Source organism: Streptomyces sp. NPDC043878, from assembly GCF_056435735.1.
The window spans coordinates 1-57,671 of the sequence record NZ_JBWKDW010000012.1; the positions used below are offsets into that span (position 1 = coordinate 1).

Annotated in this window: 49 protein-coding genes and 1 pseudogene (1 of these 50 running past the window's edge); 31 read left to right on the plus strand and 19 right to left on the minus strand. The window is 71.2% G+C overall.

Features of this window, described 5'->3' with window-relative positions; translation table 11 throughout:
* Window positions 1-3,252, minus strand: a 3,252-nt coding sequence (locus AC07AZ_RS17910; RefSeq protein ID WP_478848713.1) for a tetratricopeptide repeat protein, incomplete at its 3' end; no start/stop codon positions are given.
* Window positions 3,253-3,420: 168 nt separating this feature from the next.
* Between AC07AZ_RS17910 and AC07AZ_RS17915 the strand changes: the two genes are divergently transcribed.
* The 5 genes from AC07AZ_RS17915 (at window position 3,421) to AC07AZ_RS17935 (ending at window position 12,222) form a co-directional block, all read left to right on the plus strand.
* Entirely contained in the window at window positions 3,421-5,454 is a 2,034-nt protein-coding gene (locus tag AC07AZ_RS17915; RefSeq protein ID WP_478848715.1) for a thioredoxin domain-containing protein, read from the plus strand.
* A 213-nt stretch (window positions 5,455-5,667) separates the two neighbouring features.
* Window positions 5,668-6,945 (plus strand): glycosyltransferase, encoded by a 1,278-nt coding sequence (locus tag AC07AZ_RS17920; protein WP_478848717.1) that lies wholly within the window; start codon window positions 5,668-5,670, stop codon window positions 6,943-6,945.
* Window positions 6,942-8,597 carry an ArnT family glycosyltransferase gene (locus tag AC07AZ_RS17925; protein ID WP_478848719.1) on the plus strand — a complete coding sequence of 552 codons (1,656 nt, stop codon included), beginning with the start codon at window positions 6,942-6,944 and terminating at the stop codon, window positions 8,595-8,597. Before AC07AZ_RS17920 ends, AC07AZ_RS17925 begins: the two co-directional genes overlap by 4 nt.
* A complete protein-coding gene (locus tag AC07AZ_RS17930) occupies window positions 8,594-9,796 on the plus strand; it encodes a glycosyltransferase (RefSeq protein ID WP_478848721.1) in 1,203 nt (400 codons plus the stop codon). Before AC07AZ_RS17925 ends, AC07AZ_RS17930 begins: the two co-directional genes overlap by 4 nt.
* 23 nt (window positions 9,797-9,819) lie before the next feature.
* On the plus strand, window positions 9,820-12,222 hold the full coding sequence (locus AC07AZ_RS17935) for a galactose oxidase-like domain-containing protein (RefSeq protein WP_478849112.1): 2,403 nt from the start codon (window positions 9,820-9,822) through the stop codon (window positions 12,220-12,222).
* On the opposite strand, the gene AC07AZ_RS17940 is transcribed toward AC07AZ_RS17935, so the two are convergent.
* From AC07AZ_RS17940 to trhA, 4 genes are all read right to left on the minus strand, one after another.
* A complete protein-coding gene (locus tag AC07AZ_RS17940; RefSeq protein WP_478848723.1) occupies window positions 12,198-12,929 on the minus strand; it encodes a Mut7-C RNAse domain-containing protein in 732 nt (243 codons plus the stop codon). The two genes, AC07AZ_RS17935 and AC07AZ_RS17940, sit on opposite strands and share 25 nt — an antisense overlap.
* 33 nt (window positions 12,930-12,962) lie before the next feature.
* Window positions 12,963-13,592, minus strand: coding sequence for a TetR/AcrR family transcriptional regulator (locus tag AC07AZ_RS17945; RefSeq protein WP_478848725.1), 630 nt, complete (start codon window positions 13,590-13,592; stop codon window positions 12,963-12,965).
* 4 nt (window positions 13,593-13,596) lie between these two features.
* Window positions 13,597-15,165, minus strand: a complete 1,569-nt coding sequence (locus AC07AZ_RS17950) for a DHA2 family efflux MFS transporter permease subunit (RefSeq protein WP_478848727.1) — start codon at window positions 15,163-15,165, stop codon at window positions 13,597-13,599.
* Between the two features lie 112 nt (window positions 15,166-15,277).
* Entirely contained in the window at window positions 15,278-15,991 is a 714-nt protein-coding gene (gene trhA / locus AC07AZ_RS17955; protein ID WP_478848729.1) for a PAQR family membrane homeostasis protein TrhA, read from the minus strand.
* A 338-nt stretch (window positions 15,992-16,329) separates the two neighbouring features.
* Between trhA and AC07AZ_RS17960 the strand changes: the two genes are divergently transcribed.
* Window positions 16,330-18,153 (plus strand): phosphoenolpyruvate carboxykinase (GTP), encoded by a 1,824-nt coding sequence (locus AC07AZ_RS17960; protein ID WP_478848731.1) that lies wholly within the window; start codon window positions 16,330-16,332, stop codon window positions 18,151-18,153.
* A gap of 258 nt (window positions 18,154-18,411) precedes the next feature.
* On the opposite strand, the gene AC07AZ_RS17965 is transcribed toward AC07AZ_RS17960, so the two are convergent.
* From AC07AZ_RS17965 to AC07AZ_RS17990, 6 genes are all read right to left on the minus strand, one after another.
* Window positions 18,412-19,014: a hypothetical protein gene (locus tag AC07AZ_RS17965; RefSeq protein ID WP_478848733.1), complete on the minus strand. Its 603-nt coding sequence runs from the start codon at window positions 19,012-19,014 to the stop codon at window positions 18,412-18,414.
* Window positions 19,001-20,545, minus strand: a complete 1,545-nt coding sequence (locus AC07AZ_RS17970) for a vWA domain-containing protein (protein WP_478848735.1) — start codon at window positions 20,543-20,545, stop codon at window positions 19,001-19,003. The genes AC07AZ_RS17965 and AC07AZ_RS17970 overlap by 14 nt, the downstream gene beginning before the upstream one ends.
* The gene (locus AC07AZ_RS17975; protein ID WP_478848737.1) at window positions 20,542-21,720 is read right to left on the minus strand and encodes a toxic anion resistance protein; all 1,179 of its coding nucleotides are present in this window, start codon (window positions 21,718-21,720) and stop codon (window positions 20,542-20,544) included. Before AC07AZ_RS17975 ends, AC07AZ_RS17970 begins: the two co-directional genes overlap by 4 nt.
* A 15-nt stretch (window positions 21,721-21,735) precedes the next feature.
* A complete protein-coding gene (locus AC07AZ_RS17980) occupies window positions 21,736-22,812 on the minus strand; it encodes a hypothetical protein (RefSeq protein ID WP_478848739.1) in 1,077 nt (358 codons plus the stop codon).
* Window positions 22,813-23,062: 250 nt separating this feature from the next.
* A complete protein-coding gene (locus tag AC07AZ_RS17985; RefSeq protein WP_478848741.1) occupies window positions 23,063-23,485 on the minus strand; it encodes an SCO4983 family protein in 423 nt (140 codons plus the stop codon).
* A gap of 74 nt (window positions 23,486-23,559) precedes the next feature.
* Window positions 23,560-24,771, minus strand: a complete 1,212-nt coding sequence (locus AC07AZ_RS17990; RefSeq protein WP_478848743.1) for a pyridoxal phosphate-dependent aminotransferase — start codon at window positions 24,769-24,771, stop codon at window positions 23,560-23,562.
* Window positions 24,772-25,011: 240 nt separating this feature from the next.
* On the opposite strand from AC07AZ_RS17990, the gene AC07AZ_RS17995 reads away from it, so the two are divergent.
* Window positions 25,012-25,917: a trypsin-like serine peptidase gene (locus AC07AZ_RS17995; protein WP_478848745.1), complete on the plus strand. Its 906-nt coding sequence runs from the start codon at window positions 25,012-25,014 to the stop codon at window positions 25,915-25,917.
* A gap of 36 nt (window positions 25,918-25,953) precedes the next feature.
* Here AC07AZ_RS17995 and AC07AZ_RS18000 read toward each other — a convergent pair whose 3' ends face one another.
* A complete protein-coding gene (locus AC07AZ_RS18000; protein ID WP_478848747.1) occupies window positions 25,954-27,579 on the minus strand; it encodes an N-acyl-D-amino-acid deacylase family protein in 1,626 nt (541 codons plus the stop codon).
* 10 nt (window positions 27,580-27,589) lie between these two features.
* Entirely contained in the window at window positions 27,590-28,930 is a 1,341-nt protein-coding gene (locus AC07AZ_RS18005) for an amino acid deaminase (RefSeq protein WP_478848749.1), read from the minus strand.
* Between the two features lie 142 nt (window positions 28,931-29,072).
* On the opposite strand from AC07AZ_RS18005, the gene AC07AZ_RS18010 reads away from it, so the two are divergent.
* From AC07AZ_RS18010 to AC07AZ_RS18030, 5 genes are all read left to right on the plus strand, one after another.
* Window positions 29,073-30,197: a sugar kinase gene (locus AC07AZ_RS18010; RefSeq protein WP_478848751.1), complete on the plus strand. Its 1,125-nt coding sequence runs from the start codon at window positions 29,073-29,075 to the stop codon at window positions 30,195-30,197.
* Complete coding sequence (locus AC07AZ_RS18015) at window positions 30,194-30,997, plus strand: IclR family transcriptional regulator (RefSeq protein WP_478848753.1); 804 nt, start codon at window positions 30,194-30,196, stop codon at window positions 30,995-30,997. Before AC07AZ_RS18010 ends, AC07AZ_RS18015 begins: the two co-directional genes overlap by 4 nt.
* A complete protein-coding gene (locus tag AC07AZ_RS18020; RefSeq protein WP_478848754.1) occupies window positions 30,994-31,404 on the plus strand; it encodes a RidA family protein in 411 nt (136 codons plus the stop codon). Before AC07AZ_RS18015 ends, AC07AZ_RS18020 begins: the two co-directional genes overlap by 4 nt.
* Window positions 31,405-31,538: 134 nt before the next feature.
* A complete protein-coding gene (locus tag AC07AZ_RS18025; RefSeq protein ID WP_478848756.1) occupies window positions 31,539-33,017 on the plus strand; it encodes a GntP family permease in 1,479 nt (492 codons plus the stop codon).
* 65 nt (window positions 33,018-33,082) lie between these two features.
* Entirely contained in the window at window positions 33,083-33,619 is a 537-nt protein-coding gene (locus tag AC07AZ_RS18030; protein ID WP_478848758.1) for a hypothetical protein, read from the plus strand.
* Window positions 33,620-33,751: 132 nt separating this feature from the next.
* Here the strand turns inward: AC07AZ_RS18030 and AC07AZ_RS18035 are convergent, their stop codons facing one another.
* A complete protein-coding gene (locus AC07AZ_RS18035; RefSeq protein WP_478848760.1) occupies window positions 33,752-35,110 on the minus strand; it encodes a M14 family metallopeptidase in 1,359 nt (452 codons plus the stop codon).
* A gap of 181 nt (window positions 35,111-35,291) precedes the next feature.
* Here AC07AZ_RS18035 and AC07AZ_RS18040 point away from each other — a divergent pair.
* Window positions 35,292-35,509: pseudogene (locus AC07AZ_RS18040) on the plus strand (Nramp family divalent metal transporter); the annotation flags it as partial.
* 78 nt (window positions 35,510-35,587) lie between these two features.
* Here the strand turns inward: AC07AZ_RS18040 and AC07AZ_RS18045 are convergent.
* The 4 genes from AC07AZ_RS18045 to AC07AZ_RS18060 form a co-directional block, all read right to left on the minus strand.
* A complete protein-coding gene (locus AC07AZ_RS18045) occupies window positions 35,588-36,832 on the minus strand; it encodes a hypothetical protein (protein ID WP_478848762.1) in 1,245 nt (414 codons plus the stop codon).
* A gap of 76 nt (window positions 36,833-36,908) precedes the next feature.
* Window positions 36,909-37,418 (minus strand): SigE family RNA polymerase sigma factor, encoded by a 510-nt coding sequence (locus AC07AZ_RS18050; RefSeq protein WP_478848764.1) that lies wholly within the window; start codon window positions 37,416-37,418, stop codon window positions 36,909-36,911.
* Window positions 37,419-37,483: 65 nt separating this feature from the next.
* Complete coding sequence (locus tag AC07AZ_RS18055) at window positions 37,484-37,675, minus strand: hypothetical protein (protein WP_478848766.1); 192 nt, start codon at window positions 37,673-37,675, stop codon at window positions 37,484-37,486.
* 10 nt (window positions 37,676-37,685) lie between these two features.
* On the minus strand, window positions 37,686-38,537 hold the full coding sequence (locus AC07AZ_RS18060; protein ID WP_478848768.1) for a helix-turn-helix domain-containing protein: 852 nt from the start codon (window positions 38,535-38,537) through the stop codon (window positions 37,686-37,688).
* A gap of 271 nt (window positions 38,538-38,808) precedes the next feature.
* Here AC07AZ_RS18060 and AC07AZ_RS18065 point away from each other — a divergent pair, with 271 nt between their 5' ends.
* The 9 genes from AC07AZ_RS18065 to AC07AZ_RS18105 all read left to right on the plus strand — a co-directional run bounded on the left by AC07AZ_RS18065 (window position 38,809) and on the right by AC07AZ_RS18105 (window position 47,099).
* The gene (locus AC07AZ_RS18065) at window positions 38,809-39,321 is read left to right on the plus strand and encodes an ATP-binding protein (protein WP_478848770.1); all 513 of its coding nucleotides are present in this window, start codon (window positions 38,809-38,811) and stop codon (window positions 39,319-39,321) included.
* Window positions 39,322-39,423: 102 nt separating this feature from the next.
* Window positions 39,424-39,738 (plus strand): hypothetical protein, encoded by a 315-nt coding sequence (locus tag AC07AZ_RS18070; RefSeq protein ID WP_478848773.1) that lies wholly within the window; start codon window positions 39,424-39,426, stop codon window positions 39,736-39,738.
* A 7-nt stretch (window positions 39,739-39,745) separates the two neighbouring features.
* On the plus strand, window positions 39,746-44,167 hold the full coding sequence (locus tag AC07AZ_RS18075) for a DUF6531 domain-containing protein (protein ID WP_478848775.1): 4,422 nt from the start codon (window positions 39,746-39,748) through the stop codon (window positions 44,165-44,167).
* Window positions 44,168-44,181: 14 nt separating this feature from the next.
* Window positions 44,182-44,736: a hypothetical protein gene (locus AC07AZ_RS18080; RefSeq protein ID WP_478848777.1), complete on the plus strand. Its 555-nt coding sequence runs from the start codon at window positions 44,182-44,184 to the stop codon at window positions 44,734-44,736.
* A gap of 40 nt (window positions 44,737-44,776) precedes the next feature.
* Window positions 44,777-45,274 (plus strand): Imm50 family immunity protein, encoded by a 498-nt coding sequence (locus tag AC07AZ_RS18085; RefSeq protein WP_478848779.1) that lies wholly within the window; start codon window positions 44,777-44,779, stop codon window positions 45,272-45,274.
* Window positions 45,264-45,671: an Imm50 family immunity protein gene (locus AC07AZ_RS18090; RefSeq protein ID WP_478848781.1), complete on the plus strand. Its 408-nt coding sequence runs from the start codon at window positions 45,264-45,266 to the stop codon at window positions 45,669-45,671. Before AC07AZ_RS18085 ends, AC07AZ_RS18090 begins: the two co-directional genes overlap by 11 nt.
* Window positions 45,672-45,715: 44 nt before the next feature.
* Entirely contained in the window at window positions 45,716-46,195 is a 480-nt protein-coding gene (locus tag AC07AZ_RS18095; RefSeq protein ID WP_478848783.1) for a hypothetical protein, read from the plus strand.
* Window positions 46,192-46,725: a hypothetical protein gene (locus AC07AZ_RS18100; protein ID WP_478848785.1), complete on the plus strand. Its 534-nt coding sequence runs from the start codon at window positions 46,192-46,194 to the stop codon at window positions 46,723-46,725. The genes AC07AZ_RS18095 and AC07AZ_RS18100 overlap by 4 nt, the downstream gene beginning before the upstream one ends.
* The gene (locus AC07AZ_RS18105) at window positions 46,719-47,099 is read left to right on the plus strand and encodes a hypothetical protein (RefSeq protein ID WP_478848787.1); all 381 of its coding nucleotides are present in this window, start codon (window positions 46,719-46,721) and stop codon (window positions 47,097-47,099) included. The genes AC07AZ_RS18100 and AC07AZ_RS18105 overlap by 7 nt, the downstream gene beginning before the upstream one ends.
* Before the next feature lie 126 nt (window positions 47,100-47,225).
* On the opposite strand, the gene AC07AZ_RS18110 is transcribed toward AC07AZ_RS18105, so the two are convergent.
* Window positions 47,226-48,890 carry a chitinase gene (locus tag AC07AZ_RS18110; RefSeq protein ID WP_478849114.1) on the minus strand — a complete coding sequence of 555 codons (1,665 nt, stop codon included), beginning with the start codon at window positions 48,888-48,890 and terminating at the stop codon, window positions 47,226-47,228.
* A 367-nt stretch (window positions 48,891-49,257) separates the two neighbouring features.
* Between AC07AZ_RS18110 and AC07AZ_RS18115 the strand changes: the two genes are divergently transcribed.
* From AC07AZ_RS18115 to AC07AZ_RS18155, 9 genes are all read left to right on the plus strand, one after another.
* Window positions 49,258-50,181 (plus strand): hypothetical protein, encoded by a 924-nt coding sequence (locus AC07AZ_RS18115; RefSeq protein ID WP_478849116.1) that lies wholly within the window; start codon window positions 49,258-49,260, stop codon window positions 50,179-50,181.
* Window positions 50,182-50,251: 70 nt separating this feature from the next.
* Window positions 50,252-50,959, plus strand: a complete 708-nt coding sequence (cpaB, locus tag AC07AZ_RS18120) for a Flp pilus assembly protein CpaB (RefSeq protein WP_478848789.1) — start codon at window positions 50,252-50,254, stop codon at window positions 50,957-50,959.
* A 9-nt stretch (window positions 50,960-50,968) separates the two neighbouring features.
* Window positions 50,969-52,222 carry a CpaE/TadZ family protein gene (locus tag AC07AZ_RS18125; protein ID WP_478848791.1) on the plus strand — a complete coding sequence of 418 codons (1,254 nt, stop codon included), beginning with the start codon at window positions 50,969-50,971 and terminating at the stop codon, window positions 52,220-52,222.
* 2 nt (window positions 52,223-52,224) lie between these two features.
* Window positions 52,225-52,614 (plus strand): TadE family protein, encoded by a 390-nt coding sequence (locus tag AC07AZ_RS18130; protein WP_478848793.1) that lies wholly within the window; start codon window positions 52,225-52,227, stop codon window positions 52,612-52,614.
* A 169-nt stretch (window positions 52,615-52,783) separates the two neighbouring features.
* The gene (locus tag AC07AZ_RS18135; protein ID WP_478848795.1) at window positions 52,784-53,128 is read left to right on the plus strand and encodes a TadE/TadG family type IV pilus assembly protein; all 345 of its coding nucleotides are present in this window, start codon (window positions 52,784-52,786) and stop codon (window positions 53,126-53,128) included.
* Window positions 53,129-53,138: 10 nt separating this feature from the next.
* Window positions 53,139-54,476 carry a CpaF family protein gene (locus AC07AZ_RS18140; protein WP_478848797.1) on the plus strand — a complete coding sequence of 446 codons (1,338 nt, stop codon included), beginning with the start codon at window positions 53,139-53,141 and terminating at the stop codon, window positions 54,474-54,476.
* Between the two features lie 9 nt (window positions 54,477-54,485).
* Entirely contained in the window at window positions 54,486-55,433 is a 948-nt protein-coding gene (locus AC07AZ_RS18145) for a type II secretion system F family protein (protein WP_478848799.1), read from the plus strand.
* Between the two features lie 21 nt (window positions 55,434-55,454).
* The gene (locus tag AC07AZ_RS18150; protein ID WP_478848801.1) at window positions 55,455-56,342 is read left to right on the plus strand and encodes a DUF5936 domain-containing protein; all 888 of its coding nucleotides are present in this window, start codon (window positions 55,455-55,457) and stop codon (window positions 56,340-56,342) included.
* Window positions 56,343-56,359: 17 nt separating this feature from the next.
* Window positions 56,360-57,671, plus strand: partial view of a sensor histidine kinase gene (locus tag AC07AZ_RS18155; protein ID WP_478848803.1) — the 5' portion only. It continues 14 nt past the right edge of the window; 1,312 of the gene's 1,326 nt are visible here — the first part of the coding sequence; the start codon lies at window positions 56,360-56,362; its stop codon lies beyond the right edge, outside the window.

Here is a 57,671-nt window from a genome sequence, read left to right on the forward strand (position 1 = left end):
CGCCTTCCCCCCCCGCCCCCCCCCCCCGCCCTCCCCCCCCCCCCCCCCCCCCCACCCCCCCCCCCCCCCCCCCCCCCCCCCCCCCCCCCCCCCCCCCCCCCCCCCCCCCCCCCCCCCCCACGCCTGCCATCCCGCCGCCGGGTCGACCCCGCGCTCCAGCAGCAGCTGGTAGGCGTCGAGGCAGTCGTCCAGCTTCGCGTCCCGTGCGGGGTGGCCCGCGCGGGACAGCGCGGCCAGTTCCTCCAGGGCGGCCGCGGTGCCGGCCTCCACCCCGCCGGGAGCCGCGTACGGCAGCAGGGTGCAGCGCAGGAAGCGGGCCCAGTCCTCGCCCCGGTGGTCGCCGTACGACGCGAACAGGGCCGCCGCCTCCTCGCACAGCGCCAGCGCCTGCTGGGTACGGGCGTTTCCCGCGTCGACGACGACCAGCTCCAGGCACGTCCACGCCTCGCCGTGGGCGACCCCGATGCGCTGGAAGTCGGAGCGGGCGTCGACCAGGAGCTGCCGGGCGAACCCGGAGTTGCGCAGCGAGCCCGTCTGCGCGGCCCGCTGGTCGCGGGTGACCCGGGCCGAGTGGTGCCGGGCGCAGGCCAGGCCGTACACGTCCCGCATCCGCGAGAACATCGCGCGGGAACGTTCCAGCTCGCGGACCGCCTGCTCCAGGTCGCCCGTCTCCTCCAGCGCCTGCCCGAGGTAGTACACCGTCCAGCCCTCCCCGCGGGCGTCCTCGTTGTCGCGGTGGCGGGCGGCGGCCTGCCGCAGGCCCTCCACCGCCGCGACGGGATCGCCGTCCACCAGCCGGGCCCGGGCCAGCTGGGTCAGCGCCCACGCCTCACCGCGGGCGTCGCGGGTACGGCCGTACAGCTCCAGGGCCGTCCGCAGCTCCGACTCGGCGCGCGGCACGTCACCCATGCGCAGGCCCAGCTGACCGAGCTGGAAGTGGGCCCAGGCCTCGCCGTGCACCGACTCGCCCGCCCGGTGCAGGACCAGCGAGCGGGTCAGCAGGTCCAGCGCCTCCGCGAGGTGCGCGCGGTCGCGTTCCACGGCCGCCAGCGCGTGCATCGTCCAGGCGCGGTCCGCGGCCAGCTCGGGGGCCGCCTGAAGCTCCAGCGCCTCCCTGAGCTTCGCCGCCGCCTCGGTGAGGTTGCCCTGGTGGTGCAGGGTGATGCCCAGCGAACACAGCGCGCGGGCGGCGCCCGCGTCGTGGTGCGCCTCCATGTACAGGTCGACCACGGAGGTCAGGGTCGTGCGTGCCTTGTCCAGCTCGCCCAGCTGCCGGGCCGCGATGCCGGTGCGCCACTGCACCGAGCGGATCAGCAGCCCCTGGTCGATGGCCTGCGCCAGCTCGCTGATCTCCCCCAGGCGGTACAGGTCGCCCCGCAGCAGGCAGTAGTCGCACAGCGCGCCGAGCAGGTTCAGCACCGCGCCCTGGTCGACGCCCTCCGCCTGCCGCAGCGTCGCCGTGATGAAGCTCGACTCGTCGTCCAGCCAGCGCAGCGCATCGTCGAGGGAGGTGAAGCCGTGCGGGCCGAACCGGTCCGAGCGGGTGGACACGTTGCCGTCGACCAGTCGCAGCACCGAGTCGGCCAGTTCGGCGTAGTTCACGATCAGCCGTTCCTGCGCCGCCGTGCGCTCGGCCGGCTCCTCCTCGTCGGCCAGCCGCGCCCGGGCGAAGGCGCGCACCAGGTCGTGCAGCCGGTAGCGGTCCCCGCGCACCTGTTCGATCAGGCCCGCCCGTGCCAGGTCGGCCAGCCGGCGTCTCGCGTCGGTCTCGTCCGTGGCCAGCAGCGCGGCGGCGGCGGCAGCGCCCAGCGAGGCCCGGCCGGCGAGCGCCAGCCGGCGCAGCAGCCGGCGCGCCGGGTCCGCCTGGTCGGTGTAGCGCAGCCACAGCACCCGCTCGACGGGCTCCACCGGCCCGTACGCGTCAAGATCGGTGGCCAGTCGGCGGGGGGAGCGCGGGCCCAGGGAAGAGCCCGCGATCCGCAGGGCCAGCGGCAGCCCGCCGCACAGCCGCCCGATCCGGTCGGCGGACTCGGCGTCGTAGGGACCGGCGGTGTCCTGCGTCGCCGCGCCCAGCAGCTCCTCCGCTCCCGCCGCGTCCAGCGGCTCGACCGGCAGCTGGTGCACCCAGGCGGACAGCTCGGCCGGCAGTTCCAGCGGCTTGCGGGCGGTCACCAGGACCAGGCTGTCGGAGCGCTCGGGGACGAGGGCGCGGACCTGCCCCGGGTCCAGGGCGTCGTCCAGGACGATCGTCACCGGCAGCCCCGTCAGATGCTGCTGGTAGAGCTCCCCGAGGCGCTTGACCTGCTGGTCGGGGGAGGAACGTTCACGGAACAGCAGTTGTTCGCGCGGTGCGCCGAGCCGGTTGAGCAGGTGCAGCAGGGCGTCCCGGGTCGGCAGCGGCGGCTCCTGCGGGCTGTCGCCGCGCAGATCGACGACGCACGCCCCGCGGAACTGGTCCTTCAGCGCGTGGGCGGCCCGGACCGCGAGCGCGGTACGGCCGCTGCCGGGCGCTCCGTGCAGCACCACGACCGTGGGCCGGGTCTCGGTGCTCGCGCGCGCCGCCTGCACCCACTGCCTGATCCGCCCCAGCTCCGCCCGGCGCCCCGCGAACGGCTCCGCCGGCTCCGGCAGCTGGCCGAACGACTGCCGCAGCACACTGCGCCCACGGGCCGCCGCGCTCTTGTCGGTTCCGCGCAGCTGCGGTCCCGCCCCCTTCTTCGGCCCGGTGGAGGCGCTCAGCACCCGCTGCTGGTCCAGGAACGGCCGGATACCGCGTACCTCCAGCGCGGTCAGCCACTGCAGCCGCAGCTGTTCGGGGCCGCCGGGCTGGCCGAGGGCACCCGCCCGGTGGTGCGCGGCCGGCACGTGCGAGCCCGCCACCTTCACCACGGTCGCCGCCGCGCCCACCACGCCGACGGCCGCTCCCGCGCCCAGCGCCGTGCCCGCGCCGGTACCGAACGCCAGGTCGGCGACCGCGGCGGCGACCGCCGCGACGCCGGCCACCAGCAGGGGGGTGCCGGCCCCCTCCCGCGCGTACCGCTGCCCGAACGTGAGCTGCCCGGCCTGCGCCGCGTCCTGCGCGCTGGTGTACGCCGCGTACTCCTCGGCGGCCGTCTGCGCCATGGCGTCCAGCGAGCCGCGCGCCCGCGCCAGCAGCACACTCCCGTCGCTGCGCCCGCCCGACCGCCGCACCTCCTCCTCGACGGCCCGCGCCAACAACCGCTCGGCGTCCGCCCGATGACCGTCCCGCATGTCATTCCCCCTCCGGCAGCAACGGGTTGCTCGTCAAGTGTGCTGCCGATGCTGGTCGGAGGGGAGAGGGCCGCTTCGGCGGGGGCGCCCGGAGGCGGCTCCGCGCACCTGCCGCGCCGTACCCCGTGCTGTCCGGGGTTTTCCGGGTACTGCGGCAGGATGGACCGTATGCCGAACCGACTGGCCCACGAGACGTCCCCCTATCTGCTGCAGCACGCCGACAACCCCGTCGACTGGTGGCCCTGGTCGGCCGAGGCGTTCGAGGAGGCGCGGCGGCGGGGGGTGCCGGTGCTGCTGAGCGTCGGGTACAGCAGTTGCCACTGGTGTCATGTCATGGCCCGGGAGTCCTTCGAGGACCCGGAGACCGCCGACCGGATCAACGAGCGGTTCGTCGCGGTCAAGGTCGACCGCGAGGAGCGCCCCGACGTCGACGCCGTGTACATGGAGGCCGTCCAGGCGGCGACCGGCCAGGGCGGGTGGCCGATGACGGTGTTCCTGACGCCGGAGGCCGAGCCGTTCTACTTCGGGACGTACTTCCCGCCGGAGCCCCGGCACGGCATGCCGTCGTTCCGGCAGGTGCTCGAAGGGGTCGGACAGGCGTGGTCCGAGCGGCGCGAGGAGGTCGCCGAGGTCGCCGGGAAGATCGTGCGGGATCTGGCCGGGCGGGAGATCTCCTACGGGGACAGCAGCGCCCCCGGTGAGGAGGAGCTCGCGCAGGCGCTGCTCGGGCTGACCCGGGAGTACGACCCGCAGCGCGGCGGATTCGGCGGGGCGCCGAAGTTCCCGCCGTCCATGGTGATCGAGTTCCTGCTGCGCCACCACGCGCGCACGGGGTCCGAGGGCGCGCTCCAGATGGCCCGGGACACCGCTGAGCGGATGGCCCGCGGCGGGATCCACGACCAGCTCGGTGGCGGCTTCGCGCGCTACTCCGTGGACCGGGAGTGGGTCGTGCCGCACTTCGAGAAGATGCTCTATGACAACGCCCTGCTGTGCCGGGTGTACGCCCACCTCTGGCGGGCCACCGGGTCCGGGCTCGCCCGGCGGGTCGCTCTGGAGACCGCCGACTTCATGGTGCGGGAACTGCGCACGGCCGAGGGCGGGTTCGCCTCCGCGCTGGACGCCGACAGCGACGACGGGACGGGCCGGCACGTCGAGGGCGTGTACTACGTGTGGACGCCCGGAGAGCTCGCCGAGGTGCTCGGCGAACAGGACGCGCGTCTCGCCGCCCGGTACTTCGGGGTGACCGAGGAGGGCACGTTCGAGCACGGCTCCTCCGTCCTGCAACTCCCCGAGGGAGAGGAGGAGTTCGACGCGAAGCGGATCGCGTCGATCCGGGAGCGGCTGCTGCGGAGGCGGGCGGAGCGGCCCGCCCCCGGCCGGGACGACAAGGTCGTCGCCGCCTGGAACGGGCTCGCGATCGCCGCGCTGGCCGAGACCGGCGCCTACTTCGACCGCCCCGACCTGGTCGAGGCGGCGGTCGGGGCCGCGGATCTCCTCGTACGGCTGCATCTCGACGACCACGCGCGGCTGGCCCGCACCAGCAAGGACGGCCGGACCGGGGCCAACGCCGGCGTGCTGGAGGACTACGCAGATGTGGCGGAGGGCTTCCTGGCGCTGGCCTCCGTCACCGGGGAGGGGGTGTGGCTGGAGTTCGCCGGGTTCCTGCTCGACCATGTCCTCGCCCGGTTCGCCGATCCGGAGTCGGGCGCGCTGTACGACACCGCCGCCGACGCCGAGCGGCTGATCCGCCGGCCGCAGGACCCGACCGACAACGCGACGCCGTCCGGCTGGAGCGCCGCGGCGGGCGCGCTGCTGAGTTACGCGGCGCACACCGGGTCGGAGCCTCATCGGACCGCGGCCGAGCGGGCGCTCGGCGTGGTGAAGGCGCTCGGGCCGCGGGTGCCGCGGTTCGTCGGCTGGGGACTGGCCGTCGCCGAGGCGCTGCTCGACGGGCCGCGCGAGGTCGCGGTGGTCGGCCCCGCGGTGGACGACGCGGCCACACGCGCCCTGCACCGTACGGCACTTCTAGGTGCCGCCCCGGGGGCGGTGGTGGCGGTGGGCACTGCGGAGAGTGACGAGTTCCCGCTGCTGGCCGAGCGGCCTCTGGTCGGCGGTGAACCGACGGCGTACGTCTGCCGTAACTTCACCTGTGACGCCCCGACGACCGACCCGGAGCGGCTGCGCGCGGCGCTGAGCGGCTGAGACGCGGGACATACCGGGGCGGTGCGGTGTATTCCGTCAGCCCGCACAGGGCACGTGTTCGGACGGATCCCACTTAGTCCACCACCGTTCCGAAACAGGCTATTTATCGGAGCAGTGTCGGCAATTCACAGTTCTTCCCTATTCTCTGCCGCAGTGCCGCGACGGGTGCAACGCACCGTCGCGACAGGGGGCTTGGGGATCTGGGGGGATCTTTTGCTGACGTCCGTCTTTCTCGCTGTCGTTTCGCTGTCCCTGTTCTGGATGGCGGCCTTCACCCTGTGGTGGCAGATGCACGCGTGGCGCACGCCCGAAGTGCTCGCCTCCACCCGGTTCAGCAGTCCGGACGGGGACGAACACGTCTCCTTCTCGCTGCTCCTTCCGGCACGCCACGAACAGGCCGTGCTGGACCACACCATCCAGCGGTTGCTGGAGTCCACGCACACCGACTTCGAGATCATCGTCATCGTGGGGCACGACGACCCGCAGACGGCGGCGGTGGCCGAGCGGGCCGCCGGCCGCGACCCGAGGGTCCGGGTGGTCGTCGACACCCACGAGAAGAAGAACAAGCCGAAGGCCATGAACACGGCGCTGCCGCACTGCCGGGGTGACGTGGTGGGGGTCTTCGACGCCGAGGACCAGGTCCATCCGGAGCTGCTGGCCCACGTCGACCACGCGTTCCGCACCACGGGCGCCGACGTCGTCCAGGGCGGGGTCCAGCTGATCAACTTCCACTCCAGCTGGTACAGCCTGCGCAACTGCCTGGAGTACTTCTTCTGGTTCCGCTCCCGGCTGCACCTGCACGCGCAGAAAGGTTTCATCCCGCTCGGTGGCAACACCGTCTTCGTGCGCACCGGGGTGCTGCGGGAGGCCGACGGCTGGGACCCCGACTGCCTGGCCGAGGACTGCGACCTGGGCGTTCGGCTGTCCAGCGCCGGCAAGAAGGTCGTCGTCGCCTACGACTGCGACATGGTGACCCGCGAGGAGACCCCGGGCTCACTGATGGCGCTGCTCAAGCAGCGCACCCGCTGGAACCAGGGTTTCCTCCAGGTCTACCGCAAGAAGGACTGGAAACAACTGCCGGGCTTCGGGCAGCGGTTGCTCGCCCGGTACACGCTGATGACACCCTTCCTGCAGGCCTTCTCCGGCGTCGTCATCCCGCTCAACCTCGCGGTGGCGCTCTTCCTGGACGTGCCCGTCGGGATCGCGTTCCTCACCTTCCTGCCGACTGTCACCGCGGCCGTGACCTTCGTCTTCGAGCTGGTCGGGCTGCACGACTTCGGCAGGCAGTACGGGCTGCGCGTGAGCTTCGTGCACTACCTCAAGCTCGTCGTGGGCGGCCCCTTCTACCAGGTGCTCCTCGCCGGGGCCGCCCTCCGTGCCGTCTGGCGCGAGCAGCGCGGCCGCAACGACTGGGAGTTGACCACGCATGTCGGCGCCCACCTCACCGGCGCCGACGTGATCCGCGAGTCCCGAGAGGACGTCCCCGCGTGACCTCCACCCTTCCCGCGGTGACCACAGCCAAGGTCCCCGCGCGGCGCCGGCCTGCGCCTGACGTCCTTTCGACAGGTCGAACCGGGCCGCCGAAGCGCCTGCGCACCTCCCGGCCCGACCTCCTGCTGTGCGGGGCGCTCCTCGTGGCGGTCCTCGTCGTGCAGGGCTGGAACATCGCCGACTACCCGACCCTCAGCGACGACGAGGGCACCTACCTCGCCCAGGCCTGGGCCGTCCAGCAGGGCAAGGGCCTGGCCCACTACACGTACTGGTACGACCACCCGCCCCTCGGCTGGATCCAGATCGCCGCGCTGACCTGGATACCCTCGCTGTTCAGCCCGGACTCGATGACCGTCGGCTCGATGCGCGTCATGATGCTGGTGGTCGGCGCGGTCAGCGCGGTCCTCGTCTACGTGCTCGGGCGCCGGCTGTCCCTGCCGCGCTGGGCCGCCGGGCTCGGCATGGTGCTCTTCGGCCTGTCGCCGCTGTCGGTGGTCCTCCAGCGGGAGATCTTCCTCGACAACCTCGCGGTGATGTGGACACTCCTCTCGTTCGCCCTCGCCGCCTCCCCGAACCGGCACCTGTGGCACCACTTCGGTGCGGGCGTCGCGGCCGCCACGGCCGTGCTCACCAAGGAGACGATGCTCGTCATCCTGCCCGCGCTGCTGCTGACGATGTGGCGGCACGGCCACCGCGACACCCGGAAGTTCGCGCTCACCGGCGCCGTCACGGCCTGCGCGATGATCGGCCTCTCGTATCCCCTGTTCGCCCTCCTCAAGGGCGAGTTGCTGCCCGGCGGCGGCCATGTGTCCCTGTGGGACGGGCTCCGGTACCAGATGACCAGACCCGGCTCGGGCTTCGTCCTCGACCGCGGCTCCGGCTCGTACGGCGTCCTCCGGTCGTGGCTCTACTACGACCGGGTCCTCATCGTCGGCGGTCTCGCGGGCGCCCTGCTGCTCCTGGCGACCTGGCGCTGGTCGGTCACCGCCCGCGCCCTCGCCGGACCGTCCCTGGCGGTGGCGATCCTCGCGGTGGTCGCGCTGCGGCCCAACGGCTACCTGCCCGCGATGTACGTCATCCAGGCCCTGCCCTTCCTCGCCCTGGTGCTGGCCGGCGGCACCGCCTCCGTCGCCCACGGTGTGCTGCGCAGACGGCGCGCGGAGAGCGAGCACCGGTACGTCACGGGCGGCCGGTACGCACTCGCCGGCATCCTCGCCCTCGCCGCCGGCGCCTACGTCGTACCGCACTGGTACGACGGTGACCGCACCGCGCTCACCACCGACGCCAACGCCCCCTACCGGGCGGCCTCGAAGTGGCTCTCCACCGAGGTGGACGACCCCGGCGACACCCGGGTCCTCGTCGACGACGCGCTCTGGCTGGACCTGGTGCACGCCGGGTACCGGCCCGGGCTCGGCGTCATCTGGTTCTACAAGGCCGACCTCGACCCCGCGGTCACGAGGACGATGCCGCGCGGCTGGAAGGACATCGACTACGTGGTGGCCTCCCCGACGGTGCGGCGCGACGCGGTCGACCTGCCCAACGTCAGGGCGGCCATCAGGCACTCGACGCCCGTCGCCGTCTTCGGCACCGGCGCGGACCGGATCGAGATCCGGCGGATCCAGACCACCGGCGCCGCGGGAGGCGAGCGATGAACCAGGACCACACCGCCCCGGGACAACTGAACGATCCGGCGGTCCGGGCGGCGGAGGTGCCCGAACCAGGTGCCGTGACCATCGTCGTACCGACGTTCAACGAGTCCGCGAACGTACGGCGGTTGCTCCGGCAGATCACCGAGTCGGTGCCCGCCAGGCTGCCCTGCGAGGTGGTCTTCGTGGACGACTCCACCGACGACACCCCCGACGTCATCCGTGAGGCGGCGAAGGACTGCCCCTTCCCGGTGACGGTGCTGCACCGCGAGGAGCCGGTGGGCGGACTCGGCGGTGCGGTCGTCGAGGGCATGAGGGCGGCCGGGTCCGACTGGATCGTCGTCATGGACGGCGACTGCCAGCATCCGCCCTCGCTGGTGCCGGAGCTGGTGGCCACCGGCGAGCGGGCCAACGCCGGACTCGTGGTCGCCTCCCGCTACCTCACAGGCGGCAGCCGCGCCGGGCTCGCCGGCAGCTACCGGGTCGCCGTCTCCCGCGGGGCGACCTGGCTGACGAAGTCCCTGTTCCCGCGCAGGCTGCACGGCATCAGCGACCCGATGAGCGGGTTCTTCGCGATCCGCCGCAGCCACGTCACCGCCGACGCGCTCAAGCCCCTCGGCTACAAGATCCTCCTCGAACTCGCGGTGCGCAGCCGCCCCCGCCAGGTCACCGAGGTGCCGTTCGTCTTCCAGGACCGGTTCGCGGGGGAGTCCAAGTCGAGCGCGCGGGAGGGTTTCCGCTTCCTGCGTCACCTGGTCGGCCTGCGTACGGCCTCGCCCGTCGCACGGATGGTGGGCTTCGGCGTGATCGGCGCGTCCGGGTTCGTGCCCAACCTGCTGGGCCTGTGGGCCCTCACCCTCGCCGGACTGCACTACGTGCCCGCCGAGATCCTCGCCAACCAGCTCGGCGTCGCCTGGAACCTCGTGCTCGTCGAGCACCTCCTGTTCCGGGACCGCCGCGCGCACCGGCGCTGGTGGGACCGGATGGGCCGGTTCGCGCTGCTCGCCAACGCCGACCTGGTCCTGCGCATTCCGCTGATCACCCTGTTCGTGCACCGGTGGGGGATGGGCGCGCTGTCCGCGACCGCGCTCGCGCTGGTGACGACGTTCGTCCTGCGTTTCGCCGGGACCGAGGCGCTGGTCTATCTCCCGCGCCGGGGCCGTGACGCCTGCGACGAGGGCCGCACAGCGAGGAGAGCCGTGTGAACAGACACCGAAGAAGAACCGCGATGGTGGGGGTGGGCGTGCTGACCGCCGGCCTGCTGCTCACCTCGCCCCAGCCCGCCTCGGCCGCCAACCTCGTCAGGAACCCCGGGTTCGAGACCGTCGGCTCCGACTCGATGCCGTACTGCTGGGAGAAGTCCGGCTGGGGCGACAACGACTTCACCTTCACCACCACCTCCGACGCCCACTCCGGTACCAGGGCGATGAAGGTCGCGCTGACCCGCCGGGTCGACGGTGACCGCAAGGCGCTGATCACCGAGTCGACGGAGTGCGCGCCGGTGGTCACCGCGGGCACCCAGTACGACCTGGGGCTCTGGTACAGGACGACCACGCCCGACGCGGCCGTCACCCTGTTCCGGCACGACACCACGGCGGGCTGGCAGTACTGGACCGACCTCAAGACCCTGGACATGCAGGGCGGCTGGACCCGGGCGACGGTCCGCACCCCTCCGGTCCCGGCGGGCACCGACCGCATCACCTGGGGCGCGTCGGTGTACGGCACGGGCTCGGTGACGACCGACGACTACACGATGGACCAGGTCCCCGAGGTCGTCCCGCCCGCGGCCTGCGCCGGCACGGCCGACGAGTGCGCGAACGGCAGGTGGGACGTGCTGCCCACGCGGAACCCGGTCCGCTCCATGCACTCCGTCGTCCTCGACAACGGCAAGGTGCTGCTGATCGCGGGCTCCGGCAACAGCGAGGAGCAGTTCGACGCGGGCACCTTCACCTCGGCGGTCTACGACCCGGTCAAGGGCACCTACAAGGTCATCCCCACCCCGAAGGACATGTTCTGCTCCGGCCACGTCCAGCTCCAGGACGGGCGGGTGCTGGTGATGAGCGGCAACAAGGCGTACCCGGTGGCGGGCGGACACGGTTACGAGGGCTTCAAGGACTCCTACGTCTTCGACCCGGTCACCGAGACGTACAGCAGGACCAACGACCTGAACGACGGGCACTGGTACCCGTCGGCGACCGAACTCGGCAACGGTGACGTCGTCTCCTTCGGCGGGCTGAAGGAGGACTCGACCGGCTCGGTGACCGCCGAGTACTGGTCGGACGCCGAGCAGCGGTGGCAGCCGCTGTGGAAGGTCAACCAGACCTGGTCGTACTGGGGTCTGTACCCGTCGATGATCCTCATGCAGGACGGCCGCCTCTTCTACTCGGGCAGCCATGTCTTCGGCGACAACCTCCCCGGCACGGGGTCGGCGATCTACGACTACGGCGCCAACACGGTCACGTCGGTGCCCGGACTGCGGAACAAGGACCAGCGCGACCAGTCGGCGAGCGTGCTGCTGCCCCCGGCGCAGGACCAGAAGGTGCTGACCCTCGGCGGCGGCAACATCGACTCCAACCCGGACGGCAACCGGCTGACCGACGTCATCGACCTGAAGGCCGCGAACCCCGCCTACGTGGCCGGGCCACCGCTGCCGCAGGGCACGGTCGACCTCGGCGCCGGCCAGGTCGCCGAGACCGGCGCCCAGGGCAAGATGTACGTCTCCGCCGTACTGCTGCCGGACGGCAAGGTGCTGGAGACCGGCGGCGCGCTGCACAACCGGGCCGACCCGGTCTTCGAGTCCTCCCTCTACGACCCGGCGGCCAACACCTTCGACCCGGTGAACGCCGACCCGCAGGCACGCGGCTACCACTCGTCCTCGTTCCTGCTGCCCGACGGCCGGGTGATGTCGACCGGCGACAACCCGGGCAACGGCACCTGGAACCACAACGTGTCGGTCTACACCCCGCCCTACCTGCTCAAGGGCACACGTCCGACGATCACCTCGGTGATCGACACCGAGTGGAACTACGGCGACACCCAGCGCATCACGGTCGACCGCCCCGTCGCCAGGGCCGAGTTGATCCGCCCGGCGGCCGTCACGCACTCCTCGGACCCCAACCAGCGGTTTGTGGACCTGCCCCTGTCGGTGACCGGCGACAACGTCGACCTGAACGTGACGAGCAACCCCGACATGGCACCGCCCGGCTGGTACATGCTCTTCGCGGTCGACGCCGGCGGGGTGCCGTCGGTGGCGAAGTGGGTGCACCTCCAGGGCCCGGCGGCGCTGAGCGCCACCGACGCCTCCGCGCACGTCCACTCCTTCGCGGACTCCCTCACCGGGACCGTGCGGCAGCAGGGCAGGAAGCGCGCCTCGCAGAACGTCAGCACGACGATCTCCGGCTGCGACCGGCACTACGGCTCGACCAACGTCTGCGTACCGACCGCCTTCCCGGCCACGGTCAAGAAGACGACGGCCGCACGGTGCGCCTGGCTGAGGACGAACCACTACGGCCGTCTGGAGATCAACGGCGGGGACGACCCGCTGGGCCTGGACCGCGACAAGGACGGCGTCGCCTGCGGAAAGGGTGACGTCAGGAAGGCGAAAGGTCAGCGGTCGCCCGCGAACTCCTGAAGGGCGCGCTCCACGATGGCCACCAGCTGCTCGTGGTGCGCGCCCTTCCAGTACGCCCGCCCGCACTGCCGGCACTGCGCGAAGACGTCGTAGGACCGCTGCGTCCCGCCGTGCAGCTGGTCGGCGACCTCCTCCTTGGTGGCCTCCTTCAGCAGGCCGTTGCAGGCGGTGCACCTGGTCCAGGGCCGCAGCTCCGGCCGGAACCGCTCCAGGACGTCCCGGAGTTGCTCCTCGGGGCTGGTGCTGTAGACGAACGCGCCCGCCCACAGCTCGCGGCGGCGCAGCAGGCCCCGGTCGCGGCTGAGCATGACCCGCTTCTCGGCGGCGGAGAGCGCGGCGAGGGCGGGGTCGCCGATGTCGGTGGACTCGTAGGCGGTGTCCACGCCGAGCAGGCGCAGCCGCCGGGCGAGGGTGCCGAGGTGGACGTCGAGCAGGAAGCGGAGCGGGGCGCCCGGCACCCGCTGGGGCCGGCGGACCGCCCCCACCTCCACCGACTCGCCGGTCACCGGGACGTGCGAGGCGGGCACCTCGCGGCCGTCCACGAGGAGGGCGCCGACCTCGGTCAGGGGCACGCCGGTCGACTCCACGACGTGACCGAGGGACGAGACGCCGTCGGTGGTGAGCGCGCTGGTGCCCGTGCGCCGTTCGTGCGGGAGGAACACGCCCAGCTCGGGGGCGTACGCGACGTGGATCTCCGGTGCGGTCACCGGGTCAGGATGCCACGGCAGCAAGGTGGCGGCTCAGCCGTTTTCCCTGAGCAGGCCGTGTTGCAGGACCTCCAGCGTGCGGTCGACGAGGGTGGTGAAGTCGTCCCGGTGGCCGTTGGCGGCCCAGTACAGGGAGGTCTCCATCAGGCCGCCGATCAGGGACATGGCGTAGACGCGAACCTCCAGGCTGTCCGGGTCGCGGCCGGTGCGCTCGCCGATGGCGGTGCAGAGCATGTGGCCGGTGACCGACATGCTCTCCATCATCCGCGAGCGCACCGCGGGGACCTCGACCATGAGCCGGGTGCGCAGCCGCGCCACCGCCGCGTCCTCCTCGACGCCCGTGCGGACGGCCTCCCGCATCACGTGGCGGATGGAGTCCGGCCACGGTTCGTCCGCGGGCCGGGCCCGCAGTTCCTCCATCAGGACCGGGTCGTACTCGTCGGTGAGGACGATGTCCTCCTTGGTGGGGAAGTAGCGGAAGACGGTCGACGGCGACACCTCGGCGCGGTCGGCGATCTGCTCGATCGTCGTGGCGTCGTACCCCTGCTCCCCGACCAGTTCGTACGTCGCGGTACGGATCGCCTCGCGGGTCCTGATCTTCTTCCGCTCGCGCAGGCCCAGCTGGGGGCGGTCGGCGGGGGCGGGAGTCCGTGCAGCCGTCATGCAGTCATTGTCGGGCATCGGCGTCGGGGGCCGCCATGACCGGGGGTTCGGCCGGGTCGCCGGGCCGGGGTGCCGGGGCCCCCGGCAGGAAGGCGGCGGCCAGCAGCGCGGCGACGACCGCGGCGATCCCGCACACCAGCATGGCCAGCGTCATGCCGTGGACGTACGCGCTGTTCGCGGCGCTCACCAGCCGGGCGGAACCGGCCTGTTCGGCGACGAGGTGGGCGGCGACCACGGACTCCCCGGCGGTGTGGGCCGCCTCGGCGGGCAGCCCGGTGACGTCGAGCCGGTCGCGGTAGGCGCTCGCGAGCAGGCTGCCCAGCAGCGCGATGCCGATCGCCCCGCCGACCTGGCGCAGCGTCATCAGCAGCCCGGAGCCGCTGCCGGCGCGGTCGGCGGGCAGGGTGCCGAGGGCGCCGGCCATGGCGGGGACCACCGCGAAGCCGAAGCCGACCCCGGCGACCGACAGCCACAGCGCGGTGAAGCCGTACCCGGAGCCGGCCGTGGTACGGCTGCCGAGCAGCGCGGCGAACGCGAGGACCACCAGTCCGGCGCTGACCACCGCCCGGGCCCCGAACCGGTTGACGACCGGCTGCGCGGCCCTCGCCGCGACGATCAGGCCGCCCATCATGGGCAGCAGTCGCACACCGGTGCCGAGGGCGTCGTTGCCGAGGACGGCCTGGAGGTACGGCGGCAGGACGAACATCAGGCCGGACAGGACGAACATCACCAGGGTCGCCGCGAGGGTGTTGAACAGGAAGCCGCGGCGGGCGAGCAGGGTCATGTCGAGCATGGGGCGGACGGCCCGGCGCTCCCTCAGCACCAGCGCGCCGATCAGCGCCACGGCCGCGCCGGACATGCCGAGGACCAGGGGGTCGGTCCAGCCCCGGCCGGGGGCCTCGATGATCGCGTAGACGAGGGCGCCGAGCCCGGTCGCGGTGAGCGCGGTGGAGACGGCGTCGACCCGGGGGGAGGCCGGGTCCCGGGTCTCGGGCAGCAGGAACACGCAGGCGGCGACGCCGAGCGCGGCCATCGGGATGTTGATCAGAAAGACCGAGCCCCACCAGAAGTGGTTGAGCAGCCAGCCTCCGAGGATCGGCCCGAGCGGCAGTCCGAGGGTGGAGCCGGCGGACACGATGCCGACGGCCTTGGTGCGCTCCTCGGGTGCGAAGAGCGAGGGCAGGACGGAGAGCGCGAGCGGGGTGACGAGGGCCGCGCCGACGCCCATCACCGCGCGGGCCGCGACGACCCAGTTCACGTCGTCGGCGAGGGCGCCCAGCACCGAGCCCGCGAGGAAGACGCCGAGCCCGGTGATCAGCATGGCGCGCCGCCCGAACCGGTCGCCGAGCAGTCCGGCCGGGAGCATCAGGGCCGCGAAGACGACGACGTACGCGTCCGCCATCCACTGCTGCTCGCCGGTGCTCGCGCCGAGCTGCTCCGCCATCGTGGGCAGCGCGACGCTGAGGATCGTCGTGTCGAAGCCGATCACCAGCATGCTCGCGACCAGGGCCCCGAGGGCCCACCAGCGGCGTGGTTCGGGGCGCACGCCGACGCCTTGAGTGACAGTAGCCATGAAATGAGAGTAGCTATCAAAACATAGTCGCTGTCAATAGTGCGTCCTCCGGGCATGACGAAAACGGCCACGGCTCCCGAGCCGTGGCCGTTTTCGGAGGAGCTCCGTGGAGCTACGTGTTCTGGTACGCCACCAGGGAGATCCCGACGTAGTGCGCGACGAACGCGGCGACCGTGAGGGAGTGGAACACCTCGTGGAAACCGAACCACCGCGGGGACGGGTTGGGCCGCTTGAGCGCGTAGATGACACCGCCGGCGCTGTAGAGGAGCCCGCCGACGACCACCAGGACGAGCACGGCGACGCCGCCGGCGCGCATGAAGTCCGGCAGGAAGAAGACGGCCGCCCAGCCCATCGCGATGTAGCAGGGGGTGTAGAGCCAGCGCGGGGCGCCGACCCAGAGGACACGGAAGGCGATGCCCGCGAGGGCGGCGGCCCACACGCTCCACAGCAGCCACTGTCCCTTGCTGCCCGGCAGCAGGAGCATCGTGAGCGGGGTGTAGGTGCCGGCGATGATCAGGAAGATGTTGGCGTGGTCGAGCCGGCGCAGGACGCCGTCCATGCGCGGGTTCCAGTCGCCCCGGTGGTACAGGGCGCTGACGCCGAACAGCAGGCAGGCGGTCAGGGCGTAGATCCCGCAGGCGACCCGGGCGCGGGGTGAGCCGGCCAGGGCGGTCAGCGCCAGGCCCGCGACGAGGGCGGCCGGGAACATGCCGAGGTGCAGCCAGCCGCGGAGCTTGGGCTTGACCGGGTGTGGCAGGGAGAGCGCGACGGGGCCGCGGCCGGTGACCGGCGGGTCCAGGGGCGCGTCGGGGACGGGCGCAGTCATGCGGCTCATCGTACCTACGCAACCGTAGGTTACGGGGGTGTGGGTCCTGAGAACGGCCGGGAGTGGCGATCGTCTCACGGGGTTCGGTGTCCGGCATCTTGCGTAAAAGAACCTTCAGGCGAACTCAACGTGCACGCAAAGACACGGTCGGAAACACCATCGGGCGTGGCGATCCTCACGTCGCTCACCTGTGAGGCCCCCTGGACATATGGGCACTCGCGTCGCATGATCATATGAGTGCGGTCGGCACCGGATGAGCGCCAAGGTCTCCTCGAGAAGCATCCGGGCCGCAGCCCCCACGGGGCCTCCAACACAAAATCCCTCATTTAGGAGCAATCGTGGCGCGCGACATCGCGGCTCCCTCCACCGTTCCCACCCAGCACAAGGACCTGATCTCGTGGGTGAACGAGATCGCCGAACTGACGCAGCCGGACAGCGTGGTCTGGTGTGACGGATCCGAGGCGGAACACGAGCGACTGAGTGAGGAGCTCGTCCGCAAGGGCACCTTCAGGAAGCTCGACCCGATCAAGCGCCCCAACTCGTACTACGCCGCCTCCGACCCGACCGATGTCGCGCGGGTCGAGGACCGGACGTTCATCTGCTCCGAGAAGGAGCAGGACGCCGGCCCCACCAACCACTGGAAGGACCCCGCCGAGATGCGGGAGATCTTCACCGGTGAACAGGGCGTCTTCCGCGGCTCGATGCGCGGCCGGACGATGTACGTCGTCCCGTTCTGCATGGGCCCGCTCGGCTCGGACCTCTCGGCGATCGGCGTCGAGATCACCGACTCCGCCTACGTCGCCGTCTCCATGCGCACCATGACCCGCATGGGACAGCCCGTCCTGGACGAACTCGGCGACGACGGCTTCTTCGTGCGTGCCGTGCACACGCTCGGAGCGCCGCTGGCCGAGGGCGAGCAGGACGTGCCGTGGCCGTGCAACTCCACGAAGTACATCTCCCACTTCCCCGAGACCCGCGAGATCTGGTCCTACGGCTCCGGCTACGGCGGCAACGCCCTGCTCGGCAAGAAGTGCTACGCCCTGCGCATCGCGTCCGTCATGGCGCGCGACGAGGGCTGGCTCGCCGAGCACATGCTGATCCTGAAACTCACCCCGCCGCACGGCGAGTCGAAGTACGTCGCCGCCGCCTTCCCGAGCGCCTGCGGCAAGACGAACCTCGCGATGCTGGAGCCCACCGTCTCGGGCTGGACGGTCGAGACGATCGGCGACGACATCGCCTGGATGCGGTTCGGCGAGGACGGCCAGCTGTACGCGATCAACCCCGAGGCCGGTTTCTTCGGCGTCGCGCCCGGCACCGGTGAGCACACCAACGCCAACGCGATGAAGACGCTGTGGGGCAACTCCGTCTTCACCAACGTCGCCCTCACCGACGACAACGACGTCTGGTGGGAGGGCATGACGGAGGAGATCCCGGCCCACCTCACCGACTGGAAGGGCAACGACTGGACGCCGGAGTCCGGCACCCCGGCCGCCCACCCCAACGCCCGCTTCACCACTCCCGCCGCGCAGTGCCCGATCATCGCGCCCGAGTGGGAGGACCCGAAGGGCGTGCCGATCTCGGCGATCCTCTTCGGCGGCCGCCGCGCCAGCGCCGTCCCCCTGGTGACGGAGTCCTTCGACTGGAACCACGGCGTCTTCCTCGGCGCCAACGTGGCCTCGGAGAAGACCGCCGCCGCCGAGGGCAAGGTCGGCGAGCTGCGCCGCGACCCCTTCGCGATGCTGCCGTTCTGCGGCTACAACATGGGCGACTACATGGGTCACTGGGTCGACGTCGCCAAGGGCAAGGACCAGTCGAAGCTCCCGAAGATCTACTACGTCAACTGGTTCCGCAAGAACGACGAGGGCAAGTTCGTCTGGCCCGGCTTCGGCGAGAACAGCCGCGTCCTGAAGTGGATCGTCGAGCGCCTCGACGGGAAGGCCGAGGGCGTCGAGACCCCCATCGGCATCCTGCCGGCCAAGGAGGCCCTGGACACCAAGGGCCTGGATCTGGCCGACTCGGACCTGGAGTTCCTGCTCACCGTGGACAAGGAGGTCTGGCGCGAGGAGGCCGCCCTGATCCCCGAGCACCTCAACACCTTCGGCGACCACACCCCCAAGGAGCTGTGGGACGAGTACCGCGCGCTCGTGGAGCGCCTGGGCTGAGCCCACCGCCCCGAAGACTCCGCGGCCGGTCACCGAGTGCGCCCTGACCAGCACGTCGTCCCGGCCGGCCGCGGCGCAGCACCCCCGTACCGGAGTACGCCGAGCCCGCTCGGCCCCCGTACCGGCGAGGCCCCGCACAACGGCGTGCGGGGTCACGGGCCCGCCGTCACCTCGCGTCCCCGCCCCGGGACCCGGGACGACGGCGGGCCCTCGCCCGTGTCCAGCAGCCCGCCCGCCCCGGCGTCTCCCGGTGGACGCTCACTTCGAGCGGTCCTCCAGATACCGCGTGTGCGACTCCTGCCGCCGTGCCTCCGCCTCCCGCAGGTCGGCCGCCAGCCGTCCGGCCTCCTCGTGCAGCAGACCGAGCTGGCGCTCCAGATGCCGTTCCGGCGGCTCCTGGCCCGGCGTGAGCCGCGACCACCACCGCGTCCGTACGAAGGTGTCGACCGCCTCCGGCACGTCCTGCCGCACGGTCCGGGCCAGCGTGTGCACGCCCTCGGCGTCCTGGGCCAGCGCCTCCGCGACCCAGCCGGGGTCGAGCAACGCGGCCAGCAGCTCCGTCAGTTCGGACAGCCGGCCGGCCGCCGCGGGCGGCAGCTCGATGTCCGCGAGATAGGCGCCCAGCTTCCCGAAGTCGTCCCGCACCGCCTCCAGCTGGGCCGACGCGTCGGGAAAGGCGGGAGGCGGCAACCGCTCCGGCGGGGCGACCAGCGCGCCCGCCCCGTACAGCCCGGCGACGACGACCGGCCAGTACGGGCCCGCCACTCCCGCGAACGTCAGCGCCAGGCCGGCCAGCCCGCACGCTCCCCCGGTCAGGTTCTTGCGGGACTCCAGGTACGCCAGCGCCCTACTGGTAGCCACGGATCTCCTCGAAGGCGCCGTCCAGCGAGCCCTTCCGGGCGTCGAAGAGGCGGCCGCCGGTCAGGTCGGCGATGTGCTCCAGTTCCGCCCGGTCGGAGTCGCCGAAGAGGATGGGGAACACCGGGATCTCCCGCTGCGCACCGGACAGCCCGCGGTAGAAGCCGTCGAAGTCCGCCGCCTTCGCGCCCACGGTGTTCTCGCCGTCCGTCATCAGCACGATGGAGGTGAACGCGTCCCGGCCGGCGCCCAGATGGCCGTAGGCCTTCTCCAGCGAGGTGTAGATCGCGGTGTCGCCGTCGGCGGTCAGGGCCCTGGTGTCCGCGCGGACCGCGTCGAGCCCCCGCCGCGGGTCGGCGGGTTCGACGACATGCGTCCGCACGCTCTTGACCTGCGATCCGAACGGCATCAGCGTCACCTCCTCCCGGTCGCGGAAGTCACCGGTGAGACCGCTGAGCGCGCTCTTGAGGCGGGCCAGCCGGTCGCCCTCCATCGAGCCGGAGGTGTCGAGCACGTACACGGTGCGCGACGGGCGGCGCAGCTCGTTCTCGTACGAGTCGAGCAGGCCGTCGGCGACCGAACGCCTCCCGGGGAAGGGCAGTTCACGGCGCCGGCCGGTGTCGAGGCCGGCCGCGGGCGGCACGGAGGCGACGACCGGGCGGCGGTGGGTGCGGGTGGTGATCAGCCGCTGGACGGCGTCCGTGCGCAGGGCGCCGGTGAGGCGGCGGACCTCCGCGCGGGTCGCCGGATCGGTCGAGGCGAGCGAGGACAGCGGGTAGTCGGCGGTGACGACACCGTCGCGGGGGCGGATCACGGTGAGGCCCGGGATGCCCTTGAGCACGGACTCGTAGTTCAGCAGCGCGTCGACGTTCCCGCGCCTCCGGTAGGCGGTGGCCAGCCAGCCCGACGAACCCGAGGTCAGCTTCTGCCCCTTGAAGAACTCCTTCAGCCGGGGCGTGGCCTTCGCGACGTCCGCGTCCGTCAGCGCGGACTGGGCGCCGGAGAGGGCCGAGGCGACCGAGACGAGCGCGGAGAAGCCGGAGTTGGAGCGGGCCGGGTCGGTCATGCCGTAGGTGAGTCTCCCGTCCTGGACCGCCTGCTCGACCTGCGACCAGGTGACGTCCTCCGGCTTCCAGCCGAGGGACCGCACGGTGGCGTCCCGGACACCGACGGCGACCGGGCTCGACATCACGGGCGTCTCCGACACCACCTTCCGCGCCGCGTCGGGACGCAGCCGGAGGTAGTCGTTCGACGACAGCCACACGGCGTCGTACCGCCCGTCGGCCCTGCCCCTCGCCAGCAGGTCCACGGCGTCCAGGGTGCCCAGGTAGGTGGGGCGGACCGTGATGCCGGTGTCCTCGCGGACCCGGTCGAGGACCGGTGCCATGTCGCTGAGCTCGCTGGACGCGAGGACGCGCAGGGTGCCGGGCTCGGGGCCGGTACCGGGCGCGCCGTCCGGGGTCCGGCCGTGGCTCGTCGTGCACCCGCTCAGCAGGGCGGCCGCCGCGACGAGCACGGCCAGTCGGCGTCTCACGCGAGGCCCCCTTCGAGCGCGCCCTGCGACCGGCTGCGTTCCAGGTAGGTGCTCGCGTGCTGGAGCTCCGACGTCAGGGACTCCACGGTCGCCGCCATGGCCTCCGTCGCCTGCACCTTGTAGGTGTCGATGGCGTCGAGGGTGCGGTAGATCTGCTGGAAGGCGGCCCTGAGGGTGTCCGCGCCGACCGCCGGGTCGGCGGCGATCCGCTGGATCTCCCCGCTCTGCGTGGCGAGCATCTCCGCGTTCCCGCGGATGAGGTCCTCGGTCGTCCCGCGCAGGGCGTTGACCTGGTCGACCACCTTGCGCTGGTTGTCGAGCGCGGAGGCCAGCATCACGGAGATGCGCAGCGCCGACACCGTGGTCGTGGCGGCCCGGTCGACGCCCTTGATCAGCTCGTCGTTGTTACGCCGTACGACGTCCATGGCGAGGTAGCCCTGGGCGCACACCGCGAGTTGGGTCAGCAGGTCCTGGTGCTTCTGCCGGACCGGGAAGAGGACGTCCGCGCGCAGGGTGTCGGCCTGCGCCGGATCACTCGCCCCGACGTCGCCGACGTGCTGCTCGACGGCGGCATCCAGGGCCTCGGTCAGCACGACGTACTCCTGGAGCTTGCCCATGGTCTCCCACAGGCGGACCCGCTCGGTCTGCAGGGCGGCGTTGTCCCGGCGCAGTTCGTCCTGCCCGCCGCGCAGCGAGCCCACGATCGTGTTGAGGGTGCCCTGCGAGGAGGCGTACCGGGCGACGTGGTCGCGCAGCCTGTTGCCGCCGGGCAGCCGGGACAGGAACCTGCGGCCCTTGTTCGCGGGCAGGTCGCGCGGGTCCAGGTCCTCGACCACCCGCCGCAGCTCCACGAGCGAACCCGCCACCTGCGCCTGGGCGTCACCGCCCTTGCTCGGCAGGCTGCGCACGGCCCGTTCCAGCATGCGGTTGGACTGCGCGCCGGCGGTGCGCATCTCCCCGGCGCCGAGGCCGGTGATCTCGCCGACCTTCCCCGCGAACTCGGGGGAGCGGGCGTCGAGGGAGGCGAGGGACTCCACGTAGGCGGCGGCCCTGTGCGCCATGTCCTGCCGGACGCCGTCGGCGACGGGGACGAGCCCGCCGGCCCGCTCCCGCGGCACGGGCGTGACGGCCTCGGGCGGAGTGAGCGTGAAGTCGTCGTTGTCGGTTGTGCTCATGCGGTGCTTCCCCCTTTATCCGCGCGCCCGTCGCGCCAGCTCGCGCAGCACCTTCGAGGTGGGCACGGGCGCCTGGCGGACGCCGGTCAGTTCCTGCTTGAGATAGCCGGTGCGGCCCGCGTTGGCCGCGGCGAACTCGGCGACGTCGTCCTGCGGCCGGAAGCCGTGCCGGACCACCAGCTTGCGCAACGTCGGGTCACTGCCGAGGAGTTCGCCCAGCGCGCGGCCGTTCTCGGTGAGCGGCACCACGGTGTGGTCGCTGTTGACGGTGGTGTCCGGGTAGAGGACCACCAGGTCGCCGGGGCTGGCCTGCTCGCGCAGCAGGGTGGTGACCTGCGACTCGTAGACGAGGACGAGCGGGTTGCCGGCGCCGCTGACGAAGTCCCGGAAGGCGGCGTCCGTGCTGGACTGCTGGGCGCCCTGGACGCTGACCAGCTTGCGCATCAGGGGTGTGGCGCGGTCGACGTCGGCGTCACCGGCGGCCACCCGGCCGCCGCCCGCGACGTAGGAGGCGGCGGCGAGATACAGGGCGCCGGAGTTGGAGGTCTCCGGGTCGGTGCTGGAGATGTACAGCGTGCCGGTCAACTCCCCGTACTTCCCGGCGCCCTTGAGCTGCTGCCAGGTCCGGTCGCGGCGGGCCGCGTCGAGGTAGGCGGACATCCTCAGCGTGCCGCGGTGGGCCGCGTCGAGCGTGGCCAGGCCGTTGCCGGCGAGCACCTCGGCGGCGCCGCGCCGGGCGACCACCACGAGGGGCGAGTAGAAGGGGCGGGGCAGGGTGCCCCGGACCCCGTACCGCGCGGCGAGTTCGGCGGCCGGCGCCTGACTGGAGGGGAAGGCGAGGTCGTAGCCCTTGAGGTCCAGTCCCTCCATGGCCCAGGAGCCGGAGGTCTCGGCCTTGACGGTGTAGCCCTTGGCGGCGAGGGCCTTCACCACGTCGGGATCGGCGAAGAACTCCGCCTTCTCCGATCCGATCACCATGTGCACGGTCTTCGTTGCCGTGCTCTTGTCCTCGTTGCCGCGGCCTGCGACGACGGCGGCCACCACGCCACCGACCAGCAGTACCGCGAGGACGATTCCTGCGATTCGTCTCACACCGGGAGCGTGCTCGCGGAACCCCACGTTCCCGGGTGGGTCGGGTGAACGGGGGGTGAAGGGGGCGCCCCGGAATGCAACGGGAACACGGGATTCCCCATACGGCCGGACAGGGCACGGCGGTGGGGGCGCGGCGTGGGTGTCGGCGCCGTGGGTGTCGGTGCCGTGGCGCCGGGTTTTCGTGGCGCCCGGTCCGCGCGTCGCTGCGGGTGCACGCGGACCGGGGCCGTCGGGGGGAGCCGTCGGCGGCTCAGTGGGTCGCGACCTCGCGGGGTTCGAGGGCCGCGGTGTGCGCGTCCATCCGTTCGGCGGCCAGGATCGCGGCCGCCGTGTCGGCGCGGGAGGCGGCGACGACCAGCGCGCGGCCCGCGAGCGTGTGCGCCCGCCGGTTCAGGGCCGCCAGGCGGGGCGGCGCGGCAGCGGCGCTCATCGAGGCGCGGGCCGGGGTGCGTCCCCTGCGCAACCGTGTGACCTGGGTGGCGAGCCGCTCCGCGGCGGCGTCCAGGCCGTCGGAGGGGGCAAGGGCGCGCAGCTCGTCCGTGACGGCGAGCAGGGCCGCGAGATGGCCGGCGAGCTGGATGTCCAGCTCCTCCTCGCGGGTGCGGTGCGGGAAGTCGGACGTGGTGCCGGCCATCGTGCTGTGGACCGACTTGGTGCGGATCGGCTCGTACATGGGATGGCCTCCTGTGCTGTCAGGAAACCATCCTAGCTTGGATTTCGTCTAAAGTTGAGTCGTGCGCTGAAGAGTCAGGGCTGGCTGTAGCCGTCCAGGAAGGTCCCGATCCGGGTGACCGCGTCCCGCAGGTCCCCGACCGTCGGCAGGGTCACCACCCGGAAGTGGTCGGGTTCCGGCCAGTTGAAGCCGGTGCCCTGGACGACCATGATCTTCTCCTGGCGCAGCAGGTCCAGGACCATCCGGCGGTCGTCCCTGACCTTGAAGACCTGCGGGTCCAGGCGCGGGAAGAGGTACAGCGCCCCCTTCGGCTTCACGCAGGTCACCCCGGGGATCTGGGTCAGCAGCTCGTGCGCCACGTCCCGCTGCTCGCGCAGCCGCCCGCCCGGCAGCACCAGGTCCTGGATGGTCTGCCGGCCGCTCAGGGCGGCGACCACTCCGTGCTGTCCGGGCATGTTCGCGCACAGGCGCATGTTCGCCAGGATCGTCAGGCCCTCGATGTAGGAGTCGGCGTGCGCGCGCGGCCCGGAGATCGCCATCCAGCCCACCCGGTAGCCGGCCACCCGGTACGCCTTCGACATGCCGTTGAAGGTGAGGGTCAGCAGGTCCGGGGCGACCTTCGCGGTCGGGGTGTGCGTGGCGTCGTCGTAGAGGATCTTGTCGTAGATCTCGTCCGAGCAGACCAGCAGGTTGTGCCGGCGCGCGATGTCGGTCAGTCCCCGGAGCATCGCCTCGTCGTACACCGCGCCCGTCGGGTTGTTCGGGTTGATGATGACGATCGCCTTGGTGCGGTCGGTGACCTTCCGCTCGACGTCGGCGAGGTCGGGCATCCAGTCGGACTGCTCGTCGCAGCGGTAGTGGACGGCCGTGCCGCCGGACAGGGACACGGCGGCGGTCCACAGCGGGTAGTCGGGCGCCGGTACGAGGACCTCGTCGCCGTCGTCCAGCAGGCCCTGCATCGCCATGACGATCAGCTCGGAGACGCCGTTGCCGATGAACACGTGCTCGACGTCCGTCTCGATGCCGAGGGTCTGGTTGTGCATGACCACGGCCCGGCGCGCCGCCAGCAGGCCCTTCGCGTCGCCGTAGCCGTGCGCCGACGACACGTTGCGGAGGATGTCCTCCAGGATCTCGGGCGGGCACTCGAAGCCGAACGCCGCCGGGTTGCCGGTGTTCAGCTTGAGGATCCGATGCCCGGCAGCCTCCAGCCGCATCGCCTCCTCGAGCACCGGGCCCCGGATCTCGTAACAGACGTTGGCGAGCTTGGTCGACTGGATCACCTGCATGTCTGGGAGCTTACGGCCCGGTAACGCCCCGTGGGCCGTGTTTTCCACCACGTGAGACGCGTCGTTTTGAGCGGATTTCCCCGCGGGCCCTCACGGCGTACGCGTACGGGCCCGCGCGCGGCCGGAAACAGCTCCTTGCCCGCCCAACCCCTGGCGATCACAATGCGCATGACAAGCGATGCACATGACAAGACGGCCGGAAGATCTCCGGTCGTCCCTGTCGTCAGAGGGGACCCCCACATGAAGAAGCCTCTCCTTGCCGCGCTCGCGGCCCTGGTGATCACAGGGGCGGGCATGGCACCCGCGGTCGCCGCCACCGGGCAGGCCGCACCTGCCGGGCAGGCCGCGCTCACCGGGAAGGCCGCACCCGCTGGCAAGGCTGCACCCGCCGGGAAGGCGTCGCCGACGCTCCAGGCCGTCAACTTCGCCGGCACCGTCTCGCTCAGCAACTGCTCGGGCTCCGTGATCCGCTTCCCCAACTCCGCGGACACCGCCCCGGCACTCGTCCTCAGCAACGGCCACTGCCTGGAGACCGGCTTCCCCGACCCCGGCGAGGTGATCGTCGGCCAGTCCTCCACCCGCACCTTCGGCCTGCTGAACTCCGCCGCCACCCGGGTCGGCACCCTGCGCGCCAACAAGGTCGTCTACTCGACGATGACCGACACGGACGTGACGATCTACCAGCTCAACACCACCTACGCGGCGATCAGAAGCACGTACGGCATCAGCGCGCTCACCGTGCAGGACACGCACCCGACGGCCGGCACCGCCATCACGGTCGCCTCCGGCTACTGGAAGCGGCTCTACAGCTGCAACGTCGACGGGTTCGCGTACCGCCTCAAGGAGGGCGACTGGACCTGGAAGGACTCCCTCCGCTACACCTCCGCCTGCCAGACCATCGGCGGCACCTCCGGCTCGCCGGTCATCGACAACGCCACCGGCAAGGTCGTCGCCGTCAACAACACCGGCAACGAGGACGGCGAGACCTGCACCGAGAACAACCCCTGCGAGGTCGACGCCAACGGCAAGGTCACCGTCCGCCAGGGCATCAACTACGCCGAGGAGACCTACCAGATCCCGGCCTGCTTCACGACCGCCAACGTGCTCAACCTGAACGCGAGCGGCTGCGTCCTGCCCAAGCCGTAGCTCCGAGGGGGTGGGCGGCGCGGAGGACCCGGGCGGTCACACGGGTGTCCGGCGGACCGCCCGCCCCGCCAGTACGTCCGTGCGCCGCCCGTCCTCGATCGTGAACCGGCCGTCGACCAGGACGTACGGGATGCCCGTCGGCGGCGTGCGCGGCCGTTCGAAGGTGGAGCCCGCCGCCACCGTCCGCGGGTCGAACAGGACGAGGTCCGCGCGGTGGCCCTCGCGGATCGTGCCCCGGTCCGGCAGGCGCAGCCGGGCCGCCGGGCGTGAGGTGAGGTGGGCGACGCACTCCTCCAGGGACAGCAGGCCCAGCTCCCGCACGTAGTGGCCGAGGTAGCGCGGGAAGGTCCCGTACGCGCGCGGGTGCGGCTTGGCGCCCTGGAGGATGCCGTCGGAGCCGCCGGTGTGGACGGGGTGCCGCATGATCGCCCGCACGTTCTCCTCGTGGCCCACGTGCTGGAGGATTGTCGGGCCGAGCCGGTCCGCGACCAGCAGGTGGCGGGCGGTCTCCCAGGGGGTTTCACCCCGCAGCCGGGCCGACTCCAGCACCGTGCGGCCGACGAACGCGCCGAGGGCGGGGTCGCTCACCCCGGAGACCTCGACGGTGCCCCAGTCGACGGGCACGCCGTGGCAGCCGTCGGCGCCCACCACCTCCAGGTCGTGCCGCAGGCGCCCGGCGCTCTCCTCGTCCGTCAGCCGCCGCAGGATCTCCCGCGGGCCGCCCTCGCTCGCCCAGCTCGGCAGCAGCGCCACAAGCGTGGTGCAGCCGGGGGTGTAGGGGTAGGTGTCGAGGGTGATGTCGGCGCCGGCCGCCAGTGCCCGGTCCAGCAGCGACAGCAGCTCGGGGGCCCGGTCCCTGTTCACGCCGAAGTTCATGGTGGCGTGGGCGAGGTGCAGCGGGCAGCCGGCCGCCCGGGCCAGGTCCACCATCTCCTCGTACGCCTCCAGCGCGCCGGCGCCGTAGGAGCGGTGGTGGGGACAGTAGTAGCCGCCGTACCGCGCCACCACCCGGCACAGTTCGGTGAGTTCGGCGTCCTCGGCGTACATGCCGGGCGTGTACGTCAGCCCCGAGGACAGGCCCACCGCGCCCTGCTCCAGGCCCTCCGCGACCAACTGCCGCATCCGGTCCAGCTCCTCGGGGGTCGCCCGGCGGTCCTCCCAGCCGACGGCGAGCGCGCGGACCGTGCCCTGCGGGACGAGGTAGGCCGCGTTCACCGCGATGCCCTGTCCGTCGACCCCGCGGTCCAGCCGGTCCAGGTACTCGCCGACCGAACGCCAGTCGAAGTCGATGTCGTCGCCGTACCCGTTCCAGCCGGTGATCGCCCGGCGCACCTCGGCGAGCGTACGGTCGTCGACCGGCGCGTACGACAGCCCGTCCTGGCCGAGGACCTCCAGCGTGACGCCCTGCGCCGCCTTCGCGCTGTGGTCGGGGTCGCGCAGCAGGGCCAGATCGCTGTGGGCGTGCATGTCGATGAAGCCGGGGGACAGGACGAGTCCCTCCGCGTCCAGCTCCCGGCGGGCCCGGGGGCGCTGGCAGCCCGCCGCGGCGGCCTCCTGGACGATGCCGGTGATCCGGCCGCCGTCGACGACCACGTCGGCGCGGTACGACGGCGCTCCGGTGCCGTCCACGACGTCCGCGTCCCGGATGACGAGCTCTTCCACGTCCGGCCTCCTAGAAGAACGTGCGGATGTAGTCGACCACCGTGCCGTCCGCCTCGGCCACCGGGATCAGCTGCCACTTGTCGAAGGACGTGCACGGGTGGGACAGACCCATGCCGAGCCAGTCGCCGACCTCCAGGTCCGCCCCGGGTTCCGTGCGCAGCCAGGCGTGCTGGTCCGACAGGCCGGTCACCGAGATGCCGGTGGCCGGGCGCTCGACGCCGTCCCGGCGGACCACCTGCGCGAAGGGCAGGTCGAGGTCGTACGCCGCGTCCCGCTTGCCCGCGTTCACGAACGCCTGCTCGGCGGACGGCCGGGACACCACCTGCGCCCAGAGACGGAACGCCGGCTCCAGCGCGCCCTCCTCGGGGACCCGGGTGAACGGGGTGAGCTTGCGGTAGTGGCCGTCGTCGTGCGAGACGTAGGCGCCCGAGCGCAGCAACTTCAGCACCGGCAGGGACAGTTCGGGGATCTCGGCGAACACGTCCGCCACCGCGTCGAACCAGGCGCTGCCGCCCGCGCTCACCACGATCTCCTCCAGGCCCGCGAAGCGCCCCGCCCGGTCGAACGCGACGGCCAGCGCGACGAGTTGCCGGAGCCAGGCGTGCACGCGCTCCGGGTCGGCCCGCGGGACCTCGCCCTCGTAGCCCGCCACGCCGGCCAGGCGCAGGGTGCGCGTGGCGGCGACCGCGTCCGCGACGGCCGCGCACTCCGCCTCGCCGCGGACCCCGGTGCGGGCGCCCTCTCCCGCGGCCAGCTCGATCACGACGTCCAGCGGGCGCGCGGCCCCGCGCAGCGCCGCGTCCATCAGCTGCACCCCGCGCACGGAGTCGACGTAGCAGACGAACCGGAAGCCGGGGTCGGCGTCGAGGTCGGCGGAGATCCGGCGCAGGGCCGCCGGGTCCACCAGTTCGTTGGCGAGGAACACCCGCCGTACCCCGAACGCCCGCGCCACCCACACCTGGTGGGGCACCGCGAGCGTGATGCCCCAGGCACCACGCTCGATCTGGCGGTGGAACAGCCGCGGGGCCATGGAGGTCTTGCCGTGCGGCGCGAAGGCGAGGCGGTGCCGGGCCGCGTACGTCTCCATCAGCGCCAGGTTGTGCTCCAGGCGCTCGGCGGACAGCGTGAGGACGGGGGTGGTGAAGCCGCCGGTGAACAGGTCGCGCCGCTGGGCGGCCAGCTCGCCGACCGTCAGACCGTGGGCGTCCGGCGGGAGTCCCTTGAAGCGGTGGTCCACGCGTTCGCCGGCGAGAGCGGCCAGGGCGTCGGGGGTGCCGGGGGTGTCGGGGGCGTCGGGGGCTTCGGCGGGCCGGAGGGATTCGGTGCCGGTGACGCCGGTGTCGCGGGCCATGAAGCCTCCTGATCTGGCGCGTTGCGTTCTCTGCAACGTCCGTTGCGTGTATCGCTTACCGCTGTCTAACATCTCGGCCAGCACGGGGTCAACGAAACCGCCGCCACCCGCACGCGCACCGAACCGAGGAGCCCCGACGACCGTGACCGCCACCGGACCCCGCAGCGCCCCCGACGTCGTGGACGTCGTCGCGCTCGGCGAGTCCATGGTCACCTTCCTGCCCTCCCGCCCGGGCCGCCTCGCCGACGTCCCCTCCTTCGACCGTGCCATCGGCGGCGCCGAGTCCAACGTGGCCTGCGTGCTGGCCGCGGCGGGACACTCGGCGCGCTGGGTGAGCAGGGTCGGCGCCGACGGCTTCGGCGACCACCTGATCGAGACGATCGGGTCCTACGGCGTCGACGTCACCTCCGTACCCCGCGACCCCTCCCGCCCGACCGGCGTCTACTTCCGTACGGCGGGGGACCGGGCCACCGACGCCCACGAGGTGGCCTACTACCGCGCCGGTTCGGCGGCCTCCGCCATGACGGCCGGCAACGTCGACCTGGCGGCGGTACGGGCCGGACGGGTGCTGCACCTGTCGGGGATCACCGCGGCGCTGTCCGGGGAGTGCGCCGGCCTCATGTGGGAGCTGACGGAGCCCGGACCGGACCGGCCGCTCGTCTCCTTCGACGTCAACTTCCGTCCGGGGCTGTGGCCGGACCCCGACGACGCCCGCGTCCTGCTCGAACTGGCCCGGCGGGCCGACGTCGTGTTCGTCGGGGCCGACGAGGCGCGGACCGCCTGGGGCCTGCACGGCGCCCGCGCCATCACCGACGCGCTGCCCGAACCGGACGTTCTCGTGGTCAAACAGGGCAGCGGCGGAGCCGTCGCGTTCGCCAAGGACGCCGAACGCACGGGGGGCGTCGAGCGCGCGGGGGGCGTCGAGCGCGCGGAGGATGCCGAGCGCGCGGAGGATGCCGACGGCACCGCCACCTTCGTCCCCGCCCTCCGCGTCGACGTCGTCGCAGCCGTCGGCGCCGGGGACGCCTTCGCGGCCGGGTTCCTCTCCGCCACCCTGCGCGGACTGCCCGTCCGCGACCGCCTCCGGCACGGCCACCTCGCGGCCGCCGCCGCCCTCACCGCCCCCGGCGACCTCGCCGCGCCCCCCGCCCGCGACCACGCCGACCGGCTGGTCGCCCTGGACGACACCGCGTGGGGGAGACTTCGACTCGGTCCCGGCTGGACACAGCCGACGGGCCGGGCCGACCAGGAGGTACGCACGCCATGAGCCAGACCGTCGACCGCGCGCTCAGCATCCTGCCGCTGCTCGCCGAGGGCCCCGCCGACCTCGGGCAGGTCGCCGACCGCCTCGGCGTCCACAAGTCCACGGCCCTGCGGCTGCTGCGCACCCTCCACGAGCACGGCCTGGTCTACCGCCAGTCCGACCAGCGCTACCGTCTCGGCGCCCGCCTCATCGCGCTCGCCCAGGAGGCGATGGAGAACCTCGACATCCGCGAGATCGCGCACCCCCACCTCGTACGCCTCAACGAGAGCTGCGGCCACACCGTGCACCTCGCCGTCCTGGAGGACGACGAGGTGCTCTACATCGACAAGGTCGAGAGCCGCTATCCCGTGCGCATGTACTCGCGGATCGGGAAGCCGGTGGCCATCACCGTCGCGGCCGTCGCGAAACTGCTCCTCGCGGACCTGCCCGAGGGCGAGCGCCGGGTCCGCGCGGAGCACCTGGAGTACCCGTTGTACACGGCCCGCTCGACACCCAACGCGCTCGCTTTCCTACGGGAGTTGGACAAGGTGCGCGAACAGGGCTGGGCCACCGACCTGGGCGGCCACGAGGAGTCCATCAACTGCGTCGCGGCGCCGATCCGCGGAGCCGACGGCCGGGTCACCGCCGCGATGTCGGTCTCCGCCCCCAACGTCGTCGTCACCGCCGACGAACTCCTCACCCTGCTCCCGCTGGTGCGCCGGACCGCCGACGCCGTCAGCGCCGAGTACTCCGGCAGAACGCCCGTACCGGCCCCGGACCGGAACAGCACGGACCGGAACACCCCAGACAGGGACACCGAATGACCGAGAAGACCGCCCTCACCCCCAGCACCCACACCACCCCGCCCGCGAAGTTCTCGCACGGCGTGCGGAAGGGCAACATCCTCCAAGTCGCCGGTCAGGTCGGCTTCCTGCCGGCCGAGGAGGGCAAGCCGCCGACGCCCGCCGGCCCCACCCTGCGCGAGCAGACCCTCCAGACCCTCGCCAACGTCCGGGCGATCCTGGAGGAAGGCGGCGCGAGCTGGGACGACGTGATGATGATCCGCGTCTACCTGACCGACGTGGACCACTTCGCCGAGATGAACGACCTCTACAACACCTACTTCGAGGAGCAGGCGCTCACCGCGCCGCCCGCGGCCCGTACGACGGTCTACGTCGGCCTGCCCGCCGGCCTCCTCATCGAGATCGACGCACTCGCCGTCCTCGGCTGACCGCCCGGTGAGCTGACGCTCCCGGACCACCCCGAACCCCCCGCACGCCGTACACGGCACGGCGCTTCCCGGAGCGCCGTGCCGCGATCCCCCCTGCCCGAAAGCTCCATGCACCCACGCAGAGGACCCCCCGAATGCCCCTTGCGCTCGCGGCCTCCACCCCCGCCGAAACCCCACCCCACACCGGAGGTCTGCTCCTGCTCCTCGACGGTACGGCCGGACTGCTGACCGTCGCCGCCATCGGCATAGCCCTCCTCCTCTTCCTGATCATCAAGGTGAGACTCCAGCCGTTCGTCGCGCTGCTCGCCGTCTCCATAACCGTCGGCCTGCTGGCCGGCCTGTCCGTCACCGAACTCTTCGGCACGGTCCAGCGCTCGGACGCCGTCTCCACCATCGAGACCGGCATGGGCGGCATCCTCGGCCACGTCGCGATCATCATCGGTCTCGGCACCATGCTCGGCGCGATCCTCGAAGTCAGCGGCGGCGCCGAGGTGTTGGCGTCCCGGCTCCTGAACCTCTTCGGCGAGAAGCGCGCCCCGCTCGCCATGGGCCTCACCGGCCTCATCTTCGGCATCCCGGTCTTCTTCGACGTCGGCATCTTCGTCCTCGCCCCGATCGTCTACGCGGCCGCGAAGCGCTCCGGCAAGTCGATCCTGCTCTACTGCCTGCCGCTGCTCGCCGGCCTGTCGATGACCCACGCCTTCCTGCCGCCGCACCCGGGCCCGGTGGCCGCCGCCGGCCTCCTGCACGTCCAGCTCGGCTGGGTCATCCTCATGGGCGTCGTCTGCGGCATCCCGGCGGTCCTGGCCGCCTGGGCGTACGCGGCCTGGGTCGGCCGGCGCGTCTTCGTGGCCGTACCGCAGGACATGGTGGAAGCCGCCGCCGAGGCCAAGCAGGCCGTCATCGACGAGCAGCGCGCCTCGGGGGTCGAGCCGCGGGAGAAGCCGGTGCCGCTCGCTACGGTCCTCGGCATCATCGGTACGCCGCTGATCCTGATCCTCGCGGCCACCTTCTCCTCGATCGCCCTCGACCCCTCCACCGGCCGCTCGGTGATCGAGTTCTTCGGCCACCCCTTCGTGGCCCTGACCATCGCCCTGCTGCTCGCCTACTACCTGCTGGGCATCCGCCGCGGCTGGTCGCGCAGGTCCCTGGAGACGGTCTCGACGGCCTCCCTCAAGCCGGTCGGCAACATCCTGCTGGTCGTCGGCGCGGGCGGGATCTTCGGCGCCGTCCTCAAGGCGAGCGGGGTCGCCCAGGCACTCTCCGACACCTTCAACGACGTCGGCCTGCCGGTGATCGTGCTGGCGTACCTGATCTCCCTGGTGCTGCGGGTCGCCCAGGGCTCGGCGACGGTCGCGATCGTCACGACGGCGGGGATCGTGGCGCCCCTGCTCGCGGAGGGGGACCACTCCCAGGCGTTCGTGGCACTCGTCATCATGGCCATCTCGGCGGGCTCCATCTTCGCCTCGCACGTCAACGACGGCGGCTTCTGGATGGTCGCCAAGTACTTCGGCATCAGCGAACGGGACACGCTCAGGACTTGGACGGTCCTGGAGAGCGTCCTGTCGGTCGCGGGCTTCGCGATGGCGGCCGTGCTGAGCCTGTTCGTGTAGGCGTCTGATAACGAAGTGGGGGGCTGGCTGTGCCCGGCACAGGATCTTCGACCATACTGCCCGCTGTGGAGCAGCGCATAGGTTCGAGCAGCCAGCCCCTGGAGGGCGCCGGATTCGACCCGGCATTCATCCCCGGGCTCACCGCGCCCGCGTCCGCCCAGCCGGACGAGGACGCGGTCGAGACCGACACCGAGGCCGAGGACGGAGCCGAACAGCCCGCCGACAAGGCGTCCTTGGTCAAGGAACCGGCCGAGGAGTCCGAGGCCGGGGACGAGGAGGAGACCCCCGAGGGTCCCGTCTTCGAGGCGTCCGACCGCCGGGCGAAGATCGTCGCCGACGCCCGGGGCGTCCGCCTCAGCCTCGACGAGGAGCGGTGCGAGTTCCGCTGGGACGAGATCGGCGCGGTCGAGACGGAGACCCCCCGCTTCGGCAAGCGGTTCACGGTCACGGTCCACACCCCCGACCGCCGCTGGTACCCGATAGAAATCGAGGCCACGGCCAGGGCCCGCTTCGCCGAATGGGAAGCCCAACTGGACGAGGTCCTGGACGCCTACTTCGAGGACGACACCGAGGAAGCCCCGGCCGAGACCGAAGCACCGTAGGGGGCGCGAGGAACCGCGCACGCCGGCGCAAACTCCCCGCACCCTTGACCAGGGGTTCACCCAGTCACCTCAGGGGCGCGGGGAACTGCGCAAAACGCCAACACCAACTCCCCGCGCCTCCAGTCACACCGCCTACGCGCAGTACTGCGCCGCCTTGCCGATGGACCGGTACATACAGTCCGCGTTCTCCAGCAACTGCAGCACCGCATCCCGGTTCCGGGACGTCTCCCGCTCGATCACCTCGTCGGGCGGGTAGAACCCACCCCCCGAACTGGACGTCGGGTACATCTCGAAGGTGTAGTCGAAGATCTTCTGGGTGCCCCAGAGATAGTCGTCGATCGACCCGTCCGTGATGTACAGGTCGCTCGACTGCTCAGCCGTGTACCCGTTGCTGGCGGCCATCTTCTGTCCGACGGTCTTGAAGGCGTTGTAGTCGTCCGCCGTCATCCCCGTCGCCGTGTCGGAGTACGTGTACCCGAACGGCCACAGCACCAGCTCGCTGTAGGTGTGGAAGTCGATCCCCGCGGTGATCTGCTGCTTCCCGCCGACGACCCGGCCGCGCACGAAGTCGGCGACCACCTTCACCTCGGGCGCGGACTCTGCGGCGGCCCCCCGGTAGGTCTCGGAGGACGTCGAGCCCGAGGATCCGCCGCAGCAGCCCCACTTGAAGTTCCAGTTCCGGTTCAGGTCCGTACCGACGTACGAGGAACCGGAGTTGGGCTGGCGGTTCTTGCGCCACGAGCGGTAGGAGCCGCTCGCGATGTCGTACTCGCCGCCGTCCGGGTTGAGGTCGGGGACGATCCAGATCTCGCGGTTGTCGACCATGCTGGTGACGCGTGGGTCGCTGCCGTAGCCCGCGCCCAGTTCACGCAGCAGGTACAGGGCCATCTCCACCGTCATGTGCTCGCGCGCGTGCTGGTGGAAGGTGAGGAGGACCTCCGGCTCGCTCTCGTCGGTCGCGACGTTGTCGCTGACCTTGATGGCGACGATGTCCCGGCCCTGGTAGGACTTGCCGATCACCCGCCGGCTCATGATGTTCGGGTAGGCCGCGAGCCGGGTGTTGATCTCGGAGGTCATCTCCGCGTAGTTGTGGTACTTCGAGTCGGCCGACGGGAAGTCGAAGAGGCGCAGGTCGTCCGCCGCCGTGGAGCGGTCCGGGGCGGCGCCCAACGGAGAGACCTCGTACCCCTGTCGGCGGAGCTTGTCGATCTGGGCCGCGCGGCCGGAGACGACGACCGTCTCCTCGTCGGCTTCGTCCACGCTCACGCCGGTTCGCGCGATGGCGGTGCGGGTGAGGGGGGTGCTGTGGTCGACGTGGATCTCGTACTGGCGGATGTCGTCGGGCCCCGGGGCCGCGGCGCGGGCGCTGTCGGCGGTGGCGCTGGTCACCGTGGCCGAGACGGGGGCGGCGAGGGCGAGGGCCATCAGGGCGGCGAGCGCGGCGGTGCGTCTGCCGCCGCGGACGCCTGATCCTCGTATCCGAAGTCGCATGCGAACTCCTTGTTTCTCCAGGGATCCGGGGTCTCCGGACGTGGGGGAGTGGAGCGGGGGGTGGTTCGGCGACGTGCTGGTGCGGGTGTGCCGCTCATCGTCCAGGTGTGGCATGAGCAGGTCAAGACGAAGTCAAGCGTCAATGGCGCGTTTCGGCCTCCAGGGCGTATCGGATGGAGGCGCGCTGCCCCTCCGGGCGCTGTTCCCGGACGTGACGGACCTCAAGGCGTGGGCCGTCGCCTGCGTCTGGTGAGCCCGGCCTTCGTCTGGTTCAACAGGTACGCCGTCTTCGAGAAGGGCATGACGGTCCTGGTGGGCGTCGTGTTCGCGGTGACGGTGTACCTCGCGATCAGGGTGACCCCGACCCCGGGCGAGGCGTTCGCGGGTCTCCCGCCGGTCCCCGGTGCTGTGCGCGAAGCGCGTCTGGGACCAGCTGTGGTCGGAGTTCCTCTGACCCGGCGCGCTCCCGGCCACCGCCTACGACAGCACCAGCCACCTGTCGCCGAGGGCGACCGCCCGCAGCTGCTTCATCGTCAGCGCGGGCGTCTCACGGGTCGGGGCCTGGTGCTGCGTACCGGCGTTGAAGGCGCTGACGACGACCCGGAACCCGTCGGGCCGCAGGGTGTCGACGGTCCACATGACGCCCCCCTCGACGCCCTTGTCGCCCGGCCCCTGGTGCTCCGCGACCAGCGTGCCGTCGTCGAGCTTCTCCGCCCCGGCGAAGAGGTCGCCGGCCACGTCGCCCATGTTCCGCTGCGCGTTGACCTGCACGAGACTCCTGCCCTTGCCGTCGTCGACGACGGCATAGGCGTAGTCGCCCTCGCCGTGCCGGGAGACCACCTTGACGTTCTCGGGCAGCAGCGCGACCAGCGTGGACAGGACCCGGGCACCGCCGAGGGCGTCCTGTTCGGCGGTGCCGGCCGTGGGCGCCGCGGGTGTCCGGGGGATCGTGTCGACGGCCCGCCGCCAGGCCGCGGCCGCGGCGACATGCTCCAACCGGTCCGCGTCCAGGGGCGGGAGCGGCCTGGAGACGGCCGCGTCCTTCTCGGCGGCCGCGTTCCACTCGTTCACCGAGACGTGCTGCCCGGCGGGCGTGACCAGCTCGGCGCTCCACCGTTTGGTGTCCACGCGCCGGTCCGGGTACTCGTACCCCTTGAGGATCACGACCACCGATCCGTCGGTCAGCACGCGGCGTTCGCATCCGTCCTGCGGGATGAGCGTCCTGTCGGGGCAGGTGCCCCACTGGCGGGCCTGCTCGCTGCCCGGCTCGACGCGGTCCAGGCCCACGGAGAGGGCCGCCCTGCCCCGGCCGTCGTCGAACACGGCGCTCACATACCCCTGACCCGTCTCCGGACCGCGCGCCTGGGTGTCCGTGAGCTTCCCGCCGGGGAGCAGCCCCTTGAGCGTGTCGATCAGCTCCCGACCGGTGACCGCGGGGGGCGGCGTGCTCGGCCGGGCGCTCGGCGAAGCCCCGCCCACCGAGTCGGACGCTCCTGGCCGGCCGCCTCCCCAGGGCACGAGCAGCACCCCGCCGACACCGGCGAGCGCGACCCCGGCCGCACCGCCCAGGAAGGCCGCCCGGCGCCGGTGTGCCAGCCGCCGACCGCGCACCGCCCCCGCGGCGACCAGGGCGGGCCGGTCGGTGTCGAAGGTGCCGCCGGTCTGGTGCAGGGCGTCGGTGAGCCGCGCCTCGAAGGAGTCGCTCGGGTGGTGAACGGGCATGGCGAACCACCGTTTCTACGATCGCTGGGAACAGGTCTGTGAGACAGGGGGCCCGGATGGGAGCCGGGGGACGGGCTCAGGGCCGGGCGTACTCGCCGAGGTCGCTGCCAAGCAGCTCCCGCAACCGGCCCAGGGCACGGGTGGACCGCGTGCGTACGGCGGCCGAGCTGGCGTTCATCACGTCGGCGGTCTCCTCGACCGACCGGTCCTCCCAGTACCGCAGGACGACCACCGCCCGGTCCTTGGCGGGCAGCCGGGCGAGCGCCTGGAGCAGGGTCAGCCGCAACGACGTGTCACCGTCACCGGCGCCGGGCAGGTCGGGGAACACGTCCGTGGCACGCTCGGTGCTGCTGCGGCGCCGCTGATGGGCGAGGAAGGCACGGGTGAGGACGGTCTGCGCGTACCCGGCGGGGTTGCCGACCCGGGCCATGCGGTGCCAGCGGACGTAGAGCCGGCCGAGGGTCTCCTGCACGAGGTCCTCGGCGAGATGCGTGTCCCCGGCGGTGAGCAGACACGCGGACCGGTAGAGATGCCCGGCGCGCGCCGCGGCGAACTCCGCGTACTCGTCCGCTCGTGCCTGTCTCATCCATGCCCCCCGGTTACGTGCACATCGTCCTCACCTCATTGATGCGGTGACCCCCGGGAAATGTTTCAGATCAGGTGATCGGCCTTGCCCGCCTTGATGTCGAGGATCATCGTCCGCAACGCGTCACGGCTGTCGACGAGAGGGACGTCCTCGGCACCGGCTATGGCGATGTAGGCGTTGCCCTGGGGGTCGGTACCGAGGCGGAAGCAGGAGTTTCCCTCCCCGCAGAAGGGTTCTTCCCAGGCGATGTCAGTCATGGCCGACTCCTCAGACGTCGTTGGCGATACTGCGGATGAAGTCGCGCGATGCCGAGGGAGACAGGGCGATGCGCTCCATCCAGTCCAGATGGGCACGGTACTTGGCCAACTGCGTGTCGGCGTGCAGGAAATCGGGCCCGTGCGAGTTGTCGATCTGGACGGTGTCGAGCTGCGGGACGGGCCCTTCCGCGTACACGACGGTCTGCCCCGCGCCGGGGAAGGCCCCAGCCTCGAACGGAATCACGAGCAAGGTCACGTTGTCCTGCTCGGAGCGCTCCAGCAGGTGACCGAGTTGCGCCGCGGCCACCTTGCGACCGCCGAACTGCATCCGCAGCGCCGCTTCGTGCACCACGGCCACGAACGCGGGCGGGTTGTCGCCGTCGAGCACCTGCTGCCGCTCCACCCGGTGCGCAAGGCGCAGGGAGACCTCGTGCTCGGGCAACTGCGGGATGACGACGCGGAAGACGGCGAGAGCGTGATCGGAGGTCTGGAGCAGCCCGGGGACGTGTACAGAGTAGGCGGCCCGCATCCGCACGGCGTGAGCCTCCAACTCCGCGATGTCCTGGAGCCCTTGGGGCAGCGTGCCGCGATACCTGTCCCACCAGCCGCGCTGTCCCGACTGTGCCATGTCCACCAGCGCCTCGACGTACCGCTCGTCCTGGCAGTCGCAGTTGCAGGCGAGGGTGCGCACCCGCTCCGGACTGATCGCGCGGACGCCGGACTCGATGTGGGAGATCTTCCCCCGGTCCACGCCCAGAAGTCCTGCGGCGTACTCAGCGGACACGCCCGCTGACGTGCGCATCCTGCGGATCTCGGCCCCCAGCCGCCTCTGACGCTCCGTGGGCGACGTCCTCGCTGCCATGCCGTTCCTTCCCGCGCGCGGTCCCGTGCAGTCTGCCGCTTGAGCGTGCGACCCCTCCACGAATGGGCGTAACTTTCCCAGTGTGGGGCCAAATTAGCCCCCATGTTGGGTACGTTGGGTGCAGCGAACGCTACTCGCCGTACCGGAAGCGCATCGCACGCGTCTGCCCGCCGTCTCCTTCCCTGGGAGGGGTGGGCGCGTGTCAGGGAGACATGCCACCGGACGCCTCGGCAGCCGCAGTTCACCCTTGTACTCCAGTGAAGGAGCCGTCATGTCCGCGTCCCGCTGCCCACTCGCCCCCGCCTTCTCGGCCGATCCGACGAAGCCGACCCCGGAGACCCTGTCGTACAGCTTCACGCTTCCGGCGGCCCTCGCCAGCTCCGCCCTGGCGCGGGCGACGACGCGGGAGGTGCTGAAGGCGCACGGACTGGACGAGATCAGGGACCCGGCGGTGCAGGCGGTCGGCGAACTGGTGGCGACGGCGGCGCAGTTCACGGAGTCGAGGAACTTCTACCTGTCCCTGCGCTACCGCGCCGACACGCTCAAGGTCATCGTCTACGACAGCCACCCGCGTCACACGCAGCCGCAGCTCGCCACGGCCTGCGACACGCGCCGGCGGGCGGCCCTGCGCGTCCTGGCCTGCGTCTGCCGGGCGTGTGACGGCGCTTGGGGATTCGGGGAGTCCAGGGAGCCGTCGAGCGGTACGCGGATGTGGGCCGCACTGCCGAGGGCGGGTGCCGCGCGGTACGGGGCGCCCGTGAACGGGGCGGTGGGCTCGGGGTGATCTTTACTTCCCCTTGATCCGGCCCATACCTCCCGCATAACCGCTCTCCCTAGTGTCGTGGGGTTGGCATGTGCACAGAGCGAAGTACGGGGGCTGGACCGCATGTCGGATCTGAGCAAGGAGGCGGCGTCGATGCGCACGGCGGCGTCGGGGCTGCGCGGGGTGGGGCAGCAGCACACGGCCAAGCCGTTGCAGGAGTTCGTGGCGGAGTCGCACGACCTGTCGGCGCTCGGCGCGCTGGGCTCGCTGCTGAGCGCGACGGAGGAGATCCGTGAGGGGATGACCACCCTGGCGAAGCTGACCGGGCAGCTGGCGGAGGAGTGGGAGGCGGAGGCGAAGCTGATCGGGGAGGTCTCCGACGCCTTCGACCTGCTCGACGTGCTGCTGGCGGCGGCGGCCCGGCCGGCGAAGGACTGAGCCGGCCGTGGTCGACCTGAACCCGTTCCACTACATCAACAAGTTCAACCACATGTTCGGCGACTCGGTCGCCAGCGGTCTGGAGTTCCTGGGCATCACCGATCCGGCGGTGGACCCGGACGGCGTACGGGAGATAGCCAAGAAGTGGCGGCGCCTGGCCACGGGCCTGGACGACGCGGCCGCCGCCGCGCAGCGGGCGCTGTCGGACGTGCGGTGGGAGGGCGAGGCCGCGAAGGCCCTCAACAAGCGCTCCAAGGCGGCCCGCAAGAACGCCACGGACATGGCGGACGCGCTGCGGGACGGCGCCAAGGCGCTGGACGACTTCGCGGACCAGGCGCACGAGTTGCTGTCCGAGATCGGCGTGATGCTCGCGGAGATCGTCGAGTTCGAGATAGCGGGCCTGGCGCTGGACGTCCTCACCGCGGGGGCGTCGTCGGTGGCGGCCACGCTGGTGGCGGGCGAGCGGGCGCTGAAGGTGGTGGCGCTGATCGCCCGGATCGAGGAGGAGGGCACCGCGCTCGCCTCGGTGGTCCGCGGGGTGATGGAGGTCATCCGGGGCGTGGAACGGGCGCTGAAGGCGCTGAAGGAGATCCGGGGCGTCGCGTCGGTGGCCAAGATGGCCAAGGAGGGCGCGAAGTTCTCGGCGTTCGCGACGCTGCTGGAGGACCCGGGCGCGTTCAAGGACCCGGAGAAACTCGCCGGCATCCTGGCCGAGGGCGCGGTGATGGGCGTCGGCCTCGGCGTCCTGGGCAAGGCACTCGGCAAGGGCCTGAAGGCACTCAAGCCGGCCGAACTGGCGAAGTTGAGCGAGGCGTTCAAGCTCAACTGCGCCGCGTTCGAGCGGCTGAAGCTGAACCCGGGCTTCGAGAAGCTGCCGGCTTCGGTCCGCAACATGCTCAAGACGTTCGTGCGGGACCCGATCGACGTGGCGACCGGCGACATGGCCCTGTCCCGCACGGACGTGTCCCTGCCGGGTGTGCTCCCGCTGGTCCTGGAGCGCGTCCACCTGTCCTCGTACCGCTCGGGCGGCTGGTTCGGCCCGACCTGGGCCTCCACCCTCGACCAGCGCGTCCAGGCCGACGAGGACGGCTTCGTGTACGCGGCGGCGGACGGCGCGCGGCTGTGCTTCCCGCGCCTGGACGCGGAGACCAGGGAGCCGGTCCGCCCGGAGACCCCCGGCTCCCGCCTGACCCTGTCCTGGGACGCGGAGACCGACGGCGCGATCCGCGTCACAGACCCCGACACCGGCTTGGCCCACGTCTTCCACGGCCCGGTCGCGGCGGCCGGCGGCACGGCGGTGGACCTGCCTCTCCAGCACATCGAGGACCGCAACGGCAACCGCGTCACCGTCGTCTACGCCGAGGGCGACATCCCCGCGGCGGTGGTCCACTCCGGCGGTTACCGCGTAGCGATCGACCGGGACCCGTCCGACTCCCGTGTCACGGGCCTGCGCCTGCTCGACCCCACCCGTCCCGGCGGCTCCGGCACCACCCTGCTGACCTTCGCCTACGACGAGCGGGGCCACCTGTCCGAGGAGACCAACTCCTCCGGTCTGCCGCTGCGTTACACCTACGACGCCGAGGGCCGCATCACCTCGTGGACGGACCGCAACGACACGACGTACCGCTACACCTACGACGAACGCGGCCGCGTGACGTCCACCGGCGGTACCGGCAACGCCCTCGCCTCCACCCTCACCTACGACGACACGACCCGCACCACCCACGTAACCGACTCCCTCGGCCACACCCGCACCTACGAACACAACGAGAACCTGCGCCTCGTCCGCGAGACGGACCCGCTGGGACACACGACGCACCGCATGTGGGACGCCGAGCAGCGACTCACCGCCATCGTCAACCCGCTGGGGCATGCCGTGCGCTACCGCTACAGCGACAGCGGCCGAATAACCGCGGTCATCCGGCCTGACGGCCGCGAACTGTCCTCGGAGTACGACGCACTTGGTCTGCCCACCCTCATCACCGGCCCTGACGGAACCGTCTGGCGCCAGGAGTACAACGAGAAGGGTGATCGCACCGCTGTCACCGATCCGGCGGGGGCCACCACTCGCTTCGCCTACAACGGCTCGGGGCACCTTCTGTCCGTCACCGACGCCCTCGGCAACACGACACGGGTCCGCTGTGACGGGGCCGGCCTTTTCACGGAGACCATCGGTCCACTCGGAGCGCGTTCCTCTTTCGAGCGCGACGCTTTCGGCCGTCCCACCGTGATCACTGACCCTCTCGGAAACGTGACGCGCCAGGAGTGGACGGTGGAGGGCAAGCTCACCCGCCGCATCGCATCCGACGGCACGATCGAGGCATGGAAACACGACGCGGAAGGCAACTGCACCGAGCATACGAACGCGCTGGAAGCAGTCACCCGATTCGAATACGGTCCTTTCGACGTGCCCACGGCGCGCATGGGGCCGGACGGCGCGCAATACACGTACACGCACGACACAGAGTTGCAGCTCATCAATGTCACAAGTCCCCAGGGGCTGCAATGGAATTATGTGTACGACTCGGCCGGGTACCTTGCGGCTGAGACGGATTTCGACGGTCGTACCGTCACCTACAGCCACGACGCGGCGGGGCGCCTCAACACCGTCACAGACCCACTGAGCTGCACGACCTCGTTCGAGCGCGATGTGTTGGGTCAGACCACTCGAAGGGTCACGCCCGACCAGGCCGTCGACTTCACGTACACCCCCGCGGGGCGGCTCAGCACGGCCACCACCGGCGACTCGACGCTCACGCTCCACCATGACATAGCCGGTCGTTTGCTTTCCGAGTCGGTCAACGGCCGTACTACGAGGTATACGTACGACACGCTCGGACGCCGTACGAGCCGTACCACCCCTACCGGCGCGGTCAGCCGCTGGACCTATGACGAGGTCGGCCGGTGCGACGAGTTGAATGCCGGAAATCACCGGATCGCTTTCACCTATGACGCGGCTGACCGGCTACTGACCCGTCTCGTTGGAGAGACGATCACTCTGTCCAACGCTTTCGACAGTGCGGGCCGCCTCACGTCCCAATCAATGTTGGACGTTGACGGGGAGAGCCTTCAGCGGCGGGACTACACCTATCGGGTGGACGGTTGTCTGGTCAGTGTTGACGACTCGCGGGCGGGAACGCGGCACTTCGACCTCGACGCGAGAGGCCGCGTCACTTCGGTGCGAGCAGCAGAGTGGACGGAACACTACGCATACGATGTCGCCGGTAACCAGACAGACGCGTCCTGGCCCTCCACGCACCCTGGTCACGAGGCCACTGGAACGCGCGACTATGTCGGCACGCGCCTGACTCGGGCAGGGAAGGTCCGCTACGAGCACGACGCCGCGGGTCGGATCGTCTTGCGGCAGAAGTCCCGTCTTTCCCGCAAACCCGACACATGGCGCTACACCTGGGACTGCGAGGACCGCCTCACCTCCGTCGTCACTCCCGACGGAACCAGGTGGCGCTACCTCTACGACCCACTCGGTCGCCGCACCGCCAAGCAACGCCTCGCCTCGGACGGCGTCAGCGTTGTCGAACAGACGAAGTTCACCTGGGACGGCGCCACTCTCTGCGAGCAGAGCACGGAGGCGGCGGACCTGCCTCATCCGATCACCCTCACCTGGGACCACCAGGACCTGCAGCCGATCGCCCAGACCGAGCGCGTCGGTGTCGACGACGTGACACAGGATGAGATCGACTCCCGCTTTTTCGCAATCGTCACCGATCTCGTCGGCACACCGACCGAGCTTGTGGACGAAACCGGCAGCGTCGCCTGGCACGCTCGCTCCACGCTCTGGGGAACGACGTCCTGGCCATCCGGCAGCACGACGTACACCCCGCTACGGTTCCCGGGCCAGTATTTCGACCCCGAAACCGGACTGCATTACAACTACCACCGCCACTACGACCCGGAGACCGCCCGCTACCTCACCCCTGACCCCCTGGGCCTGGCGCCGGCTCCCAACCCGTCCACCTACGTGCACAATCCGCTCTCGTGGATCGACCCCGTCGGGCTCGCTCCACGTTGCGAGGAAACCGTACTCGGATACCGCAAGCAGACGGACTTCCCGCAGAGCCGACGTATCCATATAGGTGAGGACGGCAAGGTGACCATCACGGGCAAGGGATTCCTTTACGTCAATCTGAGCGGGGACATAGGGCATACGGTTCAGTTCCGCGGTGAGGGCGGGCAAATCGTGGAATTCCAGGTATCAGCCGCATTTCGCGACAAGATCAGAAGGACGGCTATACCGCAGGAGCGCCAGGAGGGGTTCACGAAGGAGGAGTGGAAAGAACTCAAGAAAATCTGCCCCGAGATCTCGGATCCGACCATGGGGGATGACCTCTATGGGATCCCCGGAGGCATGTTGAAGGAGTTCCGGGAAGAAGTGGCAAAATACCCGGGTCGGGTAGTGGACGAAGGCTGACGGAGAAGCGCTGAATGTTTCACGAGATCGAGGACATCGAGCAGGAGAGGGACCGGGTGTCGCATCGGCCGACGCCGGAGGGGGCACCCCCCGTGCTGTCGGCTTTCGACGTGCGGACGAACTGCCCGGTCGAGGAGTTCGCTTCCAGGGTGCGATCCGTGCTGGCTCCCGCCCTCCAACTGGCGGTCGAGCAGCCGTTCGACGGAAGGGATCTTCCTGTGGACACGCTGCCCGACTGGTTTGTCGCGGCCGCACGGGGAGCCTCGGCGCCGGTGCCCGAGTTCGCGCGACGGGGTATCGAGCGCTACACCGAAGAGATCGGTCGCGGACCCTGGGACCTGCAGGACTGGCTCTACCAGGCCGACCCGGAATCCGAATCCCGCGGCTGGGCCTGGTGGGACGTGACGCGGACAGGCGACGGGGAGGCGCGCATCTGGGTGGACTCCTGGGGCGAGTCCTTCTTCGCCTGCGACGAACTCCGGTGGCTCGCCTACGTGTCCGGCGGCGAAGAGGTGAGCGGCCCCACCCTGGTGAGGACGAGTGACTGGGTCACTGCGACCGAGTCATGATTCCTCGCCGCCAGGCCCCAACCGCGAGGAGCGCTGCCTCGTGACCGTCGAGGACCACCTCGTCAATCCGGATGCGCTCGGCTCGCTTTACTGCCAGGCTCTGGACTGGAGCCGGACCAGAATTCGGTCGATCAATCTGGACTGGCGCGGACCGACGGTCACCTTGCGGGTCGACCTGCCCGCCTTTCCGGTCTTCCCACCGGGCGAGTGGGTCGAGGCGGGCCTGGACACCGCGCAGTGTCAACTCCAGTTCCTCGCAGTGGAGAATCTCGCCCTGACCGAGTGGGCCGTGCCCGCTGTCGGCAGCCTGGACATGGCGCCCTGGGGCACGGAGCGACGTATGCGGGTGAAGGTCCGTGGGCAAGGGCTGGCCCTGCGGTTCGACTGCAGTGAATCGGTCCGCGTCGGCCATGTGAGTGCCTTCGCAGTCCGTCCGGACGGATCGGACGACGGCCCCCACCTGTTCGTGAGCAAGGTGGACGCCCGCCGCTTCTCCACCCTCCCCGCGACCCATGAGAAGACCTTCTATGCCCGCTGACTGGACGAGACTCCTCGCATCACCCGAATTCCTCGGACCGCTGTACGACGGAAATCCACCCTCTCCGGAGGTCTGCGATCTCTTCTACGTGCACATCGACGAACGCGCGCTTTCCGTGACACTGGGTTTCGATACGCGCGTCTTTCCGGCGAGTCCCACTCCTGAGTGGGAGGAAAGGAATCTCAACGCCTTCGAGTTCCACCTCTTCTTCACCGGAGTCGAGGGGCTTCGAGTCACAGGCTGGGGTGCCGTCGAGGCGCGAGCGATCGACCTCGCGGTCACCGAGGACGGGGGTCTCCGGGTGCTCCTGGGCGCGGAGAACTCAGGCATCACGTTCCGAGCGGCGACGCTGAGCCTGGCGAAAACCCGCGCCTACCTGGCCTCGGACAGCCCATGAGGCGCAGGACATCGACTGGCCGAGCGCATGTGGCCGGGCTGAACATGACCTTCCGTAAGTGGGAGGCGCGATACTTTCCTGCCGGTGAGCCCGTCGAGGCGGCCGAGCCGATCGTCGGCTTCGACGAGCCGGAGGACCGCTTGCTCGCCGACCATCCCCGAATGCGCCGCATCCTGGTGCGCGGACGCCCTGGCCGGCCGCTGCACCGCTACTACCTGCACTGGAGCGACGGGACCGACCTGGACTCCCTCGACGGGCGTGTGGCCTCCGGCACAGCGACCGAAGCGGACTTCGCCGACGCCGTCGTCGGGGAGCCCCTCGACATCACGCACCCGGTCTGCGGCGCCGACCTCCGCGTCATCGCTCTGGATGTGGTGCTGCCCCTGTTCCCCGACAACACCGAGCGCTCGCGTTGGCACGCGTACCGAAGAGGGTGTCCTGTGTGCGGAAAACAGCTGATGGGCAACGTACTTGAATTCATCGGGCCTGCGGTGTCGCCAGTCAAGGAGGACCGTGCACCGTGAAGACGAACACCAGGATGAACGAGTTCCTCGCAGCGGTGAAGCCAGGCGCCCTGGAGGAGGACGTGCCCGACTCCTTCCGCGCCGTCGTCCGAGCGGGCTGGACCCTGGACGGTGACGCGCAACTCCTGACAGCCCTGCGTTCCGGCTACTCGGGGCGCGGCCGTGGGCAGTTCGACGATGTCATCCACTACGAGGCCAGTGTGAACGGCCGCGGCATGACGGACTACGACCTGCCTCCCTCGGGCCCGGCAAGGCTCGAAACGTTGCTGCGCCGTTCCCTCGGCTACGTCCGCACGGGTCTCCTGGCTGTGCCGCCGACGCTGTCGTGGCCGATGCTCGGATACGTGTCCCTGGCCGCGGGCGGACCGGCGGACGACGTACTCACCGCGAACGTCACCTTCTGCTCCCGTCGGCCGAACCGGCCGGCCTATGTGGACGACATCGAGGCGTACACGCGGGAGGCGCTGGTGGAGGTCTCCCAGGAAGAAGCGGCAACCCTGTTCGCCAAGGTGGTCGTCGTGAAGTGCTGACCACGCCCTTCGGAGAAGTCATGTACCGAGAGTTCGTTGTGCCGGACGATCAGGAGATCCTCGAAGCGATCGGCGAGTGGCCAGAGGCCGGGGAGGGCAGCGAGGCTCGCCTGCTCACTCTGCGGGGCGAGGGCGTCGAGCGGATCCTCCTCTCTTACGACGCTCTCGCCAGATCAGTGAGGGTTCGCTGGAGGAACGGTGGCGGCGACGAAATCCTCGACCTGTTCCGCGAAGGCGCGACTCGTATGACGGTGCACGCGGAGTCGGGCGCCACCTACGTCTCGCTGGAGTTCGAGTCGGACGAGCAGTCCGGCAGGCTTGTCATCCGAGCGTTCCCGAGCCTGACCGTGACCGATCGGCTCCTCTTCGTCTGATCGGGGGCTACGGGGCAGCCGTACACCGGTGTCCTGGCCGGCAGCGGGTCGCTCGGCGAGGCGGCCCCGCCAGGGCGACCGCCCCCGCCCACACACCCCGGGCCGAGGCGGTCACCGCAGCCGCCGTTACGGCAGCGCGTGCACGTGCGGCCCCACCGTGTTGGACCACGCACCGCCCGCCGTCGCGTCCCAGTTCGTGGACCACGTCATCGCGCCCCGCAGGCCGGGGTACGTCTTGGACGGCTTGAACGAGCCGCAGCCCGTGCCCTTCGTCAGGCAGTCCAGGGCGTTGTTCACGACGGTCGGGGAGACGTAGCCGCTGCCCGCGCCGCTCGTGGAGGCCGGCAGGCCGAGGCCCACCTGGGACGGGGCGAGGCCGCCCTCCAGCTGGATGCAGGCCAGGGCGGTCAGGAAGTCCACCGAGCCCTGGCTGTAGACCTTGCCGTCGCAGCCGAGCATCGAACCGCTGTTGTAGTACTGCATGTTGACGACCGTGAGGATGTCCTTCACGTTCAGCGCGGTCTGGAAGTAGCCGTTGGACGTCGACTGCATGTCGATCGTCTGCGGAGCCATCGTCAGCACGAACGACGACCCGGCCTTCGCGGCGAGGGAGCGCAGCGCCTGCGTCATGTACGTCGGGTTGAGCCCGTTCTCCAGGTCGATGTCGACGCCGTCGAAGCCGTACGTCTGCATCAGGGAGTACACCGAGTTCGCGAAGTTCGTCGCCGACGTCGTGTCGTTGACGGAGACCGTGCCGTTCTGGCCGCCGACCGAGACGACGACCTTCTTCCCCGCCGACTGCTTCGCCTTGATGTCCGCCTTGAACTGGTCGACGGTGTAGCCGCCCAGCCCGGCCGAGTCCAGGTTGAAGGTCACGGCCCCCGGCGTCGTCGTGGCGTCCGCGAAGGCCACCGCGATGATGTCGTACTGGGAGGACACGGCCGAGATCTTCTGGACCGTCGCCCCGTTGTTGAAGTTCTGCCAGTAGCCGGTCACCGCGTGCTTGGGAACCGTCCCGCCGCCGCCCGTGCCGGTCGCGGTCGTCGTCCCCGTCACCGCGGCCGACTTCGCCGACTCACCGGCCGAGTTGGTCGCGGTGACCTGAAAGGAGTACGACGTGGACGCGGCGAGGCCGGTCACCGTCGCCGAGGTGCCCGACACGGCCGTCACCTTCGTGCCGTTGCGGTACACGTTGTACCCCGTGGCGCCCGAGACCGTGTTCCAGGCCAGGGAGACGGAGGAGGAGCCGGTGCCCGACACGTTCAGGCCGGCCGGGACCGCGGGGACCGTCGGCGCGGGGTCGCCGCCACCGCCGCCGTCGGGGCCGTACACCGACAGGTCGTCGGCGTAGTAGGCGGCCTGCCCGTACCAGCCGTGCGTGTAGACCGTCACCGACGTCGTGGAGGCGCCCGTGCTGAAGGTCGTCGTGAGCTGCTTCCAGGAGGAGGAGTCCGGGGTCCACGTCGACACGTCGGTCGTACCGGTGCCGGTCGCGCCCAGGTAGGCGTACCCGCCCTGCACCCACGCGCTCAGCGTGTACGTCGAGTTGGGCTTGACGGTCACCCTCTGGGTGCACTGGGCGTTGTCCTGTCCGGCCGGAGTCGCCTTCAGCGCGGCCGAGCCGCCGTGCACGGGCGAGGACACGGTCGCACCGCTGCCCGCGGTGCAGGTCCAGTTGCCCAGACCGGACTCGAAGCCGGCGTTCTTCGCGTTGTTGACGTCCGCGGCGGACGCCTGGCCCGTGCCGGCCACGGAGAGGGCGAGGGCGGCGGTGACCGCCCCGGCCCACATACGGGCGCGTCTGGGTATGCCTGGTGCGCGGTCCACAAGGGCCTCCGGAGGTGGGGGAGGGAACGAGGACGGTGGCCACCGCTGGCGTCATAGTTGGTCCAGACCAATTCCCTTGTCAAGAGGTCCAGTCCACCTCACTTGTCACCCCATCTGGGGTGTAATCCACCTCTTTCGAGTTTCCAGGACGGGGCAAGAGGCACAGGAAGTCAAACAAACGCTGTTCTCCGGTCACAGGGGCGTGGTTACAGTGCTGAGGTAGTCACGCAGTGAAGTCATCGGTGCGTGCCGGAGCGGAACCGGCGCGGACCGTCGGGCATGGAACGGGGAGCTGCGCGTGCCAACTGCCATTGCCGTGACCAGTGCCGACATGGCGCTGCCACCGCAGGACGAGCGAACGCTGCCCGCCGTCGTCCTGCGGGACCTCGACACGCAACCGCTCGAACAGTCGCTGGCGGCCGTCCAGTCGCTGATCGACCAGTACGGGTACGTGGTGGTCGTGTGCTCCCGTGCCGTTCCCGAGGCCGTGGGGCGGCGGCTGCACACCGTCCGCTCCCTCCTGGAGAGCGACCGGATCGCCCTGTTCCGCCCCGATCTGCCCCCGCTCGGACTCGCCGTCCTGGCCCGTCAGTTGAGGCAGCTCGCCTCCTGCGACCTCAGCCCGGGCGTCCTCGCCTCGGCCGGGCGGCTGCTCACCCACTACCTCCACGCCGGCGCGCTGCTGGGCTCGGTCGCCCGGCTCGACAGGGTCGCCGTCAACCTCAAGTCGCACGCCCGGTCGTGGGTGCCCGGCACCCAGTTCGGCGTGATCGCCCACCCGGAGCCGCAGTTGACGCGCATCGGGCCCGAAGCCGCCCTCGCCGGACCGGAGTTCGGCACGTCGATGCTGGTCGCGAAGGGCCAGTTGCAGTCCGACTGGATCACCGCGACCCTGGCCAAGACCTGGAACGTCCAGGGCCTGCGCGAGGTCCCGCTGCCGGCCGAGTCGGCCCTGTGGTGGGGGACCGGAAGGCTGATCGAGTTCTGCGCCTTCCTGCCCGATCTGCCCGTCCTCTACCAACTCGTCACCTCCGTGCGGCAGTCCGTATGCCACTGGTGCGGCCTCGATGTCATCGGCGACCGCTGCGTCTTCTGCTCCGCGACCGCCCCGGCGCCCGTGGCACCGCCCGCGTCCTCGGCGTCCTCCGCATCAGGATCCTCCACGTCATCCACGTCATCCACGTCATCCGTAGCGTCCGGGACCACCGTGTCCGCCGCGTCATCCGTGCACGAGGACCAGCTGCCCGCCGGTTGAGCCGGACCCCCTGCCGCTCTCGCACCCCCGACTCCGCTCGACCGAAACCCCCAATGAGGTTGTACGGTTCATGAACTCCCGTCAGCGCCGCGGCGTGATACTCCTGCTCCTGTCGGTCCTGTGCGCGCTGGGCGCGTTCGCCGGCGTGCTGTCCGTCATCGACGACGTGAAGTCCAAGGTCGGCCCCGAGGTCACGGCGTACCGGCTGAAGTCCGACGTGAAGCCGTACACCGGCCTGACCGCGGCCCAGTTCGAGAAGACGAGCATGCCGAAACGGTGGCTGCCGAAGACCGCCGTCACCGACCTCGCCGCGATCCGGGGCAAGATCGCCGTGACCACGCTGCGCGAGGGCTCCCTGCTGCAGAGCGACATGATCGTCGACCAGCCCGCCCTCCAGCCCGGGCAGCAGGAGGTGGCCATCATGATCGACGCGGCGACCGGCGTCGCCGGCAAGATCACACCGGGCTCCACGGTCAACGTGTACGCCACCTTCGAGGGCGCGCGGGAGGGCGACCCCGCCCAGTCGAAGATCATCGTCACGAACGCCAGGGTCATCGACGTCGGTGAACTGACCGCGCTCCAGCCCGACGCCGACAACCGCGCCCAGCAGGCCACCGAGGCCGTACCGATCACCTTCGCGCTCGCCACCATCGACGCCCAGCGCATCACGTACGCCGAGTCCTTCGCCAAGCGGGTCCGCCTCGCGCTGGTGGCCCCCGGCGGCGACACCACGGTGCCGGACAAGGACCGCACCTACGAACTCGTGACGGACAAGTGAGAGGCCGCCATGCCCACGAGGATCCTCCCGGCAGTCGGCGACGCGGACGCGGTCCGCTCCCTCACGACTCTGCTCAGCCAGCTCCCGGACGCCGAACCGGTGTCCGCGGTGACCGACTCCACCCAGCTCATCGACACCCTCGGCCGGCTCGCCGCCGACTCCATCGACGAACTGCCCGAGGTGGTGATCGTCCACGAGCGCATCGGCCCGGTCCCGGCCCTGGAGCTCATCCGTGAAGTCGCCCTGCGCTTCCCCGCGGTGGGCGTCATCCTCGTCACCTCCGACGTCAGCGCCGGCCTCTTCCAGGCCGCCATGGACTACGGCGCCCGCGGTCTGATCGCCCTCCCGCTCGGCTACGAGGAACTGGCCAGCCGCGTCCAGGCGGTCTCGCAGTGGTCGACGGGCGTACGCCGCCATCTGGGCCACGGCGGGGACGTGTTCACCGGCGTCGGCGGCACCGTCGTCACGGTCAGCGGCGCCAAGGGCGGCGTCGGAACCACCCTGACAGCCATCCAACTCGCCCTCGCCGCACAGGCGTCGGGCCGCCCCACCGCCCTGGTCGACATGGACCTCCAGACCGGGGACATCGCCTCCTACCTCGATGTGCAGTTCCGCCGCTCCGTCGTGGACCTGGCCGCCATCACCGACATCTCCCCGCGCGTCCTCGCCGACGCCGTCTTCCGCCACGACACCGGGCTCGCGCTGCTGCTGGCCCCCGGTGAGGGGGAGCGCGGCGAGGAGGTCACCGACCGGGCCGCCCGCCAGATCATCAGCGCCCTGCGCTCCCGCTACGAGGTCGTCGTCGTCGACTGCGGCGCCCAGCTCGGCGGCGCCGGCGCGGCCGCCGTGGAGATGGCCGACACGGCCCTGCTGCTGACCACCCCCGACGTCCTCGCCGTCCGGGGCGCCAAACGCACGGTCCGGATGTGGGACCGGCTCCAGATCCGCAAGGCCGAGGAGACGACCGTCGTCGTCAACCGCCACACGCGCGGTACGGAGATCCAGCCCGCGCTGATCCGGAAGATCACCGGCACGGCCGTCGCCGGCGTCGCGATCCCGGCCAACTTCAAGGAACTCCAGAGCACCGTCGACGCCGGCCGCATCCACGAACTGGACGGCAGGAGCACGGTGCGACAGGCCCTGTGGGGCCTCGCGGCCGAACTGGGCCTGGTCAAGGCCCCCGAGGGCGACCGCAGAAGCGGCCGGTTCCGCAGCGAACGCGGCGCGGGGAGCGGGCGGCGCCGCCGGGACGGAGGAGGGTAGCGATGACAGCGAGACGTACGGCTCCCGACGGACGGGACCGGGGCCAGGTCACCGTCGAGTTCCTCGGCATGACCCCGCTGATCCTGCTGACCCTGGTGCTGATGTGGCAGTTCGTCCTCGCGGGATACACCTTCACACTCGCGGGGCACGCCGCGGACGAGGCGGTGCGGGCGGGGACCGCCGCGGAGCCGGGAGCGCGACAGTCCGCATGTCAGCAGGCCGGCCTGGCCGATCTGCCGGGTGCGTGGAGCGGCACGGTGGCGTGCGGGGGCGGTGGCGGCTATGTCACAGCCGACGTCACGCTGAAGATCCCCGTCCTCTTCCCCGGCTCGATCGGCTTCCCCTTCGAGGTCAAGGGCCACGCGGGCGCCGTAGAGGAGGCGAAGGACTGAGATGTCGTACGACGGGAGAAGGCGCGTCCGGGACAGCGCCGGGGCCGGTGCCCGTGGCGTAGACCGCCGCGGGGCCGGTGCCCGTGGTGTAGACCGCCGCGGGGACGACGGTCGTCGCCCGAGGCGGGACGACGTCTGCGGCCGGCGCGGGGACGACGGTCGCGGCCGCGTGCGCCGCGCGGCCCGCGACCGGGGTCAGGTCGCCCTCGAATACCTCGGGTTCATCCCGATCCTGGTCCTCGTCGCCATGGCGGGCGTGCAAATCGGTCTGATCACCTACACCGCGCAGCAGGCCGGCACCGCCGCCCGGGCCGGCGCGCGCAGCGCCTCGCTCCAGCTCAGCGCCGAGCAGGGCTGCCAGGAGGCCGTCAGCAGTTGGCTGACCACCAGTTGCAGCCCGGCGTACGGCGGCGACGAGGTGACCGTCACCGCGACGCTGCCCATACCGTCCATCGTGCCCGGCTGGGACTTCGGTGACGCCCACAAGACCGCCACCATGCCGCTCGACCACTGAGGAACGCACCATGAGCCTGCGCGCACGCATCAACACCCCGGAGGAGAACGGCAGCCGGGGCGAGGACGGCCACCTGGTCGCCTCCTACCGGGCCAAACTCCTGGAGGAGATCGACCTCGCGGAGATGAGCGCGCTGGCGGCGGCCGAACGCAGGGCCCGCCTGGAGCGGGTGCTCGGCCACATCATCAGCCGCGAGGGCCCGGTCCTGTCCACGGCCGAACGCTCGCAGCTGATCCGCAGGGTCGTCGACGAGGCCCTCGGCCTCGGCATCCTGGAACCGCTGCTCGAAGACGCGTCGATCACCGAGATCATGGTGAACGGCCCCGACGCGATCTTCGTCGAACGCGGAGGCCGTGTCGAGCAGTTGCCGCTCCGCTTCCCCTCGCACGACCAGCTGATGCAGACCATCGAGCGGATCGTCTCCACGGTCAACCGCCGGGTCGACGAGTCCAACCCGATGGTCGACGCCCGACTGCCGTCCGGCGAACGCGTCAACGTGATCGTCCCGCCGCTGTCGCTCACCGGCGCCACGCTCACGATCCGCCGCTTCCCCCGCTCCTTCACGCTCAGCGAACTCGTCGGCTTCGGCTCGCTCGACGAGCAGATGCTGTACCTGCTGGCGGGCCTGGTGCAGGCCAAGTTCAACATCATCGTCTCCGGCGCCACCGGCACCGGGAAGACGACCCTGCTCAACGCCCTCTCCGGCCTGATCCCCGAACACGAGCGCATCATCACCATCGAGGACTCCGCCGAACTCCAGCTCCAGCAGGGGCACGTGATCCGACTGGAGTCACGGCCGCCGAACGTGGAGGGCAAGGGCCGGGTCACCATCCGCGACCTGGTCCGCAACTCGCTGCGGATGCGCCCCGACCGCATCGTGGTGGGCGAGGTCCGCGGCGGCGAGTCGCTGGACATGCTCCAGGCGATGTCCACCGGCCACGACGGCTCGCTCGCCACCGTCCACGCCAACAGCGCCGAGGACGCCCTGATGCGCCTCAAGACCCTCGCCTCCATGTCCGAGGTCGGGATCCCCTTCGAGGCACTGCACGACCAGATCAACAGCGCGGTCGACGTCATCATCCAGCTCACCCGCTTCCCCGACGGCGCCCGCCGTGTCACCGAGGTCGCCGTGCTCGACAGCCACGGCGGCGAGCCGTACCGCCTGGTCAGCGTCGCCCGCTTCGAAGCCCGGCCGATGGCCGCGGACGGCCTGATCCACGGCACCTTCCGCTACCACCCGCTCCCGCGCCGCAGCGCCGACCGCCTCTACATGGCGAGCCAGCCCATACCCCAGGCATTCGGCGTGGCCGACTCCGCGGACCAGCTCGCCATCCGAGAAGCCAGGTAGGACCGCCCCATGGAACTCGACAACCTCGTCACGCTCACCACCGGCGTCACCCTGCTGACCTGCGTCCTCGCCGTCGTGGGCGTCCACGTCTACGCCAAGGGCAGGGCACAGCGGGCAGCCCTGGTCGACCGGCTGTCGGCCGCCGGCCAGCTCCCGCCCGGCAGCGGACGCCGCCGCCGCTTCCGCAACCTGGACCGCAGGCTGCGCCGCACGGACCTCGGCCGCAGACTCGAACTGCGGCTGGCCGCCACCGGACTCGACGTGACCCCGGGGGAGTTCTTCGCCGCGATGCTCACCGTCACCGCCGGCCTGTGGCTGGTCGGCCAGGCGACCCTGGCGCCCTTCTTCGGGCCGATCGCCGGACTGCTCGGCATCTGGGCGGCGCTCCAGTTCCTCGCCTGGCAGCGCCAGAAACGCATCGAACGCTTCATCAACCAACTCCCCGAGCTGGCCCGCATCCTGGCCAACGCCACCCACGCGGGACTGGCGCTGCGTACCGCGATCGGGATGGCCGCGGAGGAACTGGAGGCGCCCGCCGGCGAGGAACTGGGCAAGGTGGCGAACCAGTTGGCGGTCGGCGCGTCCATGGACGAGGCCCTCGGCGAGCTCGCGGAACGCCTGCCGTCGCGCGAGCTGGTGGTCCTCGTGACGACCCTCGTGCTGTCGGCCCGGGCGGGCGGCCAGGTGGTGAGCGCGCTGCGGAACCTGACCGAGACCCTGGAGGAACGCAAGGAGACGCGACGGGAGGTGCGCACCCAGCTGTCGCAGGTGAACATGACGTCGTACGCCGTACCCGCCCTCGGCATCGGCTCGTTGTTCCTGATGAACGGCGTGAAGGACGGCGCCCTGGACCGTATGACGGGCTCCCCGGTCGGACAGGGCGCGGTGATCGTCGCGTTCGCCCTGTACGCGGTCGGCTTCCTCCTCATCCGCCGCCTGTCCCGCATCGACGTCTGAGAGCCGAGGAGGATCGAGACGATGGCACTCCTGCTGGCAACCGCGATGGGCCTCAGCGTGTGGGGCGTCTTCGCCGGCATCCGCATGTACCGGGCCGACGCCAAACTCCCCGGTGACCTGGTGCTGGCCCTGGAGGTCGGCGCGACCCGCACCGGCGCGGTCGACTCGCTGATCGACCGCATGGGCATGCGGTACGCGCCCGCCGTGCTGCGCCTCATGGGCCCCCGGCGGGTGGCACGCTACCGCCGCAGGATCGACCTGGCGGGCAACCCGGGCGGCCTCACGATCGACCGCTACGCGGCCCGCCGGGCGGTCTACGGCTTCCTCGGCGGCGTCGGCGGCCTGGTCTTCCTCTTCAAGGGCAACTTCCTGCTGGCGCTGCTGCTGTTCGCGTTCGGCGCGTTCTGGACGGAGGTCGGGATCTGGTCGGCGATCCGCATCCGCAAGGACGTCATCGAACGGACCCTGCCGGACTTCCTGGACGTCCTCGCGGTGGTGGTGAGCGCGGGCCTCGGCTTCCGCCAGGCCCTGGACCGGGTCGCCCTGAAGTACGAGGGGCCGTGGGCGGACGAACTCCGCATCACCCTGCGCCAGATGGACCTCGGCATGAGCCGCCGCCAGGCCTTCGCGGAACTGCGCCGCCGCAACGACTCCGAACAGGTCGCGATGTTCGTGACGGCGTTGCAGCAGGGGGAGGAACTGGGTGCCCCGATCGTGGACACGCTGGTCGCCCTGGCCAAGGACATGCGCCGCACCGACGCGCAGAACGCCCGCCGTAAGGCGGCCCGCGCGGTGCCCAAGGCCACGCTGATGATCACCACGTTCATGGTCCCGGCCACGATGATCCTGCTCGGCGCGGGACTCCTCCTCGGCTCCGGAACCGACTTCGGCTCCATCACGGGCAAGTAGGGGGCGGGGGAGGGCTCATGCCGACGACGACACGACTGCCGAGACCACCGAGGCGACCGCGACTGCTGTCCCCCACACCCCGCGACCCCGCCCCCGTCCCGGACCCGGTCCCGGTCCCCGTCCAGATCAACGCCCTGCAGGCGATGTGCCGCCAGGTCTTCGGCTTCCGCCTGGCGATGATCGCCGTAGCCGCCCCGGCCGCCCTCCTCAACGCCGCCCCCGGCCTCGGCACGCGCCTGGTCAGCGCGGCGGTGATCGTCACCTTCATGGCGTCCTACGCCCTCTTCAGGGACTGGGAGCGCTTCGGACCCCTCCTCCTGCGCCACCCCACCCTCCTGGCCGTGGACACCCTGTTCGGCTCCCTGCTCCTCGTCTCGGCGGGCCCCGACACCACCCTCGCCTACGTCAGCGTCTGCACCCCGCTGCTCGCCGGCATCGTCTACGGCTGGCGAGGCGCCGCCGTCTTCGCCTCCCTCCAGTCGCTGGTCCTCCTGCTCGTCCGCGCGACCCTCCAGGACCCGCACACCGGCCTCGCCGAGCTCCTGTTGCTGCCGGGCATCTGCGTCATCACGGGCGCCATCGGCTCGACGTCGCGCAACCTGGTGCTCCGCTTCGGCGCGGCGACGCAGGCACTGACGGCCGTACAGGCACGTCTGGCGGCCACGGAGGCCGTCGCCGCCGAACGGGCGCGTCTGGCCCGCGAGATGCACGACTCGGTGGCGAAGACCCTGCACGGGGTCGCCATGGCCGCGGACGGACTGGCCGCCTCCACGGACGCGGCCGGCCTCGATCCGGCGGTGGTGAGACGGCAGGCCGAACTGGTGGCCCGGGCCGCCCGCCGGGCCGCCGCGGAGTCCCGTGAACTCCTCACCGACCTGCGCCGCGAGCCGGACCGGGCCCAGGCGACAGACGTACTGGGCGAACTGGCCTCCCGAACGGCCGACTTCGGCACCCGGACCGGTCTGCCGACCACCTACACCCCCACAGGCGGGGGCGACGCGCCCCCGGTGCCTCCCGCGGTCGCCCGCCAGCTCCTCACGATCACCACCGAGGCCCTGGAGAACGCCCACCGCCACGCGCACGCCACCCGCGTCGACGTCAGCGCGGGCGTCCACGGCGAGCTGCTCAGCATCAGCGTGTACGACGACGGCTGCGGCCTGCCGGCCGACACCAGCCTCGAACACCTGCGCAGGACAGGTCACTTCGGCCTGGTCGGCATAGTCGAACGGGCCGCGTCGGTGGGCGCCCGCATCCGCATCGGCCGGGGAGCCCATCCCCAGGGGACGGAAATTCGCCTGGACGTACCTCTGAAGTCCCTGACGACGACGG

Excerpts from the sequence above, each read along its gene's own strand:
- AC07AZ_RS17915 (WP_478848715.1), top strand. The coding sequence starts at position 3,421 with ATGCCGAACCGACTGGCCCACGAGACGTCCCCCTATCTGCTGCAGCAC.
- AC07AZ_RS17930 (WP_478848721.1), top strand. The coding sequence starts at position 8,594 with ATGAACCAGGACCACACCGCCCCGGGACAACTGAACGATCCGGCGGTC.
- AC07AZ_RS17935 (WP_478849112.1), top strand. The coding sequence starts at position 9,820 with ATGGTGGGGGTGGGCGTGCTGACCGCCGGCCTGCTGCTCACCTCGCCC.
- AC07AZ_RS17945 (WP_478848725.1), bottom strand. The coding sequence starts at position 13,592 with ATGACGGCTGCACGGACTCCCGCCCCCGCCGACCGCCCCCAGCTGGGC.
- AC07AZ_RS17950 (WP_478848727.1), bottom strand. The coding sequence starts at position 15,165 with ATGGCTACTGTCACTCAAGGCGTCGGCGTGCGCCCCGAACCACGCCGC.
- trhA (WP_478848729.1), bottom strand. The coding sequence starts at position 15,991 with ATGACTGCGCCCGTCCCCGACGCGCCCCTGGACCCGCCGGTCACCGGC.
- AC07AZ_RS17975 (WP_478848737.1), bottom strand. The coding sequence starts at position 21,720 with ATGAGCACAACCGACAACGACGACTTCACGCTCACTCCGCCCGAGGCC.
- AC07AZ_RS17985 (WP_478848741.1), bottom strand. The coding sequence starts at position 23,485 with ATGTACGAGCCGATCCGCACCAAGTCGGTCCACAGCACGATGGCCGGC.
- AC07AZ_RS17990 (WP_478848743.1), bottom strand. The coding sequence starts at position 24,771 with ATGCAGGTGATCCAGTCGACCAAGCTCGCCAACGTCTGTTACGAGATC.
- AC07AZ_RS17995 (WP_478848745.1), top strand. The coding sequence starts at position 25,012 with ATGAAGAAGCCTCTCCTTGCCGCGCTCGCGGCCCTGGTGATCACAGGG.
- AC07AZ_RS18005 (WP_478848749.1), bottom strand. The coding sequence starts at position 28,930 with ATGGCCCGCGACACCGGCGTCACCGGCACCGAATCCCTCCGGCCCGCC.
- AC07AZ_RS18015 (WP_478848753.1), top strand. The coding sequence starts at position 30,194 with ATGAGCCAGACCGTCGACCGCGCGCTCAGCATCCTGCCGCTGCTCGCC.
- AC07AZ_RS18020 (WP_478848754.1), top strand. The coding sequence starts at position 30,994 with ATGACCGAGAAGACCGCCCTCACCCCCAGCACCCACACCACCCCGCCC.
- AC07AZ_RS18025 (WP_478848756.1), top strand. The coding sequence starts at position 31,539 with ATGCCCCTTGCGCTCGCGGCCTCCACCCCCGCCGAAACCCCACCCCAC.
- AC07AZ_RS18035 (WP_478848760.1), bottom strand. The coding sequence starts at position 35,110 with ATGCGACTTCGGATACGAGGATCAGGCGTCCGCGGCGGCAGACGCACC.
- AC07AZ_RS18045 (WP_478848762.1), bottom strand. The coding sequence starts at position 36,832 with ATGCCCGTTCACCACCCGAGCGACTCCTTCGAGGCGCGGCTCACCGAC.
- AC07AZ_RS18050 (WP_478848764.1), bottom strand. The coding sequence starts at position 37,418 with ATGAGACAGGCACGAGCGGACGAGTACGCGGAGTTCGCCGCGGCGCGC.
- AC07AZ_RS18055 (WP_478848766.1), bottom strand. The coding sequence starts at position 37,675 with ATGACTGACATCGCCTGGGAAGAACCCTTCTGCGGGGAGGGAAACTCC.
- AC07AZ_RS18060 (WP_478848768.1), bottom strand. The coding sequence starts at position 38,537 with ATGGCAGCGAGGACGTCGCCCACGGAGCGTCAGAGGCGGCTGGGGGCC.
- AC07AZ_RS18065 (WP_478848770.1), top strand. The coding sequence starts at position 38,809 with ATGTCCGCGTCCCGCTGCCCACTCGCCCCCGCCTTCTCGGCCGATCCG.
- AC07AZ_RS18070 (WP_478848773.1), top strand. The coding sequence starts at position 39,424 with ATGTCGGATCTGAGCAAGGAGGCGGCGTCGATGCGCACGGCGGCGTCG.
- AC07AZ_RS18080 (WP_478848777.1), top strand. The coding sequence starts at position 44,182 with ATGTTTCACGAGATCGAGGACATCGAGCAGGAGAGGGACCGGGTGTCG.
- AC07AZ_RS18090 (WP_478848781.1), top strand. The coding sequence starts at position 45,264 with ATGCCCGCTGACTGGACGAGACTCCTCGCATCACCCGAATTCCTCGGA.
- AC07AZ_RS18095 (WP_478848783.1), top strand. The coding sequence starts at position 45,716 with ATGACCTTCCGTAAGTGGGAGGCGCGATACTTTCCTGCCGGTGAGCCC.
- AC07AZ_RS18110 (WP_478849114.1), bottom strand. The coding sequence starts at position 48,890 with ATGTGGGCCGGGGCGGTCACCGCCGCCCTCGCCCTCTCCGTGGCCGGC.
- AC07AZ_RS18115 (WP_478849116.1), top strand. The coding sequence starts at position 49,258 with ATGGCGCTGCCACCGCAGGACGAGCGAACGCTGCCCGCCGTCGTCCTG.
- cpaB (WP_478848789.1), top strand. The coding sequence starts at position 50,252 with ATGAACTCCCGTCAGCGCCGCGGCGTGATACTCCTGCTCCTGTCGGTC.
- AC07AZ_RS18125 (WP_478848791.1), top strand. The coding sequence starts at position 50,969 with ATGCCCACGAGGATCCTCCCGGCAGTCGGCGACGCGGACGCGGTCCGC.
- AC07AZ_RS18130 (WP_478848793.1), top strand. The coding sequence starts at position 52,225 with ATGACAGCGAGACGTACGGCTCCCGACGGACGGGACCGGGGCCAGGTC.
- AC07AZ_RS18140 (WP_478848797.1), top strand. The coding sequence starts at position 53,139 with ATGAGCCTGCGCGCACGCATCAACACCCCGGAGGAGAACGGCAGCCGG.
- AC07AZ_RS18145 (WP_478848799.1), top strand. The coding sequence starts at position 54,486 with ATGGAACTCGACAACCTCGTCACGCTCACCACCGGCGTCACCCTGCTG.
- AC07AZ_RS18150 (WP_478848801.1), top strand. The coding sequence starts at position 55,455 with ATGGCACTCCTGCTGGCAACCGCGATGGGCCTCAGCGTGTGGGGCGTC.